The sequence below is a fragment of the Sinobaca qinghaiensis genome (assembly GCF_003610495.1).
Taxonomy (GTDB): Bacteria; Bacillota; Bacilli; order Bacillales; family Marinococcaceae; genus Sinobaca; species Sinobaca qinghaiensis.
Map to the genome: position 1 here is coordinate 111,248 of NZ_RAPK01000010.1, position 57,671 is coordinate 168,918.

The following is a 57,671-nucleotide window of genomic DNA, read 5'->3' on the forward strand; positions in this document are numbered from 1 at the left end:
AAAACCAGAAAACCGCTGTTTTCTGCCGAATATATGGCTCCTTTTATAGAGGACGGGGAAACAGACCAGCACCAGCCTTTCGAAAAAAGGTGGAATAACAGCCTTTTGGAGCTTCAGGCAGCTGTAAAAACAAAACTTCCGGAAGAAAAACACGACTACTTTCAGCAGGCTGTGCGCCAGCTCAGAGAAGAAGTGGGCCGCACGCACGTAAATGCCATTATTGTCGACGCCCTTTTTTCACACTTACGCCAGCAGAATGAAATTGAAAAAGAAGCAGTTCATGCTGAACGCATTTACCGCTCAGAGCACTAGGAGGATAGAGAAATGACAGACACTACGACCGGAAAAGAAATTAACACGCGAATTATCGTTTCTATTTTAATTACAGGGGCTTTTATTGCCGTATTGAATCAAACGCTGCTGGCTACGGCAATTCCAACTATTATGGGGGACTTAAATATTGATGCCTCCCAGGCTCAGTGGCTTACTACTGTATTTCTTCTCGTTAACGGCATTATGATTCCTATTACGGCTTTTTTAATTGAAACGTTTACCACCCGCCGCCTGTTTATGGCCGCTATGGGGTTGTTTGCTGCTGGTACGATTATTGCAGCTGTTTCTCCCACATTTGGTATTCTCATTGTCGGTCGTATCGTACAGGCAATGGGGGCAGGAATTATGATGCCGTTAATGCAGACCGTTTTTCTGCTTATTTTTCCTATTGATAAACGCGGAGCGGCTATGGGGCTGGTCGGTATGGTTATTTCGTTCGCCCCGGCGATCGGTCCTACCTTATCGGGATTAATTGTGGATAACTATTCATGGCGCCTGCTTTTTTATATTATTTTCCCAATCGCCATTATCAATCTGATTGTTGCCTATTTTAAGATGACCGATGTAACTACATTGAAGCATCCAAAGATGGACATCCTTTCTATTATTTTATCCACCTTCGGTTTTGGCGGTCTGCTTTATGGATTCAGTACGGCAGGTTCAAGCGGATGGGGCGCACCCGTAGTGACCATCACCCTGGCTGTCGGAGTTGTTTCGCTGATTGCCTTTATCACACGACAGCTCAAGCTGCCTACTCCTATTCTTGAGTTCAGAGTTTTTAAAGATCCTATTTTCACTTTGACTACCGTCATCACGATGATTGTCTTTACGGCCATGATCGGGGCGGCTACCATTCTTCCTTTATACATTCAGGATGCCAGAGGGTTTTCCGCTCTTCAATCCGGTCTTATTCTGATGCCGGGAGCTATAGTAATGGGCATCTGTTCTCCTATTACCGGCCGTATTTTTGATAAGGTTGGAGCACGCTGGCTCGGTCTTATCGGCATGGCTTCACTCGTAGGTGGAACTATTCCTTTCGTCTATTTTGACGGTATGACCTCTCTTACCGCGATTGCCACGCTGCATGCGTTTCGTATGCTCGGTATGGCCATGGTAATGATGCCGATGACCACAGCCGGTCTTAATCGACTGTCAGAGGATTTAATTCCACACGGAACGGCCATGACAAATACAATGAGACAAGTGGCAGGATCCATCGGTACGGCGGTTCTCATCACTATTATGAGCAGCGTCGCTGCAGGTTCGGCAGCTGCCCCGTCTGCTGCATTGATAGAAGGAGTTAACACGGCATTTCTAGTCACAGCGGGAATTTCCCTTCTCGGACTGATTTTATCCTTCTTTATAAAAGGAAAGAAAAAGCCAAGAGAATCATTCCAGCCTGCTTCCGAAAAAGGAAGCTAGTCTTCCCCACAACAAAAAAGCCTGCAGAAAATGCACGCCCGGCGGTGTACTAAATTAAATGTAAAGCCCGATACTCTTTAGGGAGTACCGGGCTTTTTCCTGCTTTTCGATACATAGCGGCTGGCCGGATCCCAAAACCGCCATGGGTAATTCACCGCTTCCCCGCTGTTATCAATACCGACCCGCGGCCCCGATGCGATATCTTCCGGGGCGCTTCCCTCCAGCAGATAGATAGAGGCATCTTCGTAGCAGCATTTGGCGTAATCTTCCATAGTAATGCCCATTGCTTTCGTCAGTTTGCCGGGTCCGTTCGTCCATTCCAGTTCCTTCCGGCCGTTTCTGCGGATCTCCATTAAATCCCGGCCGGAGACGGGTTCTACAGCTCTAATCAGTACAGCCTCCGGATTGTCTTCTGGAGCGGATACAACATTAAACAGACAGTGGGTATGCATCGTATAGGTGTATACATGCCCCGGCGATGCAAACATGATCTCTGTTCGTTTCGTACGTCTGGCACCATAGCTGTGAGCCGCCCGGTCTTCAGGTCCTATGTAGGCTTCTGTTTCTACTATTCTGCCGGCCGTCCTCCCTTCGGAGGTTTCTTTTACAAGAGTTTGTCCAAGCAGTGCTCTGGATAATTCCAGGGTCGGCAGATGAAAAAATTCTTTTTTAAGGCGCTTCATTGCATTTTCTCCTCTTTATTCGGGATAAAATAGCCGAAAATAGTTACTTCGACTCATGATTGGAACAATATAAAGAACTATAATGTTCTATATAACGTATATCCATTTATTTATTCATTCATTTTCTTTTAGGGAGGGTAATCCGTACATGATTGGTGAAAACATACGAAGGTACCGAAAACAAAAAAGAATGACATTGTCAGATCTTGCTTCGACTACCGGTATCTCCAAATCGTATTTAAGCTACATTGAACGAGGAATTAAGCATAATCCCTCTATTGATGTTCTTGAAAAAATCACAGAAGCACTCGAAATTAATATCTCCAGTATTATTACTGATACACCAGCTCCTTCGTCAGAACATGGAGTCATCGACGAAGAATGGCAGGCCTTAATTCAGGAAGCAATTCAGGCCGGTATCAGCAAAAAGCAGTTCCGTGATTTCCAGAAATTTATACGCTATGAGAAGTGGACTTCATTTGAAAAAGATAAGAATGCCAACTAGTCTTTTCAGGACATACAAAGAGCATGTTAAAACAATACATTTGTTTTAACATGCTCTTTACGTGTAATAGATGGTAAAAAAGATAATAACACCCTTTTTCATCGTTGTATACTACCCTTCAATTCTGAAGCTGTTACTTCTTAACTTTTTGAAAAAAGGCAAGAACCTCATCTTTAGACATCCCTGCTTCTTTAGCTTCTCGTATCAGCACGCGCCATTCATAATCCAATTCTTTTGTTTCCAATCTTTCCAACCTCCCAAGCCTTTATAGGATCTCTCCCCAGGCAGCCCAGCCATCTTAGCATATAGTACCTTAGACCTGTAACTTTGCGTACACATTTTTCAATGAACTTGCCTTTATCTGGAGGTTGATTTTTATATTCTATCACCACCCTGGCGGCAAGTAAAATAATCAGATTCGAAAATCTTATTTTTCCCTTCTGGCATACTGCCTGCCCTGCATCTTAAAACACGAAAACCGTAATAGACATTGTTCCAAAAGCGGTCTACGGTAAAAAAGGACCTTCCTTCATAAAAAACCTCGTACGCCTTGAAAAAGGAATACGAGGTTGTTCATGTGTTTTCTTTTTATAAAACGGAAAGCGGCCGGCAGTGTATTTTTTACCTGGCAGGCATTAGATTATTTGGTTATTTCTATAAATACCACTTTTAAATAATCTCCTTCTTTGTAAGAAGCCGTATATGGGTGATCATCAGGCAGACGAACACGTTCAGTTACATTTTGTTTTACTTCCGCTTTGGTGCAGGCTTTATCAATCTGCTTTTGGAATGCCTTCATTCCAAAGCCGCCGAAATTTGTTGAGGCAATAATCGTTCCACCGTCCTTTATGATAGAAATAGCATCTACGAGCAGGGAAGTGTAATCCTTTGCTGCAGAAAACGTCCGTTTCTTTGTTCGTGCAAAGCTTGGGGGATCGAGGACGATCACATCATATGTGATATTTTTCTTTTTAGCATAATCAAAGTAGGCAAACACATCCATGATCCGTATTTCCTGATCTTCACTTATAACCCCGTTCAGCTCAAAGTTTTCCTGAACGCGTGATTTGCTTCTGTTCGCTACGTCAACATCCACCGTTTTTGCAGCTCCGCCGTGATGGGCGGCTACTGAAAAAGCACCGGTATAGGAAAAAGTGTTCAGAACGGTCTTACCCGCGGAATACTCATCGCGCAGGCGTTTTCTTGCTTCCCGCTGATCCAGGAATATTCCAACCATCGCTCCGTCATTCAAATATACCGCAAACGTCATTCCATTTTCTTTAACGTGCAGCGGAGCAGGAGCCTCTTTTCCTTTTACAAAGTCATCGCCTTCGATATACTGTCCCTGCTGCTGAAAGCGCCGTTTCTCATACAGGCCTTCATAGGCGGTCACAGCCTCCAGCGCGCGGATGATAAGGGAGCGAAACGCATAGATTCCCGCACTGTACCACTGCAGCATATAGTAGCCGTTAAAATAATCAATGGTCAATCCGCCGATGCCGTCTCCTTCGCCGTTAAATATGCGAAATGCAGTCGTTGATTCATCCTCGAAAAATGCCTTTCTTCTCTGCAGGGCAGCACTGAGTTTTCCAACAAAAAACTGCTGGTCAATGGCTTCCTCTTTTTTGTTTGTAAGAATCCAGCCGATGCCTTTATTTTGCAGCCCGTAATAGGCTTTCGCGATAAATTGGCCCTGCGGGGTCATTAAATCAAAAACGGTCCCTTCTTCTGAAAGCTTTTCCCTTTTATTGACCATATCTTCATGGATTAAAGGATACCCCTTTTGAAACGTTTCAACAGCTTGTTTGGAAGCAGAAATTTTCATTGTTTCAGTCATTTATCTCATCCTTCATTTTTTAATATCATGCGGTCGATCCATTTAACAAGAAAAGGAAGCAGTAAAAACAATACAATTACACGAATAATATGAAGAGCAGATACAAGCGTTGGTTCAAGCTGCAGGGCAAAAGCTGTAGAAGACATTTCCGCCGCACCGGCAGGAACTGTGCTGAGCAGGCTTGTTATGTAAGGAAGCGGAGTCATTAACGTAAACAACCCTGCCAATAAGAGGCTGAGCAGCAGAAAACACTGCAGAATGCCCAGACTCGGCAAACCGATACTTTTCACACGTACCAGCGTTTCCCTGTCAAAACGGATGCCTACCATAGCTCCGATAAGCGCCTGTCCGACGCCCGCCGCATATCCCGGCGGGGCAAAACCGGGCACGATCCAATTCCCGATTATAAATCCAAAAATAAGCGCATAAAGAAGGGCTCCACCGGGAATCTTAACATATTTATTTAATATAATAACCAGTACGACAATAAATAACAGCATTGGAAAACCGATAAAAGGATTCCATACCCCCGTGTCCGCGGGAGTTCCTCCAGACGCAGCCTCCGGATAAAATACCGCAGCCGACAATGGGATAAGAAACACAAAAAAAGTAATACGGGCTGTGTGAAAAGCTGCAACAATCCGGTCATCAGCCCCGTAATCCCGGCTTACGCTGATTACTTCCGAAGCTCCTCCCGGTACGCAGCAGAAAAAAGCGGTCTTTACGTCCAGACTGGTCCATCTGTACATCAGCATTCCAAATACGAGCCCCATCATTAACGTAATGGATAGCGTAACGATCAAAGGCATAATATAAGCCGGCAGAACGGCAAAAAGCTCTGTATCCATTAAAAAACCAATATTTACTCCTACCAGAGCAAGGGCAGCCTGAAACGGCCACCCCTCAAAGGTAAAGCGTTTTATAAAAAGTCCCGTAAAAATGCCGGCCAGCAGTGCTCCAAAAAGCCAGCCGGCCGGCACGCCGGCTGCAGAAAATAGACTGCCAACTGCAATGGCTGCTGTGATGAATAAGCCTTTCTGCCACATAATGACGGCTCCTCCACTAAACATTTTAAATCAACTTTTTTTAGTATATCATGATTTTCCAGGCTGCTCTGTTTGTTCCGGAGAAGAAGTTCCCGCTTTACGGAAGGATCCGGAAGAAAAATAAAATACAGCAGCGTTGATTACGGCCATAACAGCCATTCCCATAAAAATGTTGCTGTAAATGCCTGCATGCCCGGGAGAAAAATGAAGCGGATTATAAGCTTCTGCCCCTGTATATTGATTTAATAAGGCGCCTACTACCGCCCCTCCGAACGCACCGGCCATAAAATTAAATAAATTGTATACGCCCATGCCAACACCCGTTTCTTCTGCCGGAAGAACAGAAGAAATCAAGTTAGCCGTAGCTGTCTGCAGAAAAGGAAAAGCAACATAACTTGCTACAAGAGCCAGGCTCACAAGTAAGGGAGAAGCTCCGGCCGCAATAGATAGAGAAGTGAAACCAACCATCGTTAAGCCAAGAGCAAGAAATACCATCGGCCAGCTTCCAAACCGATCCGTCCATAAGCCCGCAATTCTCCCCATAAAAGCAGCAGCTATCGCTCCGGGAAATAACACGAGACCTATCGCTGTTGTGCTGAGGTTATTTACATCATCCAAAAGAAGCGGCATCATAAACATCATGCTGAACATCGTAAGAATACCGAAAAAACTTGTTATCAATGTCGTCCGGTACGCATGGTTTAAAAAGAGGCCGGGCTTTACAAACGGCGTTTCCACATGGAAAATCCACCAGATGAATACCGATAAAAAGATAATGCTGATACCAAGGTACAACCAGCCGAATGTCGTAATAAATAAAATAAAGAAGCCAACCCCCACTGCCATAAAAAAAGCACCCGGCAGATCGACTTTTCCGGATTTTGGTTCTTCTTCTGGAAGCCATTTATGAAAAAACGGAATAGTGATGACAACGAATATCGATACTAAAAACAAGTAGTTCCAGGCGAAAGCACCGGCGATCAAACCACCTGCAATCGGGCCTATCCCCGAGGCAAAAGCCATTGTCGAAGACACAATGCCCAGCACCTTGCCCTGTTCTTCCTTAAAAAACCGGGAAGGAGCTATAAATACGAGAGCCGGCACCGTTGCAGCTCCGGCGGCCTGAACCATTCTTGCGGCTACGACCATAATAAAATGAGTAGAGAAAAAGCCGATAATGGAACCGACTGCAAATAGAATCAATCCTACCGTCAGCAGCCGCTTAAACGGATACAGGTCAGCAAGCTTTCCATATACAAGCGCTCCTACTGCATAAATAATAATATATCCCGTCACTACCCAGCTCACCTCGGAAGGAGACAGGGAAAAAGCGTCAGCAATATCCGGCACGGCTATCATAAACATAGTGGAGTTCATAACGGAAAACATCAAAACCGCACACAATAAAACGATAATTCTTCTTTTAACAGATCTGCTGAGCGTTACAGCACTGTTTATATTTGAATCCGGCACGGGCAGCGCCCTCCTTTTTTCCTTTTTACACAACTAGCAGTGTACCATATATTTCCCGTTTCGAAATAATTTCAGCCCTGGTATTTTTAATAGTTACGGCGAAATATATGATATACTGTAACGATGAAAAAAAGATCGGAGGATTTATGCTTACTTTTGAAGAAAAAATAAAAATTGCAGAAGAATTTGTCGAGCTTGAGAAAAAAGAAGTGTCCATGGGACGCGTTAACTTTCACTTTGAAGAAAGTGACTACGATAAGAAGAATGTCGTTTATCATCTTCATCCGAACGGCAATGGATTTGTCTATGCTGAACTGGTATCCGGCGTTAAGACAGACGACCGGGGCATGGTGAATATTCGTGAATACTCAGCTGAAGACTTCAGGAACCTGATTAAAGAAGCACTGGCCTCTCTTCAGACAGATGAGTCTACGGAAGAAGAGTTTGAAATTGAGGAATGGGAAAATATAGAGGATCAGCTGCTCGTTTTGATGCCGGAAGAAGACGGCTGGAATGTCTATGCCGGACTACAGCTGGACGGAACATTCAATACGTATGGAGAAGCCATCGACTATTTGGAAAAAGAAGGATTCAAAAGGGTATTATAATGAAAAAAACAGCAGCCTTTGACAAGGCTGCTGTTTTTTTTCATTAAGTGAGGGGAAAATAGTCCACGTTACTTCTATATTACGTTTTATTTAGACAAAAAGGCCTGCATCATTTCGCAATGGATTATCTGGGAATGGTCCATGCGGAAAAATTATGACTGGGTTACTTTTCTACGAATAAACAGTACAGCTCCAGCTCCTGCAGTCAGGGCACCAAACAGCATCATCATTGGGTTGGCCGTGGCCGTTTCCGGAAGGGCTCCGCCTTCTTCTGTGACTTCCTCCTCAGCCGGCGCTTCGGAAGTAACGGTCTCTTCTTCAGGCGTCTCGTCGTTTTCTGTTACTTCCGATGTAGTATCATCTGATTCTGACTGTTCTCCATCAGTTGAATCATAACCCGGCAGACTTTCACACGGAATGCCGTCGTTATCATTACCATCCAGGCGCTCCGGATCATTGTCGACTGTATATCCATGCTCGTCCCAGTGTGCCACCGCATCCTCATGTGTAGCAAAATCATCGCAATCGAAATCTTCCCCATGGCCGGCTTCCGTTGCTCCCGCACTTCCAAGACTGATAACAGCTACACTGCTCAGTCCTATTATCCATTTTTTCAACATGTGTTTGGTTCTCCTTTTTAGTTGCTATGTACCATTCCCTGCCTTTAATATGCCATAAAAAGAAAATATATACAATGAATATTTAGAAAATTCAGCGAATAAAAACCTCTCTCAGTGAATGAGAGAGGTTTCTGCTTATTCTTTATTTAATAAATTTTGAAGCGATTCATAGGTCTGAGCGCCCATAACTCCCTGCTGGTTCACAATAAAGCAGGGGACTCCTGTAATACCTATCTGTTCGGCAATCTGCCTGTCTTCCATAATTTCCTGTTCAAATTCTCTATTTTCTACAGAGAGTCGGAATGCCTCTCCGTCAAGTCCTGCCTGTTCAGCAATTGCTGTCAAAGTGGAAATATCGTTAATATTCCTATCTTCCTGAAACTGGGCTTTGAACACCGCATCATGATAGGCATCTGCTTTTCCATGCTTTTCCGCAAATTTAGCTCCTTCATGAGCGTAATGGGAATGGCTGCTCTTATCGTTCCATTTCATATCGAGCCCATACTGCTCGGACATCCGTTTTACGTTAGCTCTCGCCTGCTCCATGTAACCTTCCGGTTTAGGAGGAAGTTCTACGCCTTCCGGCTTTAATTCAAATGACCGCCATTCGATTTCTACTTTCTTTTCCTCAACCAACTGGTTAAGCGGGGCACTCCCGATAAAACAGAATGGTCATAAAAAGTCGCTGAATACTATCATTTTCTGTTTCTCTTCCATATCCGTTACCCTCCTATGATTTTACCTGAATGACAATCTTACCACGGGCTCTGCCTTTTTCGCTTGCCGCGTGCGCTTCCTGTACGCCTTCTTCACTAAGTGGAAACGTGCTGTCAATGAGTACCTTCAGCTTGCCCTGAGCGTAAAGATCCGCCAGCTTCTGCAGGCGTTCCCCGCTTTCTTCGAGCCAGACGGATCCAGCCTTCACTCCGTATTTATCGGCTTTTTCCTGATCCGGCTGTCCGGCTATTGATGGAAGCTTTCCTCCTTTTTTCAGAACGGAATAGCTTTTTTCGAGTACATCACCGCCAATTGTATCTAGTACAATATCTGCATCCGTAACTATTTTCTCGAAATCCTCTGTTTTATAGTCAATTACTTCATCGACTCCCAGATCTTTTAACGTTTCAGCTTTTTCCGCACTTGCTGTAGCAATAACGTGGGCGCCGAAGCTTTTTGCAATCTGCACGGCAAAGTGGCCGACACCGCCTCCGCCTCCATGAATAAGCACTTTATCTCCAGCTTTCATTTCAGCAAATTCCACCAGGCACTGCCATGCCGTCTGTCCGGCAAGCGGCACCGCTGCTGCTTCATCAAAGCTCATATCTTCCGACATAAAGGCTGTCCGATTTTCCGTTGTTTTTACATATTCAGCGTAAGTGCCGCGGTTGTTGTTTGCTGAGCGGGTAAATACTCTGTCGCCTTTTTTAAACCTGTGGACATCGTCCCCTGTTTCCCGTACTACTCCTGCTGCATCCCAGCCTAAAATAATAGGAAAGTCATAAGGAAGCATATCTTTCAAATAGCCTTCTCTTAATTTCCAATCAATTGGATTCACGGAGGTTGAATATATTTCAATGACGATTTCATCGTTTTCCGGCTCCGGCCGGTCTATTTGTTCTTCGGTAAGCTGTTCTTTACCACCGTATTCATTTATTACAATTGCTTTCATTATTGTTCCACATCCTTTTTTTATTCTCTCCTTCTATCCCCTTACTTTTAGTAATACAAACCTATCTGACATTCATCATTTTTTTCTGAACTTCTTCATAAGCAGGCATTCCTGTCTGAGCCCCCATTTTTTCTACGGATATAGAGGCAGCCGCATTGGCAAACGCTACGGCTTCTTCTATCGATTTACCTTTCGCGGTCATCATGGCAAATGCTCCGTTAAATGTATCACCTGCTCCCGTTGTATCCTGTACCCGGCTGTTAAAACCCGGATGTGACTTTATCAAATCCCCTTCCCGCCACTGTGCTCCTTTGGCTCCGAGAGTTGTAATAAGTTTCTGCTGGATTTTTTCTTCCGCTGCGGTAAACAACTGGGCAGCCTCTTTTTCATTAGGCGTTATATAATCCGCCATCTCCCACAGTTCTTCCGGCATATTCAATGCAGGAGCGGGATTAATTATAAGAGGCAGCTCATATTCCCTGCACTTCTGCGCTGTATGTATAATCGTTTCAGGCGGTATTTCAAATGCCATCAGGACTACGTCGCTCTGTTTCAAAATATCCAGATGCTGATCTATATAGTCAGGCGTCACATAAGCGTTGGCTCCCGCCGCAACGATAATACGGTTATCGTCATTTGTTAAAAGAATAGAAGCCGTTCCCGTTGAAACGCCGGGCACAGTTTTTACATACAGGCCGGCTATACGGCTTTCTTCAAGATAAGCGAATAGTTCTCTGCCAATATAATCTTCTCCTGTACGGCCTATAAAATTCACATCCGCCCCGAGCCTCGCGGCAGCTATCGCTTGATTGGCCCCTTTTCCTCCAGGTGCTGTTTCAAACCGTTCCCCTATAATGGTTTCTCCCTGTTCCGGAATTCTGCTGCAGGTTGTGATTAAGTCCATATTGATGCTCCCTATAATGGTAACGACAGGTGTTTTTTGCATAATCGGCTCCTTTTGCGACTGTTTTTCCGTATTCTTTTTTTATACGACTATTTAAAGCATCCGTCAATGCACAAAAAAAGCGGCCGCTGCCGGCCGCTCTGTTTTATCTTAGGAAGAAGCCGGTTCTGACGTTTTCCGGCTTTGTTTTCTAAATCCTTCTTCCCTGAATTCTTTTTTCTTCTGCTTGCTGAGAAGGTTGTATTCTTCAAGAAACGCTTCATAATCTTTCAATACTTCTTCGAGGGGGCCGTAATCTTTCTTTTCCCCGAATTCAAGCCACAGGGCTTTTGTGCAGAATTCTTTCATTTGGCTGATCGAATGGCTCACAAAAAACATCGTCTTTCCCTGTTCTTTGAATTCCCTCATTTTATCAAGGCTTTTCTTGGCGAAGGCACGGTCCCCGACGGAAAGGGCCTCATCAATAATAAGAATATCAGGATCGATACTTACATTGACGGCAAAACCGAGTCTGGCCTTCATTCCGCTAGAATACGATTTGACCGGCTGATCTATAAACGCCTCCAGCTCGGAAAACTCGATAATGTCGCTTTCCATTTCCTTGATCTGTTTTTTGGAAAAACCGAGCATTAAGCATTTCAGCTCAATATTTTCCCGCCCGGATAGTTTCAGGTCAAGGCCTGAGGAGACGGCAATAATGGCTGAGTCCCCATTTTTAATCAGCTCTCCGTCAGAAGGCGGCACTACTCCTGCCAGAATACTGGACAAAGTCGATTTACCTGAACCATTGACTCCGAGAAGACCGATAATGTCTCCCTTTTCCGCTTCAAACGAAACATTGCGGAGTGCGTAAAATTCTTCGCCGTAGCTTTTAGGAAGGAGCATGTCTTTCAGCCGCTCTGATTGTGATTCATAAATTTTATATTTTTTTGTTACGTTTTTAGCAATAACTGCTTTTTCCATAGGTGCCCCTTCTTCCATTAAAGGAAATCAACAAAATGGCGGCGGAAGCGGACGTGAAGAGCCGCTCCAATAATAAAAAATACCGCAACCGTTCCCCAGAAATACAAGGTATATTCCCACTGGTCAATAAAATACCAGCCGTCTCCGAAATAGGCAGCCCGGTATCCTTCCACAAGATAATACAGTGGATTCAGCTGCATAGCCGACTGAATGGCCGGAGGCAGGGAATCGGTTGTCCACAAAAACGGCGTCAAATAAAGCATGACGCGGATAGAGGACTGGATAAACATTTGAATATCGCGTATTAATACCGTAAGCGTAGATGAAATTAATACAAACGATACAACCAGTGCGATGGTGGCAAATAAAAAATAAGGAAACTGCACGTAATACATATTCACGGGATACCCCGTAAACTGCATATAAATTCCTACTATCACCATTAAAGCCAGATGGGGATAGAGCTTGGAAAAGATCACATACGTCGGTATAGCACTTGTTGGAAAATTCATCCTGGCTACCATTTTTATCTTTGTAAATATCGATTTAGACCCCTGGGTAACCGCCGGCTGCACAAAAAACCAGATCGTAATTCCGGCCATCATCCAGTTCAGAAAGGGAACGCCTTCCACGCCTGTATTGCCGCGGATGCCGTACCCAAACACAAACCAGTAGATGGCAATAAAGATCAGTGGATTTATTATTTCCCAGGCGATGCCTAAATAGTTGTTTTTGTTTTTGCTTTTAATTTCATACACGGACAGCCTTCGTATTAGATAAAAGCTTTGGTACAGTTCTTTACAAATGAGTACTGCAGATTTCATAAAGGTTCCCTCTTTTGCCGCTGCATTAGGAAAAAATAAATTCAGGCTGCTTTTTTATTCCGGCAGCTTTTGGAATCGTTCCGGCAGTGCAGGCACTATTTCTTTTATTTCAAAAACACCCGCTCTACTACGCGCTTGGAAGCATTGCCGTCTTCAAGGACATTGTAGTTGTTTTCGAATATCTCAAATTCTTCTTTGTAGCGTTCCATAATTGTATCCGCCTGCCTGATCTCTGAAATGATTTCGTCTGTCGTACGGACGAGCGGACCCGGAGCCTCTTTTTCAAAGTCAAAGTAGAATCCTCTTAATTTATCACGGTAGCTTTCAATATCATAAACAAAGAAAATCATTGGACGTTTCAATACACCATAGTCAAACAGGACAGACGAATAATCGGTCATGAGAATATCGCTGATAATATACAAATCACGGATATCTTCATAGTTGGACGCATCATATGCAAATCCCTCATGCTCGGTTACGTCCACCTGGTCTGATACAAGATAATGCAGACGGAGAAGCACAACGTATTCATCTCCGAGTTCTTTTTGCATCTGGTCGAGATCCATTTTCAGGCTGAATTTGTAACGGCCGATAAAATGGTATTCATTGTCTCTCCACGTCGGGGCATACAGCACTACTTTTTTATCGGCAGGAATGCCAAGCCTGCGCTTAACTCTCTGCACATCTTCTTCTTTATGATGGACCAAGTAATCATTTCTCGGATAGCCTGTTTCCAGCAGATTTTTATCATAGCTGAAAGCACGGCGGAAGATGTCTGTGGAATAACGGTTCGGGGATATTAGATAATCCCACCGGCTTGCTTCATTGACAAAATTCTTTTTGTACGTTTCTGTCGTAGTGCCGGGCATAAGCACCTCTTCCATATCCAGTGCCAGCTTTTTCAAAGGCGTACCATGCCATGTCTGCAGATAAACCGTTTTTTCCGGCTTTGGTATCCATTTGGGAAGCCGGCTGTTAAATACCCAGTATTTCGCTCTCATCATAACCATAAACCATTTAAGAGTAAACCGTGGGAGCATATTAACATTATGCTCTTCAAATTTAGCTTTGTAGCGGTGATCCACGCTCCAGTAATACGTACGCTTTGGATCCTGTTCTTTTAAGTACTCGTACACGGCACGTGGATTACAGCTGTACTGCTTGCCGAAAAAGCTCTCAAATACGACAATATCTTTTTTACCGGGAAGCCTGCCGATTAATGAAAGCAGCGAACGCTGCAGGCTTTTGCTTTTCTTGAATTTTTTATAACGCTTGGATGTATTTTTTTTAATCTTTCTTACTTTTTTAAGGTAAGATTTTTTTATTTTATTTGAAGATTTTTTTATCCTCTTAACGGAAAGTTTTTTCATATCGCTGAATCCTCCACTGGCTCTATCTATTAGAAAGCAATGCCGGCTGTTTCTAAAACAGCAGCGGCGGTATATTCCTCATCAGGGTATGTCTCAGGCGTGCTGCATTTTCCTGTTATTAAAGCCGTTTCTTTCTTCGGCAGCTAAAAGGCCGACCTTATATAATATAGCAGGAATTCTTCTGATTTTGAACTGCTTAAATTGCTGTAGGGTATATGACCACCCGGCAGAGGAGGTTTTTTTCTTTTTATATTTTTTTTGTAAAAACGTAAAGAAAAACCTGACACACAGCCAGGTTTATTGGCACCGTCCTTCTATGCAGGCATAGAAATTCTTGTGACTTTTATGCAAAAAAAGAGAGAGCACTACGTTCCCCTCTCTTTATCGCGATATATTCAGCTTTGATTTTTAGTAGTTATTGACAAGAAGAAGTTCTTTTTTAATTTTAGTCGTTGAGATGTTTGCAGTTCTAGGCAGGTAAACGACATCACAGTAAGGTTTAAGAAAGTCGAATTCGCCTTTCCAGTCATCTCCCATGACAAAGGTGTCAATCGAGCGGTCTACTACATCTTCAAGCTTCTGTTCCCATTCGTTTTCCGGAATAACTTCATCTACATACCGGACAGCTTCCAGGATCATTTTGCGCTGTTCATACTGATAATAGGCTTTTTTGTTTTTCAGGGCGTTAAACTCGTCTGTTGAGATTGCAACAATCAAATGGTCCCCAAGGTCTTTAGCGCGCTTGAGCAGGTTGATATGGCCCCAATGCAGCAAGTCAAATGTGCCGTACGTAATAACTTTTTTCATAACTAATGCCCTCCTTGTTAAGCTTTATGTGTTTTATTTGTATTTATTCTCAGATAAACATGTTAAGTTTTTTTAATTAAAATTAATATAAAATTTACTTTCTACTGGTTGACTTTTATACTATAACACACATACATCGCCGCAATCATCGAGTAATCATGGAAATATTGCCCAATGATTTATAAAAATATGTAACAAATTCAACAAAAATTACACACTTTTACTTAATTCAAAAAAGAGCACCCAAATTGGGCGCTCTTTTTATTTAATTGGAATTATTCAACGCATCGAGAGCTTCCTGATAAATACGTTCTGCGTTATTCTGGTCAATATGGGTAAAAATGGATGATTTCTTTTCAGACACAGACTTTTTTTCCTGAAAAGACTGTTCAATATGACCGCGGATGCTGTTAATCAGATTATGCTCCGATTTAACAGTATCACCGAGAAATGTTTCGGCGCGCGGCCGCAGGCTCCCTGTTTTAAAGAAGCTTTTTGCATCAAAATGATAAAAGATGACAGGCTTTCCCATATAGCTGAAATCAAACGATACGCTGGAATAATCGGTAATCATCAGGCTGCCTTCCTTCAAAAGTTCCTGAACCGATACTTCACCGAGCTTCACTACACGGATGTGAGATGAGTTATCCACAGTAAAGTGTTCTACATAAGGCTGCATCCGGTAGTGGGGATAAAAATCAAGATCTACGTCATAATCGTCCAGCATTTTATGAAGCTCTTCGTTGTGGATAAGTGACCTGTATTTTTTATAATACGTAGACTCCAGAAATGTTTCTTCATTATGAAGCCATTCCCTCCAGGTAGGCATCAATAAAATCTTTCTTTTCGGGGCGGGACTTTCAAGCAGTTCATCAAAACGCGACAGCCCGGTTACTTTCACTTCCCCCGGGCTGTAGCCCATCTTTTCTACTACCATCTGCTTTTCCATTTCCGAACTGACACAGAAGATATCAAATGGATAGTGATAGTACTTCTTATCATACTCCACCTTTTTACGGCCGAGTACGCCATGCTGGAGGAAAACTTTTGCCGCTTTCTGATATGAAACCATCAAAGCCCCTTTAAAAGGCAGCAGGTATTCAATATCGTGGGAACCAAAAAACGCATCGGCTTCAAGCGTTTTAATCACATGTTCGTCGCTGCCTGCAGTTAATACGTTTCCAAGGGGAATAACTTTTTCATAATCTTCAGCGCCTTCCTCTATCACGTAGTAGGCATCAATTTCCGGATGGTGAAGCCGGCAGTATTTAAAAAAGTGATAGCCTGTATCCTGTGCTGTGTCAGGCCTTTCACCGATAATCCATGTATAACTTTCCGTGGAACGCGTATACGTCTCATTTTTTTCTTTCAGCCAGGCTGCATGCTTTTTGGAAAGAAGGGCTGTTTCTATTTTGATATTGCCCCGCGGAGTGTAGACCGCGTAGTATTCAAGCACATTTTTTTCTGTTTTTAAAGAATGGGAAGCAAGAATATGGTCTTTGTAGTAGGTGAAGCTTTCCCGTCCAAGCTTTCTTTCCCGGGTATATCCGCCCAGCTCCACACGGATGTAAAGATCAATGGTATCTCTATCGTTATGAATGGTTTTGAGCTTATCGAGCGGCAGTTCCGCTTTAAAGGCGTCATCCTTTTTTTCATATGGAACAAAAAGAACTTCCTGCTCGGTTTCTCTGCTCCTTGCGATAATCGCAAGCGTCTGCTCATCCGGAGCAGATGCCTCTTTTGCATTAAAGGAAGCGGTTCCTTCTATATAAAAGCTGTTGTCATTTATGCTGAATTCCGCTATATCTCTTACAATGCCTGCCTCTTTGAGCATGTAGGCCAGACGGTTGTTGACCGTAGTGTAAAAAAACCCTTTGTACACATGATCACCCCGGCGCCATTCTTTTCTCGGTTCGGCTTCCAAAACTTTCGGCCTGATTTTAAAACGGTATTCCATCAGGCGCGCATCCACCTCCGCGCTTAAATATACTTCATAGCGCGAAGCCTCTTTATTTCCGCCGAAAAAAAGCGATTTTTCCGGGAGACTGCATGTGAACGTGTACTCTTTTTTCTGCAGGTTTCCTTTTGCCGTATCCATCGGCGTACGAACGACTTCACTGGTTTGTTTATCAAACAGGCAGAGATGAAACGCATCTACTTCGTATTTGCCCCATTGGAAGCTTCCGCTCATGTGTACTTTATTGTTTTGATATACAGACTTCCAGGCAAACACGTTTACCAGGTCTGTAAATACTTTAAAAGAAAAGCCTCCGTTGGAGGTGCGGTATGGACGAATCCGCCGTATGCCTCCGTCGACCACTGCACGGTGATAAGCCCCGCGCAGAAATTCCTTTGTATCTATATCGATCCGATAAAGCCTTCGCTTATCTGTTTTGATATAAAAGTGAGCGTCCCATAAACCGCCGGAAAAAGACGGCTCCGACGATACCCAGTCTGCCTGCCAGAAATAATCATTCAGCCAGTTGACCTTCAATGATTTGTTGAGCACTCTTCCCCTTTTTTTCAAAAGAATACCTGAAGAAGAAGGGGCAGGTACGTCTGATAGTATTTTTCTGTTTCCCATTCCGGTAATGCGGTATGTGTCTCCGGACCGCTCAATATCCACTACTTTTACAGGCATGTCCTTCAAAGTATCTTCGTTCCAGGCTTCTCTTCTCGTAATATTTAAATACCCTTTTGGTGTTTTATACGCTTTTAAAAAAGCCCTGTCGCCGTAATACAGCTTTTCCATATAAAGTTTATCTGCTGCAGGGGCGAGCAGCCTTGCTTCTGCTTCTGTCTCTTCCCTGCCATCAGACAAAATCACATAGATTTCCCAGTTGTTGATATGCGGCGTTACTTTATGTAAATAAAGGGATTCAAGCGGTATTCTGCAGACAAATGAGACTTTCCCCGCCTTATCTTTTTTCGGTTTCACTACATTCCATTCTATCGTATCCACTGCAAACTGATGATCTGCATTTCCTGAATGAACAACTTTTGCAGTGGAATATTTTTTAATTTTTCTATATGTGATTTCAGCCGGCAGGGAGGTACATGTGCCTTTAATCACCCATTCCGTTTCATTTACATTCACATTCGTTACTTTAGCCGATACGGCCTTTTTATTCAGTGTAGTCATTTGAAAAACCTCTTCCGTTCTTCTTCATTGATTTTTACTTATTTACCCCATTCTCCATTTAAGCTGCATCTTAATTTTCGGCCACTCTTCTGCAATAATACTATACATTACAGCATTTCGGATCCGGCCGTCATAGAGCTGACGCTCGTTTCTCAGTACTCCTTCTTTCACTGCCCCAAGTCGTTCCAATGCCCGCTGGGCGGGTACATTTTTTTCATCTGTGAGCACCTGTACCCGAATAGCATGGATTTCTTCAAACGCCTGCTGCAGGAGCAGGTATTTCGTTTCTGCGTTAATTCCGGTTCCCTGCAGGGAAGAAGTGAAATAAGTAGAGCCAAGTTCTAAGGTGCGACGGCTTTCCGAATAATTATACAGCCTGGTTGATCCTCTTATGCGTCCGGTTTTTCTTTCGATAACGGTGTAAGGAAAAGAAGTACCCTGCTCATATTCGCTGCAGGCTGCTTCAATAATGCTTTCCATATCCTTCACCGAGGAAAGATACCTCACCATATACGTCCAGTTCGATGCTTCCGTTGCAATCTGGTATAAATCCTCTGCATCATCCGGCGTCATAAGACGAAGCTGATAATGCCTGCCTGTTCGTTTTTCCATAAAGGGCTCCTCCTTATTTACTCAAAATGACTGACGTTTCCTTCATCTTTTACAACGATCTTTCCATTCTCTATTTCAACGTGGGTCAGGCTGCAGTTTGCCAGAGAAGGAGCTTCCCAAAAATACTCCAATGATTCCTGCTTTAAATAAGCCAGAAGGCATTTCAGCGTGCCGGAATGGCTTACGAGCAGAATCCGCCCTTCGTTGTGGGTGTCTACTATGCTTTCCCAGGCGGTAGCGGCTCTTTTCTGCAGGGCCGCAAACGTATCGCCTCCCGGCGCCTCAAATAAATGAGGTTCTGTAAAGAAAGTCGTCACTTTTGCTTCTTCTTCTTTTTGAATATCCGCTGCCCGCCGTCCATCCCAGCTGCCGTAATTGAGTTCCATCAGTCCCTCGTTTTTTCGTATGGAAGCCGCCGGAAGACCCGACACAATTTCGGCTGTTTTTACCGCCCGCTCTGTAGGGCTTGCATACACAGCATCAAGAGGAATTTCTTTTAAATGCCGCCCCAGCAGTTCTGCTTTTTCCGCTCCATCCTTTGTTAATGGAGAGTCTTTCCACCCCTGAACAATCCCCTGCGCATTCCATTCCGTCTGCGCATGACGCACTAAATAAACCGTCAGCATATTCTTTATCCCCTTTTATTCCGGCTGGCAGGTGGGACAAAAATAAAGCCGTCTCGATGCCGCCGAAATTTTTTGAATATCAGTGCCGTCGATGCGGCACTGTTCTCCGTCTCTGTTAAATACCCAGTGCCTCCGCTGGGCGTAGCTCTGTCCTCTCTTTTTTAAACGGGCGGCTGTTTCTTCATCTACCGTAATACCTCCGGTCTGATAAGAACGCTCAACCAGCGTGATCAAGGCCTGCGCTGCCTGCTCAAGTTCTTCGTCTGTACAGTCGGCCGGCCTTTTTCCCGGATGAATACCTGCTTCAAAGAGAATCTCACTGCGCAGGTAATTGCCGATACCTGCTACGAAAGACTGATCCAGCAGGAGAGAAGACCACTTTCGATTCACAAACCTCCGGCTCGTTATCCGCTCATACAGTTCTTCAGGAGACGTTTCCTGGTTTAAAATATCAGGGCCGATTTTCGCTAAAAATGGATAATCCTCCACTTCTTCATCCCGCAGCACTTCAATTTCAGAAGCGCTGTATAAAAGAGCGGACTTTTTTTCATTATGAATGGCCAGGCGGAGCTGGCGTTTTGTAACGGGATACTCATAAGCAGAACGAACATACCATTTTCCGTACAGTTGATTATGGGAGTATATCGTATAACCATTATCAAAACGGATCAGCATCGCTTTTCCTCTTGTTTCCACTTTGATGACGTTAGCCCGTGCAAATGAGGCTTCATATGATTGAAGATGTGGAAACGCAAAATACATCTCTGCTACCGGGCCTGCTTTAACAGCTTGTTCTACTTGATCTGCGGCTCTTCTTATTTCCGGTCCTTCAGGCATGTTTATCGCTGCCTTTCCTATTTATTATTTTACCCTTTTTCTTTCCTCCTGTATCATATATAAAAAGGTGTATTTTTTAAAAACTAAACACACATATCGTCAATAAAGGAGTACAGTCATGAGTGCTATTTTTAATATATTTAATAAATTAAACAAAAATATTGAAGCAAACCGTCCCACTTCTGCCCAGGAGGGGGATATGGAACGGACGATTGAACTTTGTGAACAGGGAATCATCCTGCTTCCCATGTACATGAATGAAGTGGAAGAACCACCCGGACAACTCTTATGCCGGGACGTGCTGCTCCGCTGTTATCTTACCACTGATCAATTTGAACTTGCACGCGAAGCTGCTGATTCTGTATTTAAAGCAGGCGCCTATACTTCCGAACAGCATGAAAAAGCAGCCCGCGGTATTGATGATATAGAATCCGCCCGCAACGCGCTTGCCGAAGTATTAATAAAAACCCCGGGCATTTCCATAGAAGAAGCAGAGCAGCAGGTATCGGGAACCGCTTCTGCTTCTCTTAAATGGTACCTGACCCACTCCCGCGTGCTTGAGAGAAAAACAGAAAACGGATTGACCCGCATTTGGCTGCCGGAACAGCTTATGGACCAATCGCATACAGACCCTTCTTTAGTAAAAGTAGCTATTGTCGATGTGGAAACGACCGGCATGTCCAAAGATGAGGATGAAGTTGTTGAGTTCGGTTTAATTGTCTGCCTCGTTAATAACAAAACCGGCGAAGTTGAAAAGGTACTTACCGAGCTGAATAACTTAAATGAACCAAGCTTTTCGATTCCGCCCGGCGTGACAAGAGTGCATGGTATTACTGATGAAGATGTTCGTGGAAAAAGTCTCGATCACCCTAAAATCGAGCTGCTGCTCGAACAGTCCGATTTGATTGTTGCTCACAATGCTTCATTTGACCGCGGTTTTGTAGCACGTTACTTTCCATTTGTGAAAAACAAGCCGTGGCACTGTTCAGTAAAAGGCGTTAACTGGAAACAATATGGATTTGCTTCCAAAAAACTCATCTCGCTCTGCCAGGCCCATGGACTTGCCCAGACGCAGTCCCACCGGGCGCTTGATGACGTAAAGCTCACTCTCGGCCTTCTTCAGCAGAAAAACCCTGAAGGCACGCCTTACTTTCTGGAACTGCTGGATAAAGAAATTCAATTTGCCGACAAAAAACGAGTATACTAAAAAAGCGGAAGGCCCCGGCCTTCCGCTTTTTACTGTCCATTTATTCATTAGTATCCGTTATCTTTTTTCGTAATTTCAATTAAATCACCCAGGGTCAGCTTTCCGCGGTCACCAATATGGTGAAGAAGTTCGACGAGCAGATGAGCGGTAGTCTGGGCATCTCCCAGCGCGCTGTGCCGTTCAAATATTTTGGAGCCGAATTGAATCGCATAGTGGGAAAGATCCCTCATGTCCCAGGAGGGATTTAAATACCCGATAACGTCAAGCGTATCGATATATGTCGGTTCGTCAAAAGTAAGCTTGTGCCGGCCGAGCTCCTTTTTCAGCACCATAATATCAAAATCAAGGTAATGGCCCACCCAGCCGCCGCTATCATACTGTTCAATAAACTGATAAAATGATTCAATTGCTTCCAGGGCGAGGGGTGCGCCTTCTACATCGGATGGCTTGATACCGGTCAGGGTCTGAATGGAAGCAGGAATGTCTCTTTCTGGATTTACGTAAGTTTGAAACGTATGGTCTGTGACCTCCAGCCCTTCCACCTGCACCGCTCCAATTTCAATCATCCGGTCTTTGCTTCCTACTGCAAATCCTGTCGTTTCAGTATCAAACACGGTGAAACCGAGCTCCTTTAACGGTGTATTTAAAGGCAGTTCATTATTCAACTGGTAGTGCAGGCTTTTTTTCTTCCAAAATATCATAAGACTCCCCTCCTTTTCATCCCCTGATACGATTAAGCCATCCCAAATGCGGCCACTGCTTTTGTCTGAAGAGAGCGTATCGCTTTTAATGCTTGTATCAGTGCTTCTTTATCTCTTGATTTCATTTGACGGAACGATACCTCACTTGAGTTTTCCTCTTCGAGCTTATATCGGCTCCATGACTGGGTGACTCTGATATGAAGCACCACTTCATAAGCATAAAGCAGCTCATCGGCAAACGGTTCATCCAGCACTCGTTTATCTTTCAGGTGCTCGATCATTTCTTCCGGTGTTTCTCCTAATATACCGTGTTCGGCTGAAAGAATCTGCAGGGAGTGGTGAAACGGAAACAACGCCTGCTTTTTTATATCCATGCCTTCTTTTTTCACACGGAACAATGCCCGAATCGGATGATCAAGTACTGGAACCGGTACATTCTTCTCAAGCTCAGCGGCACGCCGCAGAAATATCTTTGATTTTCCCAGCTGCCGGGATACCCCTGTTACAAACTCGTCTCTAACCTGTTCGCTCCCGTATATCCAGCGGAAGGCGAGAAAGTTCTGGCCGAGCAGAATATTTTCATTGGTCGCTCGAAGTCCCCAGGTCCGGATCCGGTCTTCCCAATGATCGATCGTTCCCCGCCAGCCTGGGGCGCTTGCCATCATGTTGCCGTCACAGCGTTTGTAGCCGGCCGTTTCCAGCCAATAAACAATTTGTTCGCCAAGTTTCTTAAAGTATGCATCGTTTGCTTGGCGGTCTTCTTCTTTTTCCGGCTCTTCATAAACTAGAAAATGATCCTGGTCCGTCATCATAAACTGTTCATGCCGGCCGCCGCTTCCCATCAGAAAGAACGCAAACCTGCAAGGCGGAGCACCCAGTTCCTCTTTCACTTCTTCGAGCGCAAGCTCCGTACAGTGCCGGATCAGGCGGTCATACAGATTAGTAACAACTTTCATGATGTGAAGAATAGGGATCCCGTCATCGATCAGGTGGCCGAGAACTTCATAAATGGCAAACTTCACTTCTGAGAGGCTTTCACTTGAAGATGCCTCAATTTCCCGCAGCACGTCAAACTTGCCCCGGTTCTGCTTTTTAAGCAGATCAGATAACGTAATCATGCCCACGACCTGGCTGTTGCTGTCTTCGTTTACGACGGGAAGATGCTTGATTCCATTCATTAAAAAACTCGACATCGCCTCATAGTAATAGGCCCGCCTGGAAATGGTAAATGGAGAGGAAGACATAATGTCTCCCGCGGTGCCTGTCTGCCTGTCTGCCGCTATTACACGCTGTACTAAATCCTTTTCCGTAATAATTCCCTGCAGGCGCTGTTTTTCGTTTACCACGACAATCGAGCTTGCCTGCTGGTCCACCATCTTCTCTGCCGTATGCTGAATGCTTTCTTTTTCCTCTACCATTAAAGGCGGCGCATTCATTACGTCCTGCACCCGCTGAATAAATGGATCGCTCTCTCCCCACTTCTGGGCAAGGTGAACCTGTTCAGCCAGGGAGGCATAAATATCCCTCAGCCTGACCGCTACATGACGCATGACAAAATCACGGACTTCTTCGCGGTGCCATACTTTCTCCATCACGTGATACGGGATGTACAGGCAGACAGACTCTTCAATCGCCCGCACCTCAACGGTATAATTGTTTTCCTCCGCTGCCGGTTCCCCCAGAAAATCAGCAAGACTTGATAACCCGATCACTTCTCCTTTTTCCAATACTTCCAGAACTTCCTGGGTTTTTTCTTTTGTTTTGGAAAAGCTTACATATACCTCTGTCAATCCTTCCAAAATCAGAAGCAGTCCGTCTCTCGGGCTCTGCGAGTATAATATCCGCTGGTTTTTAGAAAATGACTGCAGGCTGCATGCCTCCATTAATGCACCAAATTCAGCGGCTGGTGCGCCGCTGAATAAGGGATGGAGATGAACCTGCTCCAAATATTCTTTATTTGTCTTCTTCTGTTCCATCATTCATCCATACCTCACCGTTCTTATATGTCATTTGTTCCGGATAGCGGAGATCCACTACATCATCCTGCAGATGCTGAGCAGGTGCCGGGGTTAATAACGTCACGATAATACACGTCAGGAAGTTGACCGGTACGGCGATAATGCCGGCACCTGTATCCTGGATGCCCAGGAACGTAATACCGCCAAGAGCCAGGAATATATACGTAAGCGTCGTAGCAAGACCTACGAGCATTCCGGCTATTGCGCCCTGTTTGTTCATCCGTTTCCACCATACACCGAGGAACAGAACCGGGAAGAATGTTCCGCCGGCCAGTCCGAAGGCCCAGGCTACAATCTGTGTAATAACGCCGGGAGGATCGAGTGCAATAATGCCGGCTACAATCGTAGAAGCAACAATCGCAATCCGTCCTGCATTCAAGCGTTTTTTGTCTGTTGCTGTTGGATTCATCAGACGGTAATAAATATCATGGGCGAAAGAAGAGGAAATCGTAATAAGCAGGCCGCCCGCCGTTGAGAGGGCTGCGGCCATCGCACCAGCCGCTACAAGACCGATAACGAACATGCCCAGATTAGCAATTTCCGGAGTCGCCATAACTACCATGTCGTTTCCAACAGCGATTTCACTCCAATCCAGAATCCCATCTCCGTTGGTATCTGCAATTTCAAGCAGGCCGGTATCGACCCAGTTAGTCGTCCAGGAAGGAAGCTGGTCAATCGGCTGTCCGGCTACCTCTGTCATGAGGATAAAACGGGAAAATGCCGCATATGCCGGTGCTGAAAGATAAAGAAAACCAATGAACATCAGCGCCCATGCACCGCTCCAGCGGGCTGCTTTCATCGTTGTTACCGTATAAAAACGAACGATAACGTGAGGCAGCGCCGCGGTTCCAACCATTAACGTAAACATAAGAGCAATAAACTGACTGCGGTCGCTTTCAGAAAAGGGAGCAAAATATTCGGTGAATCCAAGCTCTCTGTCCAATGCGCCAATCTCATTAACCACGTTTCCATAAGTAAGCCATGGAAGCGGGTTTCCTGTAATCTGCAGGGACATAAAAACGATCGGCACGATGTAGGCAATAATAAGTATGAGATACTGTGCAACCTGGGTCCAGGTAACACCTTTCATGCCTCCAAGGGAAGCATAAACTGCAATAATAACAACCCCGATAATCGTTCCGTAGGCTGCCGGTATACTAAACAGCCGGCCGATAACTACGCCGGAACCGGAAAGCTGTCCGATAACGTAAGTAAAACTGATAATGATCGTTGCAATTGCTGAAATCAGCCGGGCAGTATTACTGTCAAACCGGTCCCCGATAAATTCCGGAACCGTGAATCTGCCGTATTTTCGAAGCTGCGGCGCCAGCAGGAAGGTAAGGAGAAGATAGCCGCCCGTCCAGCCCATAATATAGGCAAGTCCGTCATATCCAAGCGCCATCAGTGTTCCTGCCATACCAATGAATGAAGCGGCACTCATCCAGTCCCCGCCTATTGCCATCCCGTTCCAGAATGCCGGAATACCGCGGCTTGCTACGTAAAATTCAGATGTCTGTTTGGCTCTGTTAAAATATGCAATTGCAATATACAGGGCAAATGTAGCTAGTATCAGACCTAAAGATACGAATGTTTGCATTTCCAAGCTGGTGACCCCCCAGAATGTTTAGTTTGTCTGTAATGATTACTATGCTGCAGCGAATTGTTTTATTAATGATCGACCGTTTTGCCACCGCTGATCCGGACATTTTCATCGTTATCAATTCCGTATTTTTTGTCGACGCGGTCATTTAGAATAGCGTTCAGGAATAAAAGAAGAATAAAGACAATAACTGCTCCCTGGGAAGCCATGTAGTAGTGAAACTGTACGCCTAAAAATGTAAACTGTGAAAAGAATTCAGCAAAAAAGACGATGCCGAAAGACACAAGAAACCCGATAAATAAAAAGATCGCAATCATTGTCGTTCTTGTTTTAAAATAGGCATCTGCTACTTTTTTTTCTACTTTCTTCACTGGTAAACACCCGCCTCTATGAGTTAGTAGTTTTCTCTTCGACTTCTCTTGATGATCCTCCTTTCATTTGTAATCGCTTTCAAAAATAACTTCAGAATTCATTATGCACTGCGTGCGGCTCTTCCTGTTTCTTTCCTGCAGTCCATGCACATAATGACCGGAGGCTTTTTGGAAGCCAATATACTATTTAACACAATAACAGCTGGAATGAAAATAAAGAAAAAAGACGTCATCCACCATCCCAGAATCACTGCCATTATGACAGGAAGCGTTGACATAAAAAATACGTAGCGCCATTTCGACATGACTGCTGTTCGTTCACTGCTGCAATGAATACAGCGTTTGTTCTGTCCTGCTTGCTTAACCACATCCAGCCCTCTCCTTTGTACATGTTATTTCAGGCCGAAAATTAATTGAACCGTTTCCCAGAATGGCAGCGGTACTTTAGCTATTTCCATTACCATATACGTTCCTATCGCTAAAAATGGCATCAGCAGAAGTACCGGCTTTTTCATTTTCCACGCTAAAGCCAGACTTCCAAGCATAACTACCCAGAATAAAATAAGTGCAGCCATAAACTTCCCCCTCATTGAACACGCTCTCAAAATACAGACTGTTTAGTCTGATGAAAACAATCATACTGCTACTTTCTGTTTTTCACGCAGGGTGTTTTATGCGTTTTGTTATACTACACATTATTCCAAAAATATCACCTGCCCGCAACTCTTATTTTAAAAATTCTAAAATATTAAAAAACATCTGCTAAAAAAAAGAGCGCTGCCTCTTTTGGCTCCGCTCTATTTCTATTAAGGGGCTGCGTCTTCTGTTAATGGCAGCACGAGTATTTCCACTCTCCGGTTCTGTGCCCGTCCTTCGGCTGTATCATTGCTTGCTGCCGGTTTATGCTCGCCGTATCCTTTTGCACTGAAAATGGCAGGATCAAGATCCGGATTGTTCAGCAGCAGCTGCATAAAGTGCACCGCTCTTAGTACGCTTAGATCCCAGTTTGTTTCAAAATCGGCATTGGAGATAGGCACATTATCCGTATGCCCGCTGATAACGATATTACGGGGAGGACTTAAAACAAGCAGCTCCGAGATATCATCAGACAATGCTTCTGCTTCCTCTCTCACTTCATCTTCCCCGGAGTCAAAAAGAATATTATCTTCAATAGACAGCATCAGGCCATCATCTGAAATACTAGTATTTAATTCTTCTTCCAGACCTCTGTCCTGAATAAACTGATCAATTTTTTCCTTAATTCCCTGCAGTTCTTCCTGATCAGCAAGAGCCGCAGCTTCCTCTTCTTCATCCGTGGTTGAGCTTTCTGCTGTTTCCGACAGTTCTATACTCTCCTCACCCGCCAGCTCTTCCATTTCCGGCACCATCTCCGGCTGGTCCATAATACCGGTTCCTCCGTCAAACGCCGAATTAAAAGAATTGGAAATCTGTTCGAATTTTTTTGCGTCTACAGAGCTGGAGGCAAACAGTACAATAAAGAGAGCGAGCAGCAGGGTGAGAATGTCAGCATACGGAAGGAGCCAGTCCTCCCCCATATGCTCTTCATCATGATTCTTTTTCCTTCGCTTGGACATGCTACCCCTCTCTTCCTGCCGCCGGCTCTGCGTTTTGAATATCTTCCATTACCTTTTGGCGTTTCTTTGCCGGAATATACATCAGCAGCTTTTTTTCGATTACTTTCGGCGGCTGGCCTTCCAGCACCGAAAGAATACCTTCTATCATCACTTCTCTAATCTCTATTTCTTTTTTTGATTTACGTCTCAGCTTATTGGCAAATGGGTGCCATAACACATATCCGGTAAAAATACCGAGCAGGGTAGCAACAAAAGCCGCGCTGATCGCATATCCCAGCTTTTCTGTATCACTCATGTCGGCAAGGGCTGCAATTAATCCTACTACCGCTCCAAGAACACCAAGCGTTGGGGCGTATGTACCTGCCTGGGAAAATATGCTCGCCCCCACTTTATGGCGTTCTTCCATGGCTTCTACTTCTTCTGTCATTAAATCCCTGATAAAATCCGAGCTCTGCCCGTCAACTACCATACTTAGCCCGTTACGCAGAAATTCGTCTTCAATTTCATCGACTTCCGGTTCGAGCGCAAGCAGTCCTTCTCTTCTCGCCGTCTGAGCCCATTCTGAAAATTTTGGAATCAGCCCTTCAACGCTCAGAGCACCTTTATCGCTGAAGATAATTTTAAACAAATTGGGAATATTTTTGATTTCACTTGTTGGAAATCCAATAACAATCGTCGCGATCGTTCCAACGATTATAATCATGATGGCTGCCGGGTTCATAAGGGCTCCTAATTGGACGCCCTTCATTACCATACCGCCCAAAAGTGCTGAAAGTGCGAGTATTAATCCAATAATGGTTGTTTTATCCATGCCTTATTCATTCCTTTACTCTGACGTCTCTACCGTTAGTATCGGCAGATCCGTACTGGAAATGAAGGAAGATAAGGATTTTTTTCATTCATCCTGCCAAAAAAGCTCATCAAGGGTTTTCGACAGCACATGGCAGACAGCCAGGCACAGCTGCAGACTCGGATTGTATTTACCCGATTCCATCAATCCGATCGTCTGCCGGGAGACTCCTATTTTTTCTGCAAGCTCACCCTGGGATAAATCTTTTTCCGCTCGTGCTGCTTTCATTTTTAAATTTTTCATTCGTTCACCTTCCCCCGCATATTATTCCACATTCTTTGCTCTAGTAAAAATAAATGGAATAAAAGCCAGCAGAAGCATAACTGGAATATATATCATCAGGCTTCCTGCGAAAGTAAGAAAAAAATAATACACGCTCTGTGACGTTCCTTCTCCGTAGACAACGGCGCTTCTAATGCCAAAAAACAGAGACAGGCCGACTCCCCCGGCAACAGTATAAATAAAATGCTTTGCCGTCATCGGAATCCGGCTGCTGCGGTCATGTATCTCTTTTTCTGCGCTGAAAATACCGAACTGCCATCCTCTTATCGTATAATATATTCCTGTTCCAGCGAGAATCAGTAATTCTGCTACAGGCAGATTGAACGGCTCCGGGTTTACAGTTTCTTTATAAACAATTGAAAAAAAGCACAGCAGCACGACCAGTACATAAAGCTCTTTATAGATTTTATTTTTAGTCTGTTCAATCCATTCGTCTTTCACTTTTTGTTTAAACCAGCGCATGATAATGCCTCCTTTTTTCAATTATATAATATTTAATACATAATGCAATATATATATTACATTATGTACATAAAAAAGCACTCTTTCGAGTGCTGAGCCGTGCTTTATTTTTTTATTCGTGGGGCTTTGGCCGAACGAGCATTTCGTTAACTGCTACATGGTCAGGCTGTTCCAGAACGTACGTAATTGCATTCGCTACATCTTCAGGGTATAGAGACGGGCCGACAATATACGTATCCATCATGTTCAGCAGATCCTCATCTGTTAAGTGGTCGGTTAATTCTGTTGCTACCACTCCAGGGGAAATCGTCGTTGCTTTAATATTATCTTCCGGCTGCACTTCTTTACGAAGGCCGTCCATTACGACACGTACTGCTTTTTTCGTGGCAGAATATACTACGTTGGATGTCGCTGTTTCATGACCTTCCTCTGAAGAAATAGAGATAATATGGCCTTCTTTCTGCTTCAGCATTGGAGGCAGCGCGGCAGCGATACCGTATAAGACACCTTTTAGGTTAACATCAATCATGCTGTCCCATTCGCTGACCTTTGTTTTGCTCATATTGGAAGCAAGCGAGATGCCTGCATTATTAATCATTACATCAATGCGGCCGTAAGCCTGAACCGCTTCGTTTACAAGAGCTTCCACGTCTTCGCGCTTCGTTACATCCGTCGTTTTGTAGATGGCTGTGCCGCCTTCATGTTCGATCGTCTGCTTGAGCAGTTCCAGGCGTTCTTCCCTGCGGGCTCCCAGAACCACATAGGCTCCCTTCGCCGCAAGTTCTCTTGCCGCAGCTTCCCCGATTCCGCTGCTTGCTCCTGTAATAACAATAACTTTTCCTTCCATTGCCATATAGCGACACCCTCCCAATTTGGTAACTGTGTTCTTATTCTACCTTTAAAAGACTCTATTTTACAAATACAAGATTTAATACCCGCACCCCGGCATAGGCCAAAAGAAAAGCAAGAGCATTTACGCTCTTGCTTCGGATGAGGAAACAGTGGTTTCTTCTTTTTTATTCTCGCGCTTAATATAGCGCTCCAAATGCTTTTTGTAGCTGAACATGACCCATATATGCATTCTTGCCTGGGTGTACTGATAAACAAACCACGGCAGGGAAGGCATATAATCATGAATGGCTACGATGCATTCATTTGTTCCGGGAATGTGCCTGAATTCCAGACGGCCGCGATTACCGTCTTTTGTCTTCGCAAAAGCTCCGCCTGTAATATAATAAAGTGCTCTGTCTTTTGTGCTCCGCTCTTCGGAGAGCGATAAAATAAGAAGCGGTGTCTTTCCAAACTTTGGATAAAGCTCACAGCTGCTCGGGTCATCACATTTTGCCCGCAGAAACGGATTAAACAGTCCGGGAAGCCATTCTACATAATGCTGGGCCACCCACTGGGCTGTTTTCCCATCCGGCATTGGCACGCGCTGCACGGAACGGACATTGGCCTCGACTTCTGGCTTTTGCGGCTTGGGAGGATTGGATCCCTGCTGTTTGTTCTTTTCTTCCTGTTCTTTCATTTTCTGCTCTTCTTCGCGGATCGAGTTCAACGCAGCTTCTTTAAACGTAATCGTGCCGTTGCTGATCCCTTCCACGACCCGCTCCTTGCTTACTACCATAGGATGAACGAGACTTTCAATCAGCGGATACACCATTTCCTTCGGCGTCTGTGTTGTTAAGCTGACCCAGAGCCGGGATAGTTTCACGGTGAAAAAAGGCACATTATAAAACTTGCGCTCTTTATTGAGGACTTCCGCTGTCTGCTTCATCATAATTTTATAAGTGAGGACTTCCGGACCTCCCACATCAATGGCTTTTCCAAAGACAGACTCATTTCCCACGCTTTTATCAAGCGCATTTAATACATCCGGAAGCGCAATTGGCTGCGTTTTTGTATTCGTCCATTTAGGGAGAATCATGTAAGGCAGACGTTTAACCAGACGCTGCAGAATGGGGAAAGAAGACCCCTGCGGCCCAACAATAAGACCCGCGCGTATCGTCGTTACGGGAACACCGTAAGCGCTCAGCACCTTTTCTACTTCAAGCCGGCTCTTTAAATGTCTGGACAGCTGCTTTGCTTCCGGCATCAGGCCGCTCAAATAAACAATCTGCTTGACCCCGTTCTTCTTAGCAGCCTGGGCGAAGTTATCCGCCAGTATAATATCCATATCTTCAAACGTGCCTTGTGTAAGTTTAGCGGAAGGCATCATGGAGTGAACGAGATAAAAAGCATAATCGGCTCCTTTTAGTGCTTTTTCTGCATCGGCCATGGAAAACACGTCACAGGAACGCCATTCCACATGTTCTGTATTGTCGTATTTATCACCGTTACGCGATAGTGCGATAACATCGGCATGCTCGGTGAGCTTATTCATTAAATTTCTGCCAATGTAGCCGCTTGCTCCGGTTAAAGCAATTTTTGGACGCTTTGTCTGTTGAGTCTCAGCCATTACCATTCACTCCAGTATACTAAATTTTATTATGTTATTTATTCAGTACCCTTTTTTGGAGCAGAACTAACTCATGGCTGACGCTACTTCTTGGCGATGTGCACTTTCAGGTTCTTGCCTTTAATTGTTGTCTGACGGAGAGCCTCCAGAACCAGCATGCCTTTTCCGTTTAAAATATCTACATAGGAAGACTGCTCCTGAATGGAAATAATACCAATATCCTCAGCAGACACGCCTTCAATATTAGAAATAGTGCCGACAAAATCAACGGCACGGATTTTCTTTTTCTTTCCTCCATTGATATAGAGCTTCAGAATATCCTGATTCATCTGCTCCCCTTTACCGGCTTTTCGTTCAGGCTTCTGCTGCAGGCTCTTCTTGAAAGCAGGCAGGGCCCGGGTAACTTTCTGCTCAGAGGGTACCGCTCGTTTTTCAATAGAAAATCCGATATAGTCTTCAATAAACTTTATATAGCGTTCATCCCTCGGTCCTGCAATGGTTATGGCCGTACCGCTTCGTCCCGCCCGGCCGGTCCGCCCGGTCCGGTGTACGTAGCTTTCCTGTTCTTTTGGCACATCAAAGCTTATTACATGAGTAACGTTCTCTACATCAATTCCTCTTGCAGCTACATCGGTGGCTACCAGATAGCGGAAAAGACCCTTTTTAAAATCGTCCATCACGTCAAAGCGGTCTTCCTGAATCATACCGCCGTGCAGCTTATCGCACGGATAGCCTTTTTGCTTAATATAGGAAAATACACGCTCCACTTCAGCCTGAGTATTGCAGAAAATAACGCATGTTTCCGGATTTTCCACCACGGCCGCTTTGTGGAGCGTTTCCAGCTTTTTCTCCGGAATGCTGTCGAGCCGGTAATGAGTGATCGACTTAGCGGATTCGGGCTCCGGGGCTACTTCCAGATAATCCGGGTCGATCATATACTTACGTCCCAGTTTTTCAATATTTGCCGGCAGCGTAGCAGAAAAGAGCATCGTCTTTCTCTGTTTGGGCACCCGTTCGATAATCGATTCCACCTGCTCCAGAAAGCCCATATGGAGCATTTCATCCGCTTCATCAATAACGAGATATTTTACTTTTTCAAGAGACAGCGTGCCTTTTTCGATGTGGTCGAGCACGCGGCCGGGTGTACCGACTACCATATGTGATTTCTGTTTCAATTCATTTTTTTGTTTGGCAAAAGGCTGTTTGCCGTAAAGGGCTACCGCATTAATCCGCTTAAAGCGGCCGATATGAATAATATCATCTTTTACCTGCGCGGCCAGTTCACGAGTCGGGGTAAGCACAAGCACCTGCGGTTTGTTTTCCTCCCAGTCCACCAGCTCACAGAGGGGGATGCCGAATGCTGCTGTTTTCCCGCTTCCGGTCCTTGCTTTCACAATGACATCCTGCCCCTTCAAAGCTTTCGGAATCACTTTCTGCTGGACATTGGTCGGCTCCTTGTAGCCAAGCATATCAAGGGCCCGGAGGATGTCCTCCTGTAGTTCATACTGCGTAAATGAATTCATTTCCAACACAATCCTTTTTGTTTATAAATTTCGTTTGATCCTATCCTGCACTTAATCATACATGGTTCTATATACAATAGGGAAAAATTCAGCAAAAAAAGACAGGAGCGGCTCCTGCCTTTTTGTTTTATACAACCAGTTTAAATAGAGCGCTTATTCTTCCTCCTGCTCTTCTTCTTTATCAAGCCGGAACACGTTCTGGCCGTCTTCAATTACCGTGCTTCCATTTTCAAACTTTATGGTATCCGCCTGAGGTACCATCCGGTCTTTCGTTTCATACTGAATAGTGTAGGCCGGTTCTTCTCTGTCATAAAGAATGGTTACATCATAATTTATTTTATGCCCCTGGTCGCTTTTCGTTTCGTGACTTCCCTGAATGGAAGAAAAAATAATTTCTGCCATAGTATCCACTCCTTCTGCTTTTTATTTATGTTCCCTTTAAGCGCTTTTCTGAACCTTTCTATATTTTCTATTAAAAAAAGCATTATAAATGCATATTTTATTGCCGAGCAGGGTATAAGGTGAGGATGCACCTGTTCCAAATCAACTGGAAACAAACCGGGTCAGAATTAGTTAATAGTTAAAAGGGAGTGTATGATATGGAACCAAAAGTCGATCAGAAAAAAAGCAAACTGGCGTTGATCGATTACAAAATTTTTCTTCCCGCTCTGCTCGTTATTATTGCGATCAGCGTTCTTTTCGCAGCGAACGGGGACGCGGCTTTAAATGTATTAAATCCTGTATTTGATTCAATTGTTAATGTATTCAGCTGGGGGTATCTCTGGTATGCCGTTATTCTGGTAGCTGCCGGTCTTTATTTATCTTTTTCCAAATACGGCAAGGTCGTTCTTGGAGATCCGGGGGAAAAGCCCAGATTCTCACTATTTGAATATGCCTCTATCCTGATTGCTATGGGAGTCGGTTCTACATTAATGAGAACCGGCATGATCGAATGGGCCTCCGTCGCCAATGATCCGCCGGCCGGCGTAGAAGCGCAGTCTTCCGCCTCTCTTTTATGGGGGAACTCGTATGCTATGTTCATGTGGAGCTTTCAGGTATTTGCCATCTTCGTAATGATTGCTCCGGCGATGGCCTATGTGCTTCACGTGAGAAAACGGCCGCTGATGAGAATTTCTGAAGCATTCCGGAGTATTTTCGGTGATGCTTTTACGGACGGACCAAGAGGAAAGTTTTTGGATATTATCTTCTTAATCAGTATCCTTGCCGGCGCGGCCGTTACGCTCGGACTCGGTGCTCCAATTGTCACGTATAATTTCGCTGAACTGTTTAATATGGAAGTAACATTCGGCCTTACACTGGCTGTAACCATCATTTGGGTGTTTATGTTCTCTGTCAGCGCGTATGTCGGTATTGACAAAGGGATCAAACGATTAAGTACCTTTAATATGTACTTAGCAGGAGCTTTCGGTATTTTTATTTTGATCGCCGGACCCGGCGTATTCATTCTTAATTTTTTCACTGAAACGTTTGGCTTTCTCTTAAACAACTATGTAGGAATGAGCTTTATGACTGAATCGCTTGCCGATGGAAGTGCCAGCCACATTCAGACGAATACGGTATTCTGGTTTGCCTACAGCGCAACCTGGGCTATGCTCCACAGCGTATTTGCCGCAAAAATATCAAAAGGCCGTACGGTGAAAGAAATGATATTAACCTATCTGCTCGCACCTACCCTCTTATCATGGGTGGCTACCGGTATCCTCGGCGGACTCGGCGTGCACCGTTATATTAACGGAGACGTGAATGTACTGGAGATCGTAAACAACGGCGAGCCGATGGCAGCAATTCCGGCCATTTTATCATCTCTGCCGCTGCCCGCCCTCTCTCTTATCGTCTTTATGATTGTCGCAATGGTTTTCTTAACCACTACGCTCGACTCGACGACGTATACGATCGCAGCCTATACAAGCACAGAAGATATGAGCAAAAATGAACCATCTAAATTTCTACGGATTGTCGTGGCTGTCATTATTACGACGCTTGCGCTTGTTTTAATGAGAGCCGGCGGCCTGGCGCCACTTGAAGTGGTAGCCGGTTTAATGGGACTGCCGATTATTATCATTCAGTTTATGCTGATCTATGCAGCCATTAAAATGATGAATCAGGATGAAGCCTGGATTAACAATGTGCGGAAAAAATAGAAGCAGAAGCCTCCTTTTATGAAGGGGGCTTCTTTTTTTAAACAAATTATTTTTCGCTCATCCGCTTAACCTTTTCTATTTCCTGCCGATACTATAGGAGAAATGAAACATTTTATGGCACACTTTTATTTTTCTAAAAGCCCATCTGCTTTACTTACATAGCTTTAACTCCGATACATAACGAAAGGCAGGAATTCCATGATAAACAACATAGCTATGAACGGATTCTCCCTACCGCAGCCGGGAAATTCCGTTTCTTCCATGAAAATAGGCAGCCGCGGCAGTTTCGTCGAACAGCTTCAGCAGACGCTGACGGATCAGGGATTCAATCCGGCTTCCAACATTGACGGCATCTTCGGTTCCAAAACGCTTCAGGCAGTTCGTGAATATCAGCTCTCCAACAGTATTTCCAACCCAAACGGGAATTTCTATGGAGTGGCCGGTCCGCAGACGCTCGGTTCTTTAGGCCTTGCCGGATCTTCTGTCGTTGCTGGCGCTTCAACCACTGTACCGGCGCAGGCAGCCCAGGCCTCTACCCCATCTTCCGATGATGCGGACAGCCTGATTTCGTCAGCCAAGCGCCACATGGGAGTGCCTTATCTATGGGGAGGCACGACCAGAAAAGGCTTTGACTGCAGCGGCCTGATGCAAAGCGTCTTTGCCGAACACGGCAAGGATCTTCCCCGAACTGCCGCACAGATGTGGAAAGCGGGAACGAGCGTGGATAAACCGGAAAAAGGCGACCTTGTCTTTTTTGAAACAAGAACCGGGCCGTCGCACGTCGGTATTTATGCGGGCGATAATAAATTTGTTCATGCCGGTTCATCCACTGGAGTTACCGTAACGGACATGGACAACAGCTACTGGAAATCAAGGTACCTTGGAGCGAAAGAGATGTAATAAAGCGTTCGTAAAGAACCGGCGGGAGATAATCCTGATCGGTTCTTTTTTTATGTTTTTTTCAAAGCCCGGGCCGATATGCATATTCACAAACGCCCTCTCTCTATGTCAAAATGGTATACTGACAGAGTTTCCAAACGTAAATTACATCACCCGGGAGTGGACAGCTATGGATAAAAAAGATATTGCCGCAATTCGCCGGCAGCTCAAAGTAGACAATGATCTATTAAAGATTTCCGATATATTTAACGTGTACGTCATGAAAGAAACGACAGAAATTTACCATCAGCAGAGCCAGCCGTTTCACATGCTAGACAGCGACCAGCAGGAGCTGTTTATCGCCCATTTTAAAAAGCTGCTCGGCGGCCAGATGGATGAAAAGCTGTTCGACGTGAAATTCGACCGGGAAGCAGAAGATTCCAGCCAGCTGATTCTACATAAAGCACTTCTCAGCAGCAATGTAGAGGATTGGAAACAGGAAATGCTTGCGATCACAAATAAGATACTGACCGATCATCCGTATGAAAAAGATATTGTCATTTCGTTTATCCGTGCCGAATACATGAAACCAACCCGGCGGGAAAGCGGAGAAAATGAAGAAAATATCCGTGATACCGTTTATTCCAATCCTTTTATTATCTGCAGTATCAATAAAACCGAAGAGCCGAAAAAAGAAATTCATTTTGACTACATTGAAAAGGAATTCAAATACAAAATCGAAACCGATCCCGTCATCGATTTAAAGCATCCGATGGCTGGTTTCCTGTTTCCGTCTATTACCGACGGCGTCTCCGACGTAAATCATGTCCTCTATGCAGCCGGTAAAGCGCATGAGCCGGACTACCGCTTTATTGAGGAAGTACTGAACGGCCAGGATATTATGACCGCCCAGGAAGACAAAGCCGTGTTTGAAGAAGTGATCAAAGATGTCGTCGGCGACCAGCTTAATCCGTCCACTCTCGCTGCGGTGTATGAAGAAATCAACCGTGTGGTCGAGGAAAACGAAGAAGATACGGCGCCTATGCTCGACTATAAGGACGTCGGCCGCGTGCTCGCCCAGAGCGGCGAACAGGTCGAAGACGAGCAGATAAAATCCTCATTCGAGCGCTTCACGAACGAGGAATCCTATGAATTAAAAGCAACCAGCGTGATTCCAAAATACAAATCCAAGTCAATTAAGATTAATACGAAAGTCGCCAACATATCCATCAGCCCGCAGGACCTGCAGTTTGTAAAACAGGTAAATTACAAGGGCAAACGCTGCATTATGATTGAGATCGAAGAAGACGCCGAAATCGAAGGCTTTAAAATGCTGCCGGAAGCATTTGGGGAAGATGAATTGTAAATAAAAAAAGAAGAGGCCCCGGAGGCTTCTTCTTTTTGTTTGGACAGATTCTTTATTAGGACGGCGTCTTTCCGCAGGCCATGCCTCAGCTAAAAGAAAAGAACATTCTTTTATCTTCACCGATGGCTGTTCTGCTGGAGTACGCCGTCTTATTTATAAACGCGACTGTTTAGTGATTACATCACTTAAAACTTCTTTTAAGGAATTTCTCAATTTGACCATATTATTCGTCATGAAACGGATCATTTCATCCCAGTCTTCTTTACCCACTTCTAAAACTATTGTTGTTATTTCACACTGCTGAAATATCTATAAGAACCCATAAAAATTTTTAATGGTATCCGGCTGTGGAGTCGAACCACAGGCTCCCCCTTCATTGAATCACGATATGATCATGAACCAATGGAGGGGGGTGCTTTACCACTAAGCGAACCGGATAAAATATATTATAGTTGCTATACTAGAAGTTAGCAAGTTTTATTATTATTTCCGCTGTTTCTTTTTGTATCCCATACTTAGATTTTAATTCTGTTATTAATGCATTATGTTTTCTATTTGAGTTATTTTCATAACAAGAAAAATTTTTCTCATTTATCAAATTAACAACTTCATCTATATTTGGTTTACTTAACTCACAAAGTTTAAATGCCATTTCCTTTGCCGCTCTGGAGTATAAAATGAAATCATCGAAATTTATGCTTTTAAATTTATTCGGGGCATTAAGTTTACTATATTCGTTTTTTCTTATCTTCATAGAAGAAACTTTATTATGCTCGAGATCTAACTTATTTAATCTTTTTTCGTCTTTATTATGTAATGCTGAATTTCTAATATTTCTATAGTAATCGCAAATTTTATAATTTAGATCATTATCTATAATGTATGAAGAGTCTACACTCTTAAAAGCTATTTTTAATTTAGGATTTTTTTCTAAATTCAGCCATGGAACTTTCTTTATTATTTCATATTCTTTCTGAAAATCTACTAAAAATTCCTCAAAACATTGAGAAACTTGAGCAATATAATTTTTAGCAATAATTGAATTAAAATCCTCTGGTATTTTTGGAAAATCCACTCTGATTTTATGCTTTTTTGATTTACACGCTAAGAATTTACTGAAATCACCAGAACTATTAGCTTGATCAGCAAACTCTCTTATAGCTACTTCATTCATTTCAATTACAGAATCAAAATAACCTAATTTTTTAACAAAAACACTGTAACTTTTATAAGTGAATTTCATATATTTTTACTCCTTTTTTAAATACATTTTTCTGATTATTAAAAAAATAGATAAGACAATTCACATAGAGTTAGTTAACTTTTTCTATTTAGTCAAGCTACACATTCCACATGTGTAGAGTGCTGAGTGTAGATATAAATTAATAAATAGATGTAGCATTGTTCAACCTATAATATTAGATTACACAGTCTAACCGAAATTGAAACAAGGGGTGTTTTGTATACAAATTAACTCCCACTTGTCAAAATGGATAGGTTGATAGAATTATAACAATTTCAAAATCAAAAAGTTGATTCAATAGGATTTAGTTTTTGTTATGTAGGATCTAATCAAAGAAAATCGTTGACAGTATGATTAAGTTTGCCGCCAACCTGCCACCACAACTCCCCTCTTCAAGTGAAAATTTGCGGTGCGTATTTTCCTATAGTTTTTCTCTTTTCGCCCACTATCATAAAACACAACTATAAACAAACACAAGTTACTTTTGCAAGAACTCAAAGCCCTTGTTATATCGGATAAAAAATTATATTACCAAATTATTTTACATATCTACCTCTCAAAGTAAATTATTGGAATAAACTCTTATTAAAAGGGTATTAACACTAGTTTATATATTAAAATATGAAATATATATTTTGTTATTTACTATATCAGAATTTTTTTAGTAGAAAGCTTTTTAAGTTATAAATATTAATAGCACTCATTTCGAGTGTCTTTTTTTTGCTTAGATGGAAACTCTCCCTTTATTTGTATAAAGTATTATTATATTTCATGTTATAAATTTTTTCTTTTTCATTATAGATTGAGACCAAGTCACTGACCAGACCAGCATTTATAAATAATCATACTTTGTAGCTTCATTTATGTATTCTTGTTCATCTCATGGAGTTATTGTTCTTTTCCCCAAAATATTATTCAAAATCATCACTTTGCTTTTGTAAAACTATCCTACAACATACCCTAACAAAAAAAGCTAAAATTAAAGCACTCGTTAGATCAATAAGGAAGAGCTACTAACATTTTCAATTAATAGAAGTATATTAATGAAAGTCCTACTTTTTATTTTTTCAAATGACAAGGTGAATTTGTTACTAATACATTTCTCGATAAAGTAAGGAAGTACAAATCAGTAAACTTGATTGATTGTAAAGAATATTATACCAGCCTTTTTATAGAAATAAATTGTGGAATAACAACCGTTACCTGGTATTTTCATTTAGTGGGAGAGCTTTGGACTAGTCAGATAAAAAACCTGCCCCTCTAAGCTCCCCATCTATATCAATCATTATTGAAATCAAGATAAATCCAATACAATTTTTAAAAATCATACTCATCTCTTTTATCATAATTCTCTAAGAATAAATCAATGAACTCTTTATACTCCTTATATAGAATTTGATTGTTTGTTTTAATCTCAATCAACCTTAATTTTATAGCGTCAATATCAGGTACAAAATCTTTTAAACTTTTATAATTAAAGGAAACATTTTTGCGGGAGACATAGTCGCCAACAGATGAAATAAAAGATGTACTTCTAAATGACTTCAAAAATGTTAACATTGATTTTTCATCGGATATTAACTCCTCGATAAAGCTCTTAAAATCTTCATTGCTTCCCCACTCTTTCCAACGATATAAGATGTAAAGTAGGTTATTACTTTCTAAGAGGGAATGATTTTGTGCCCTCTTTTTTATTTTATCAATGCAAAGTTGTTGTAATCTTAACAAATGTTCATCCTTAACTAATGAAATACTACTTTCAGTATCATCTTTAAGAGGAGATATAATCGAGATTTTTTTGACTACTCCATAAAGTGACGTTGAATGTAAAATAGCTTCATGAAGAAGATTAAAATTATCTTCTTGATTATTTTCTCTTTTTAGTAATTGATAAATAATTCTCATAACATCCACATCTGCTCCAAAATCTGTCATTCCTTCAGGTTCAGATGGTAATGAATCCGTTATATTAAGAAGCGGAATAATTATATTTTGAAAATACATATTAGGAAATTTATTATTATCACTAGTATAATCCTGAAATATCTGTAATAGTTTTCTTATTTTTTTATTTTGAACAAACTCATTTAATTTAGATTCAAAATCATATTTATTATTTATTTTCTGTAAAGTAGTTTCTAACTCAAACTGGCTTATTTCTTTACTAGAACCCTTTGGAAGGTACACGAAATAGCTATCAAAATGAGTTGGTGAACAAACTCTCAGGTCTCTTGACCAATTTGATATCCATTCAGATCCATATGAAGAGTAACCCTTGTCAATTACATTCCCTATTTGTGGGAATAGTTGCTTTAATAGTTCCGTAACACACTGTTCATACTCACCTGTTAAGTTTGAAATAGCGTTCTTTATTTTTTTTTGTCTTTGATCATTATTTTGAGGATCAGTTGGATTTCTTGTAGCTGTAAATAGTTCCTTATTTTGTCTCATGAAGTTGTGAAAATCTGGTCTAAATACTTTTAATGTTTCTATTGCAATAAAATCAATAGGATTTACTTCCATAACACTATCTTTGTACATTTGTGAGATATTAAACTCTAAACTACTCGCAAATCGTTTAACATGTCTAAGATTTTTGAAAAAATACTTTATTCCTGACTGAAACACATTTCCCCAATAAATAGAGTCTGTAGAGAAATATTTCAATACAGATTCCGGAAGTCTAGAAAGTATTCGATCCAACTGCTCAAATAGATATTTATGAATATTCTCTGCTTGTGCCTCAGGCACATCAAACGAAACCTGAACAATTTTCTCCATATACTTTGCACCTGATACTCCTAAGGATACATCAAGATTTTTTTGAACAACTTCTTTCTCGAAAGACAATAAATATATTGTATTCGGAAAATCTGCATTTATTTTAATCAAACGAAAAATCTCTTTTGTTTCCTCATAAGTTAACCTATCAATATCATCAATAATAATTACCAACTTCTTATTTCTTTCTAATAATTCATTTGTTATTTCTGCTTTATAATCAATTGCAGTTTTCTCTCTTATTTTAGATCTTGTACCAAAGAAATTAGATAACCTGGTTAATGCACCTCTAGTCAATTGCCCTAAGATTAATACAGCACCACTAATAAATAAAATATTCTTTAATACCTCATTTGTCACACCTATCCATTCTGCTATTGAGCTTAAAGAAATACCAGCTAGACCAATTCCAATAATTAATTTATCATAAGTTGCTTTGAAAACAGTTTTATCCGGTACCATATTTAGTAGATTAGAATAAAGTTTTAATTTATCGGCAATTTCTTTGTCTTTAATTGCTTGATTTTGAATTGCTAGCTCTTTAGATAATTCATCAAAAAAATTAGAGGTTAGATTACTTAAGTCTGAATAAATCCAAGGATTGTAACTAATAATAGTTGGCTTCTCCACTTCAATATCATTTTCAATATGATCCAATGCCATATTAATGATTGAGGACTTCCCGATCCCCCATTCTCCATTAAGCGCGATTACTAAACTTTCACTTTCCTTCCATTCGCTAATTGCTTTTCCCAAGTGCTTTGCAAAATCTTTTCTCTCTAGTAAATCATCTTTTCCAGTTTTAACTGGATTATCGCCAAGGAACATTTAATCAAACCTTCCATTTTATTAATTCATCGATTATTTAAGATATTAAACTTCAACAAGTTTCGACTACTTGCTTTATTTTATATTTCCTAAAGTTAGGTATCATTAAAAAACCATGCTCAATAGAGATTTCTTAATTTCTCTCCGAGATAATAGCACAGTAATGAAACATTTGTCAGATGCTTGGTATCTATGTTTAAAAGTATGCACAGGGGTACCAAAGAAACAGTGAACGGGTAAAAACAGCTTTAAAAACCCGTGCACAAAAATGATTATTTAAAGGTTCTAGTGCTCCATAAGGATATGAATTGCAAGTTGGCAGACTATGGTCTGGACTGATGATACCTCTAACCTATTGCGCAAGATATTTAAGGAATACATCTCAGGTCATGAGTTAGATCGTAATGCTAGAGCCTTGTACAACGAGGGAATACCAACGCCGGCACAAGTGGTAAATCGGAAAATGCTAATGTTACGTGGCAAAGTTATTCAATAAAAGTAATACTAACAAATCCCCACCATTCAGTAGATCTAATTCAGAATCGAACCACAACACAGAGCGTAACAAATAAATCTAGAGATCAAAATGAACCATAAAATTATATAATCGTTCCTAACACTCATACAGCTATTATCTTAAGGTAAGATTTTGAAACAGTCCAACAACTAATTACTAGTTGAAAAAAAGACTAGGCCACAAGCTTAAAAAAGCACCTATTGATAAACACTGCATATTGTGTTGACTGCTGTACTAGGGATGCATTATAAAGTAAATAACAAGGGCTACATTTGTGGAAATTATAATAAGCGTGGAGCTAAAGCTTATGGTAAACATTTAATAAAAGCGCCCTATTAGGATTCGCTATTTTAGAGGATCTTAAGATGTTAGTATCCTCTTTAAGCAATGACACTCTCATGGATTCCTTAGAAACTAAGTTAAAGAAGCAAAAGCACCATGCCGAAAAACAAATTAGATCTCATTTAAATACATTAGAGCAATTAAAAATGAAAAAGAAAAACACAATAAATTTATTAATCGAAAAAGTGATATTAAAAGAGGAATATGATGAATTTATAAATGTCATTAACAAACAGATTAACGATTTACTTTTAAAGTCAAATCAAACCGAAGCCTCGCTTCAAACAGTAGAGGACGAAGCTGTTATTATAAAACTAAAAAAAATAACTAACTGTACTAATTGATTTCAACGAATTAACCATAGAGATTCTTCACCGGCTAATTAATTGTATCGGAATTAAAGCAGATGGCCCAAGAATCTTCTATCGATTCTCGGGCCATCTGCTTCTTATTTAACACTTTCAATTAACGCCACACACTCTACATGCGTGGTCTGCGGGAACATATCGACAGGCTGTACTTCCTTAACTTCATACGCTCCGCTTTCCGTTAGATACTTCAGGTCCCGGGCCAGAGTGGCCGGGTTACAGGATACGTAGACAATCCGTTCGGGGCTCGTTTCGAGCATCATGTCAAGCAGCTTGTCGTCACAGCCTTTTCTAGGCGGATCAACAACCATGACGTCCGGACGCAGGCCGTTTGCTTTTGCCCACCATGGAACGACTTCTTCGGCTTCTCCTACCGCAAACGTCACGTTTTCAAATTGGTTAATACGGGCATTGCGCTTCGCATCCGTAATCGCTTCCGGTACAATGTCCACGCCATGCACGTGCTTCGCTTTCTGGGCAAGAAACAGCGAAATGGTTCCAATGCCGCAGTACGCGTCCACTACTGTTTCATGACCTTTCAGATCGGCATATTCAAGCGCCTTATCATACAGAACCTTCGTCTGAACCGGGTTTACCTGATAAAACGAGCGGGCTGAAATCGCAAACGAGATATCTCCTATATGATCGTAAATATATTCTTCTCCCCACAGTACATTCGTTTTGTCTCCAAAAATCACGTTCGTGCGCTTTGGGTTGATGTTGTGGATAATGGATACGGTTTCCGGTATCTCTGTCCGGATTTTTTCAATCAGCTTTTTTTTGTGAGAGAGGGTTTCGTCTTTAGTAATGAGCACGATCATCAGCTGGCCGGTCGTTTGGGCATAACGGGCCACTACATGGCGGAGCATACCGCGGTGCTTGTCTTCATTATAAGATGTAATTCCGAGCTCATCGGCGATATTCTTAACGGTCTGCACGGCCTGGTCGTTGCTTTCCTGCTGAATGATACAGGCATCCATATCCATAATCCGGTGGGAGCGCTGCTGGTAAAAGCCGGCTTTTAAGTGGCCGTCCGGCTTCGTTCCAATCGGCACCTGCGCTTTGTTACGGTAATGCCAGGGTTCCTCCATTCCAAGCGTCGGATGAACAGTTACGTCAGACAGACCGCCAAGCCGGCTTAATGCTTCTACCACCTGTTTGTGCTTATACTGCTTTTGGCCGCCGTAGCTCATGTGCTGCAGCTGGCATCCGCCGCAGAGTTTATAGATCGGACAGGGAGGTTCCACCCGGTCCGGGCTCTCTTCAATAACATTAAGCAGACGGCCGAAGCCGTAGCCTTTTTTCGTTTTGATCACTTTGATTTCAGCGGTTTCGCCGGGCAGGCTGTTTGGCACAAATAATGTATATCCATCCACCTTTGCGACGCCTGCGCCTTCATGGGTCAGGTCTTCTATAGTTGCCGTAATTGTCTCGTTTTTCTGTACGGGCAGCTCGTTTGTCATGTGATGCCTCCACTCATTAGTCCTATATTCTTTACAGATTGTATCATATCTTTTTCCGTTTGGATTTGTTTGTGTTCTTTATACCCGGTCTTCTCTTTTGAAACAAGCTGCGGTAGGATAAATAGAGAGATCTTTATAAAGAAAGGACGGTACATATGAAAACAGAAAAAGAAAAAATGCTGGCCGGAGAACTATTCCTTCCCCATGATCCAGAACTCGCCGAAGAACGCATGAATGCGAAGCTGGCACTGCGGATGTATAACAACATCGGCGTGGAATACCCGGAAAAACGCCTCGAAACGATCAAGCAGATTTTTGGTTCCACCGGGGAAGCAGTCCGTGTAGAATCGCAGTTCCGCTGCGATTACGGTTATAACATTCATGTCGGTGAATCCTTTTACGCCAACTTTGACTGTGTCATGCTCGATGAGGCGCCGATTCGATTTGGCAGCGGCGTGATGCTTGGTCCCGGCGTTCACATCTATACCGTGAACCATCCGCTTGACGGAGAGGAACGGGCTACGCTTCACGAGTACGGCGTTCCAGTAACTGTAGGCGACAACGTCTGGATCGGCGGCCGAGCCATCGTTAATCCCGGTGTTACCATTGGAGATGGTGCTGTCATCGCTTCCGGTGCAGTAGTCGTAAAAGATGTTCCCGCTCATACCGTTGCCGGCGGCAATCCGGCGCGCGTGATTAAACAAATAAAAAAGCAGGAAGGCTGAGGCCTTTCCTGCTTTTTGCTATTTATTCTGTTCGCTTTCTTTCCACTTCGTGTAGCTCGTATCCTGCTCGAGCGGCAGGTCATGGTCGACCGCAAATTTCTCTACATCGCGGTACAGCCCGGTATCCTTGTACCGGCGCAGCCGGATCGTTGATAGGTTTTTCCGCTTAATCAATGGAAGAACTTTTCCGCCCGGCGCATTCTTAAGAAAAATGCCGGTGACGTTTTTCGGGTACACCACCCGGGTAAACACCCGTTTTTTCGCCAAATACGTATAGCACGTAATCGTGTTATTTTTTACTTTCACGTGCTGGTGAAGAAACATCGCCAGTACTGCAAAAATGCTGATTAGTACAGCCGGAATAATAAATGCCGGGTCTGTTAGCAATACGATGGCCCAGATCGCGATTAAAAGAATAATGGGCTTTACCAGATTATAACCAGAATGATACGTCATGCCTTTTATTCACCTACTCTATTCCTACAATTTTACTTCTGCGCTCATATAATAGCACATCTCTCCACGCGCCGTTAAGCTTTCCTACCTTTTCACGGCGGCCGACTTCCCGGAATCCGGCATTTTCATGGATACGGATGCTTTCAATGTTCTCAGGCATAATGCCGGCCTGAAGCGTCCAGTAGCCTTCGCGCTCACTTATATAAATCAGTTCTTTCATCAAGCGGGTTCCTATACGTTTTCCCCGCCCCTCATCATGTATATAGATGCTCGTTTCTCCGACGCCTTCATACACCGGTCTGTTTGATGTAGGAGCAAGTGCCACCCAGCCAAGCACTTTTCTCGTCTCCTCTTCGACTGCTACAAGCCGGCAGACAAGATCATGTGTTGCTGACCAGATTTCCCAGGAAGGCGTTTTAGTTTCAAATGTTGCCTTTCCTGTCTGAATCCCCATTTCATAAATTTCCCTTACTTCCGGCCAATGCTCCTTATGGAGCCGTTCAATTTCAATGTTCATCATGCTCAGCCCCTTACGTGTCCCATTCTTTACTCCCCTATTATAGAAGAAATACGCTTCTGCGACAAATATCGCCGTTTTTCCCGTCCGAACCATTACCGTCACAATAAATATTCATTTATAACTTATTGATAACAGGCATGGAGAATATTGTTTTAAAAAGGAAATATATGTGATAAAATTCTAAATGTAATCGCTTCCATTATCCCTTTTCCACCGTTTTACAAGCTTGTGTTTTACTATCACATTTATGTAAAAGGAGAGGAATTCGTATGCGCTATGAAAGTCCGAATACAAAAGGAAGTCTCGTTCAATTTAAGGATCGCTATGACAACTTTATAAATGGGGAATTTAAGGCTCCCGTAAACGGGGAGTATTTTGATAATGTATCCCCTGTGACCGGTAAAGTTTTCTGCCAGGTAGCCCGCTCTTCCAAGGAAGATGTGGAGCTTGCAGTTGACGCAGCGGAAGCAGCAAAAGAATCCTGGGGCAAAACCTCGGTTGCCGAGCGTTCCAGAATATTAAATAAAATCGCGGACCGGATTGAAGAGAATCTGGAAATGCTGGCGGTCGCGGAAACATGGGATAACGGAAAAGCCGTTCGTGAAACGCTTAATGCCGACATTCCGCTCGCCGTAGATCATTTCCGCTATTTCGCCGGCGTTATCCGCGCCCAGGAAGGCCGTTTAAGCCAGATTAATGACGACACCGTTGCCTATCACTTCCACGAGCCGCTTGGCGTCGTCGGACAGATTATTCCATGGAACTTCCCTATTCTGATGGGAACATGGAAAGTCGCTCCTGCTCTTGCCGCCGGAAACACTATCGTGCTGAAGCCGGCCGAGCAGACACCCGCTTCCATCATGCTCGTTATTGAATTAATCCAGGATCTTCTTCCGCCGGGCGTCCTGAACGTTATTCAGGGATTTGGCGTGGAAGCCGGAAAGCCGCTTGCACAAAACAGCCGGATTTCCAAAGTAGCCTTTACCGGCGAAACAACGACCGGCCGTCTGATTATGCAGTATGCGTCTGAGAATATTATTCCGGTTACACTCGAACTGGGAGGAAAATCCCCGAATATTTTCTTTAAGGATATTATGCTCGAAGACGATAAGTTCCTGAATAAAGCCGTAGAAGGCATGGTATTGTTCGCCCTGAATCAGGGGGAAGTATGTACATGCCCATCCCGCGCCTTGATTCATGAAGATATTTACGATGAATTTATGAAACGGGCCCTTGAGCGCGTCAACGCGATTAAAGTCGGCCACCCGCTTGATACCGATACAATGATGGGTGCTCAGGCTTCCCAGGAGCAGATGGAAAAAATTCTATCGTACCTTGATATTGGTAAGCAGGAAGAGGCAGAGCTTCTTACAGGCGGCGGCAGACAAAAGATGGATGACGAAGAACTTGCCGAAGGCTTCTATATTGAACCTACTGTTTTTAAAGGGCACAACAAACAGAGAATTTTCCAGGAAGAAATATTCGGCCCGGTTCTTTCTGTTACTACCTTTAAAACCGACGAAGAGGCAATGGAAACGGCCAATGACACGCTTTACGGCCTTGGTGCAGGTATCTGGACAAGAAACATTACGACCGCCTACCGCTTCGGCCGCGGCATTCAGGCAGGCCGTGTTTGGACCAACTGCTACCATGACTACCCTGCACATGCTGCATTCGGCGGCTACAAGAAGTCAGGTATCGGCCGTGAGAACCACTTGATGATGCTCGATCACTACCAGCAGACAAAAAACATGCTCGTAAGCTACAGCGACGACGCATTAGGTTTCTTTTAAACATCTGCAGCAGTGAATACAGGCCGCCTCCTGTAAACGGGGGCGGTCTGTTTTTCTTTCTCGATGAAAACGTGTACAATAAGACTATATCCTTTACACTAACGTCCCGCGAATAGACCCTATTTTTCAAGAGAGGATGGTTTATATGGCTGTGGATAAAGTAACCGCAACAGACGCAACGCTAGAGCTGATGGACTCTTTAAAGAAACGGCACGGCGAATTGATGTTTCATCAATCCGGAGGCTGCTGTGACGGCAGTGCACCGATGTGTTTTGCCGCGGATGAATTCAAGGTAGGCGAAAGTGATATACTACTTGGAGAAATCGGCGGGGCCCCTTTTTATATTTCCAAAGATCAGTATGAGTACTGGAAGCATACCCAGCTGATTATCGACGTAGTGGACGGCCGGGGCGGCATGTTTTCCCTGGAAGGCCCGGAAGGAAAACGATTTTTAACCCGCTCCCGCGTATTTACAGAAAACGAACGTGAAGAATTGAAAAAAGAAGCATCCATCGTGTAAGAAGACAGAAAGAGCTTCCCTGCTCTTTCTTCTACATAAAAGAATACAGCTGAAGGAGGCCCCTCTATGCACTGGTTTGTTATTGTTACGATGATTACCGCCCTTGGTACCGGCATTTTTGCTTTTGTTAATATTAACCGCGGCTACTAAAAAAACCGACCCCATATGGGTCGGTTTTTTTTACATCGTATCTACTTTATCAAATTCCTCTGTTATTTCTTTATTCGGCGGTTTTTGCATAAGGCTTACAATAATGACGGCAATTCCGGCGAAAATGAATCCCGGCACAAGCTCATATAAAGCAAAAATCCCTTCGGAAGGAAGCGCCCACAGGATAACGGTGACGCCTCCTGTCAGCATCCCCGCAAGTGCGCCTCCCATCGTAGTCCGCCTCCAGAATAATGCCAGAAGCAGCACAGGACCGAATACAGCACCAAACCCGGCCCAGGCATACTGTACCAGTTCAAGCACCGTACTGTCCGGATTATAGGCGAGAACCGTGGCGATCAGGGCGATCGCTACCACTCCTATTCTTCCGACCCAAACCAGCTCGAGATCGCTTGCTTTCGGACGCAGATACCCTTTGTAAAAGTCTTCAGCCAGCGCGCTGGACGAAACGAGCAGCTGGGAATCAATGGTACTCATAATAGCTGCCAGGATTGCAGCTAATAAAAAGCCGGAAATCCATTCGTTAAACAGCAGCTGGGAAAACAGGATAAATACCGTCTCATGGGAGCCGTCAGCAAGCGCTCCCCCCTCGCCGGCTGCCGAAAAGTAGGCAATGCCGACAAATCCTGTGAAAATAGCTCCGAACAAGGAAAGAACCATCCACGTCATGCCAATAAGCCGCGCTTTCGGTATTTCTTCTTCCGAACGTATGGCCATAAACCTTGTAATAATATGCGGCTGGCCAAAATATCCAAGTCCCCAGGCAAGCAGTGAAATAATACCGATGGCTGACGTCCCGGCAAAGGCATCTAAATGCGAAGGATCAACTGTGCCGACAGCCGATATCGTCTCCCTCCAGCCGCCAAGCTCCGAAATCGCAACAAACGGTACAATAACAAGGGCCAGAAACATAATAATTCCCTGAAAGAAGTCCGTCCAGCTGACCGCAAGAAATCCTCCCAGGAAAGTGTATGTGATAATGACTGCCACTCCTATCCAAAGAGCGGTTGTATAATCCCACCCAAAGGAATTCTGAAACAGCGTCGCTCCTCCGACCAGGCCGGAAGATGCATAAAATGCAAAGAAAATAAGTATAAATACGGCGGAGACCATCCGCAGCAGCTTGCTTTTATCCCGGAAACGATTCTCCAGAAAATCCGGAATCGTAATGGAATCACCCGCTGCCTCCGTATAGAGCCTCAGGCGACGGGCCATAAACTGCCAGTTTAAGTATGCACCAGTGGCAAGGCCAATCGGCAGCCAGATTTCACTCATTCCGCCTAAGTACATCGCTCCCGGCAGCCCGAGCAAAAGCCAGCTGCTCATGTCCGAGGCACCGGCACTCAGCGCCGCCACAGCCCCGCCGAGCTTTCTTCCGCCCAGTACATAATCGGAGAGATTGTTTGTCATTTTGTAGAAAATCACTCCGATTACAAACATGCCTACAAGATAGATTAAAAAGGTGACAAGCGTCGGTATCGTCACGACCGATTCCTCCTTTGCTTTCTGTTTTCCGTTACAAACGTAATACAGGAGAGAATAATAAGGATAGGCATCGGAACCAGAAGCCAAAACCAGGTTGCTGCTGTTAACGTTTCTGTCATAATATTTCCTCCTTTTATCATACTGCTTTAAAATGCAGAAAAAGTGCCGGTTATAAAATAGTATAAGGACAGGCTTTCCTTTATTCTATCACGTGTTAACACTGCAGTTTTTTGGCACTGCCTAATATTTTGCCCTATTTTGTCTAAGGCTGCAACTTTCTTCCGGATTAAATGGAAACATACATTTTCTTCCTAAATATATGGTAATATAATGATAAAACATAGGAAAGTAAGGGAATATACATATGAAATGGATGACAAGTGCTGCACTTATCTGCTTTCTCAGCCTGCCTCTTTCTGCTCAGGCCGCTCCTTCTGATCAGGGAGGATTCTTTTCTTCGTTCATGAATCAAATTCTGCCATCCAGTGAGCCGGAAACAGAAGCAGAGGAAACAGAAGACCCATGGGCAGAAGCTCAGCTTGATGTAGAAAAAGAAGAGAATCAGACGGAAGAGGAACGATTACACGCCTTTGATGAGACATGGGCATCTTTTCCTTCCAGTGACGGGGCACCGGCCTTAACGACACCGCTCAATCTTTTTACCGCAGCGTCTTCTTTCACTAACCGTTACGCAGAGCCGGAAGCACCGGAAGCACCGGAAGCACCGGAAGCACCGGAAGCCGGGCTTCCTTCTCATGAGGAAGAAGAACAAACGAACAGCACCTGGGATTCGTTTGATGACCAATGGGATGATTTTGGTCGTTCGTTTGATGACGCCCGTCAGGAAGAAGATACTGCTGAAGAAGAACCGGCTGTTTTTCAAGAAACTGAAGACATGAATTAGGAGGTACCTCTATGCTCCGCCGAACGCCCTCACTTTTCAAACCTTTTCCAATACTTGAAACCGAACGTCTTATCCTGAGGCGCCTGCAGCAGACAGACCTCCGGGATGTATTTGAATATGCTTCCAATGAAAACATCAGCCGCCAGGTCTTATGGGACGCCCATCAGTCTCTCCGGGAATCCCAGCGCTTTCTGGACTATACCTTCGAGCGCTACCGCAGGGGGGAAATGGCTCCTTTTGCTATCGAACATAAAACGGACCGGAAAATGATCGGCACGATTGATTTTGCGTGGTGGGAACGCGGGAATGGCACGGTTGAAATTGGATTCGCCCTGTCCGAGAAATACTGGGGCCTCGGTCTTATCCCCGAAGCAGCCCGTGCCATGCACCAGTTTGCTTTTGAAAAAATGGGTGTAACCCGAATCGAAGCCAGGTGTTTTGCGGAAAACAGCCAGTCGATCCGTGTGCTCGAAAAAATGGGAATGACTTATGAAGGGACGCTTCGTCAGCGCCTTCTTGTGAAGGGGGAACGGAGAAACGTTCATATGTACAGCATCCTTCACCAGGAATGGAAACAGCAGGAACAGATCTATTAAAAAGGGAACTCTTTCATAGAGTCCCCTTTTCGTTTATTTTATTTTCGGGCTGAACATTTCAATGTGATGATGCAGGTTAATAAATTCACATGGCAGTTCCCCACCGTGTTCTCCGTCCAGGTTAAGCTGCATGTCTCCCTCCACGTCAATTTTCACGCGGCTGGCTTTAACATACATAACGCGTTCATGATTTAAATGCTCTGCATTTAATGCCTGTGTTCCAATTCTCATTAACTCGGCCAGGTTCGTTTTTTTAATCAGGATGACGTCAAATTTACCGTCATTGTATTTGGCTTCCGGCAGCAGCTTTTCAAAGCCGCCCACCGAATTCGTATTTGCTACAAGAAACAGCATGATTTCTCCTTCAAATACGTTGTCATCATATTCGACTCTTACTTTCTGAGGATGCAGGTCGCGGAGTTTTTCAAACCCTTTTAAATAATAGGCAAACTGGCCCATCATTGTTTTCAGACGGCTCGGCGTGTCATACGTCAGCTCCGTCAGCTTGCCTCCGGCGGCTATGTTGATAAAATACTTGTCTCCTACTTTGCCGATATCCACCGGCTGGCTGTAGTTGCCGCAGAGTACATCGCAGACGCCTTCAATACCGACATCGCTGATACCAAGCGCGCGGGCCATGTCGTTTGTTGTGCCGGAAGGAATCAGGCCGAGCTTTGGACGTGTCTCTAAATCAGCAATACCATTGATTACTTCAAAAATAGTTCCATCTCCTCCGGCCGCAACGATCACATCAAAGCCGGCCAGCGCAGCCCGCCTGGCTTCTGTTTTAGCGCATCCTTCCGCTTTTGTCATATGGGAAGACGTTTCATACCCATTTTGTTCCATGCGGTCCAATATATAAGGCAGGTCTTTTTTCATTTGTTCCCTGCCGGATGTAGGATTGTATATTACTCTTGCTCTTTTCATTGCAGTCTCCTCAATATCTGATTTACTATCCCTTACCCTAAATAACAGTATTTTGAAACAGAAGCCTATTCAATTCAAATGCCTTAATGATAGCCGCTGAAATCTCAAATAATGGGTCTCTACAAAGGAATGAAAGGCTTTTTGGTCTCTTATATCAAAAAGAAAAAGGGATGTTTCCATTGCTTTTAAAGCTTTTCTTCTATTTCCAGAGTAATACATAGCCAGCCCTTTTTGGTAATAAAGTTCGCCAAGCAGGTAAATAGAATCTTTTTCATATATGAACTTAATACCTTCTTGTGCAATTTCTATAGCTTTGTTATATAACTTCATACGAAAATACAATAGACTTAAATTATAGTATAATTTATTAACAGGAGGACTTGCTCTATAATCAGGAATTCTTTTACACATCTCCTTCGCAGTATTAAAGTAGGTTAACGCGTTTTCAAAGTCACCAATATCGGAATACATATTACCCATACTTAAATATATTCCTATGTCATCATTTGTTATTGTTTTTTTGGAATGAGTAGACATATCAAGTGCTAATTGTAATAATTCTATTGCTTCTTCTTTTTCACTAGTCAAATTAAAGTGACAGACACTTCTTTTCCATAATAAATATTTACGATGATTTTTCTTTCTAAATAATGGATTTTTCAATTCTTCACGAATAATACCCATTGCTTCTTTGTATTCCCATTTGCTTATCAAACGACCAATTCGATCTCTTGTTTCTTTTATATAATTAAACCTTGGTGCTTCTTGTTCTTCAAAAAAATAGCTGATATCCACTCCTAAACGAAGTCCAAGCTTTTGCAGAATTTCAGCGGTAGGCTGCATTTCGCCTCTTTCTACTTTAGATATCGTTTTTTGCGAACAAATCCCCAAAGCAAGCTCTCTTTGACTTACTTGATAGTATTCTCTTAAGTCTCTTAACTTTTCTCCTATCCCCCATTCCAGCATGTACATACCTTCTTTCATTTGAGTACTATAGTTCTCTGCCATTCCATTATACAGCGGATTTTCAATATAGGGAGAGGTCACATCTTTTTAGGGCTTTTCTAACGATATGTGGCAATTGTCTATATATGTAATAATAAACTCATGTTAATGATTAATAATTTAGGAGGAAATATTGATGAAGTTGTTTATTAAAATAGGACTTCTTACAAGTGCTGCTCTTTTAGTTGCAGCTACTGGTGATGTAAGCACGTTAGGTGTTACCTTGCCGCACGCTTATTAATCATTATCTCTCTTAATTTGTTTTCATACCACCAAGTTTTTTTACCCCCCTTTTTAATCCCCTGTGCTGCAGGGGATTCTTTTTTTCATTATGTCAGGCATGGAGCGTGATTGGATGGTTTTGGATAAAGAAGGATTTATGGCATTGTTTTTCATGAAAGAACAAGCAGCTCACGACAGGGAAACCGTTCGATCCCTGCTTGATTTTGTTTTCTATGAAACACCCAAATACGGGCCGGATATGCCTTATATTGAATTGATGGCCTGTGTCTGGCTTAAAGATGAACAGGTCGTGCGCGGGCTTGCGGAAGAAGAACCCGGCCTGGTCGGCTTTGTGGATATATTTGACCGAAGCGATGAAGCCGATTTCGCGTTTATGACAGACCGGGTGAAACAGGCTATTTTTTCCTGAAAACGACAAAAAAAGAAGCAGCCCGCCGCAGCGGTTGCTTCTTTTTCGTATTAACGGGCTTCCATGCCCTCTTTAATTAATTTGTTGACGAGCTGTGGATTCGCTTTTCCTTTGGTTTCCTTCATCGTTTGTCCGACAAGGAAGCCAAGTGCTTTATCCTTCCCGTTTTTAAAGTCTTCGATAGACTGCTGGTTATTATCTAAAATCGTGTCAACGATTGACTTAAGCTCGCCTTCATCTGAAATCTGCACGAGGCCTTTGTCTTTCACGATCTGTTCCGGATCGCCGCCGTTTTCCATCAGCTCGGCAAATACGGTCTTGGCTATTTTGCTTGAGATGGTGCCTTCTTCAATCAGCTTAATTAATGATCCCAGTGCTTTCGGGGTCATTTGAATATCCTTAAGCTCCATGTTGTTGGCGTTCAGGTAGGCATTTACTTCTCCCATCAGCCAGTTGGACGTCTGTTTGGCGTTTACGCCCTGGTCTACGGCTTCCTGGAAAAAGTCCGACATTTCCTTGGACTGCGTAATCACACCGGCATCATAAGCCGGCAGATCGTATTCTTCAATATAGCGGATTTTTCTTGCATCCGGAAGCTCAGGAATCTGTGCTTTGATTTTATCAATCCAGTCCTGGTCAATCAGTAACGTTACAAGATCGGGCTCCGGGAAATACCGGTAATCGTCTGATCCTTCTTTAATACGCATCAGAATGGTCTCTTTTTTACTGTCATCCCATCTTCTTGTCTCCTGAAGAATTTCTCCTCCGGACAGAAGCTCCTGCTCCTGGCGGATTTCCTCAAAGGCAAGACCTTTCTGCACGTTCGTAAAGGAATTCAGGTTTTTAAGCTCGGCTTTTGTTCCGAATTCCTCCTGGCCGGCAGGACGAAGCGAAACGTTGGCATCACAGCGAAGAGATCCTTCTTCCATTTTGCAGTCTGAGACTTCCGTATACTGCAGGACAGCCTTCAGTTTTTCCAAATAGGCATACGCCTCTTCCGGGGTGCGGATATCCGGCTCCGATACGATCTCAATAAGCGGCGTTCCGACCCGGTTAAAGTCTACGAGGGAATGCTCGCCGAACTCATCGTGCGTCAGCTTTCCTGCGTCCTCTTCGAGATGGATACGAGTGATGCCGATTCTTTTTTTATAGCCTTCCACTTCAATCTCAATCCAGCCGTGCTCGCCGATTGGCTTGTCGAACTGGGAGATCTGGTAGGCTTTAGGGTTATCCGGGTAAAAATAGTTTTTGCGGTCAAACTTTGTTTCTTCTGCAATTTCGCAGTTGAGTGCAATTGCCGCTTTCATGGCATATTCCACCGCCCGTTCGTTCAGCACCGGCAGAACGCCGGGATGACCGAGGCAGACCGGGCAGGTCTGGGTGTTCGGCGGTGCACCGAATTCGGTTGAACAATTACAAAAGATTTTTGTGTTCGTTTTTAGCTCTGAATGGACCTCAAGTCCAATAACCGTTTCAAATTTCACAATAGTTCCCCCCTTACAATTCCGCTTTCGCTTTATGGTGTTCCGTTGCCTGTTCATAGGAATGAGCCACTTGGTAAATTGTTTTTTCATCAAACGGGCTGGCAATAATCTGCAGTCCTACCGGCATATTCTCAGAAAATCCGCATGGTACGGAAATAGCCGGTACCCCTGCAAGGTTTACTGGGATGGTTAAAATATCGTTGGCATACATCGTAAGCGGATCGTCTATCTGCTCGCCTACTTTAAACGCGACAGTCGGTGCTGTCGGGCCGATAATTACGTCATATTTAGAAAGAACGTCATCAAAGTCGTTTTTAATTAAATGACGTACCTGCTGCGCTTTTTTGTAGTAGGCATCATAGTAGCCGGAGCTTAGGGCAAAAGTTCCAAGCATGATACGGCGCTTTACCTCATCCCCAAATCCTTTACTCCTTGTTTCCTTGTACATTTCGATCAGGTTTTGGCTTGAGTCGTGACGGACTCCAAAACGAACGCCGTCAAAACGGGAAAGGTTAGCCGATGCTTCCGAAGAAGAAAGCAGATAATAAGCGGCTACCGCGTACTTGGAATGAGGAAGAGACACTTCTTCCCACGTAGCGCCCTGACTTTCCAATACTTTTAAGGCATCCATTACTTTATCTTTAATTTCCGGCTTAACGCCTTCTCCGATATATTCTTTCGGCACAGCAATTTTCAGTCCCTTTACTCCTTTTTGGAGATCGGCACTGAAATCCGGAAGCTCGACATCAGCAGAAGTAGAGTCTTTTTCACAATGTCCGGCAATTTCCTGAAGAACTCTGGCATTGTCTTCAACGGTACGGGTTAACGGGCCCACCTGATCCAGCGAGGACGCAAATGCAACCAGGCCGAAGCGGGATACACGTCCGTACGTAGGCTTCATGCCTACAACGCCGCAGTAGGCTGCCGGCTCACGGATCGAACCGCCCGTGTCGGAGCCAAGGGAAAACATAACTTCTCCTGCAGCAACTGACGCAGCAGAGCCGCCGCTTGAGCCGCCCGGTACGCGGTCAATATCCCATGGATTACGTGTTACTTTGTAGCTCGAGTTTTCATTCGAGGATCCCATCGCAAATTCGTCCATGTTCAGCTTGCCGATATTAATAGAAGATGCCTGC

Annotated in this window: 57 protein-coding genes, 1 tRNA gene and 1 riboswitch (2 of these 59 running past the window's edge); of the genes, 15 read left to right on the forward strand and 43 right to left on the reverse strand. The window is 43.5% G+C overall.

Going from position 1 to position 57,671, the window contains the following annotated elements; translation table 11 throughout:
• Together ATL39_RS12590 and ATL39_RS12595 are read left to right on the forward strand one after the other, a co-directional pair.
• On the forward strand, positions 1-312 hold the 3' portion of the coding sequence (locus ATL39_RS12590) for a TetR/AcrR family transcriptional regulator (protein ID WP_120193711.1). 573 nt of this gene lie to the left of the window's left edge; 312 of the gene's 885 nt are visible here — the last part of the coding sequence; its start codon lies off the left edge, out of view; the stop codon is at positions 310-312.
• A 12-nt stretch (positions 313-324) separates the two neighbouring features.
• Positions 325-1,755: an MDR family MFS transporter gene (locus ATL39_RS12595; RefSeq protein ID WP_120193712.1), complete on the forward strand. Its 1,431-nt coding sequence runs from the start codon at positions 325-327 to the stop codon at positions 1,753-1,755.
• Between the two features lie 77 nt (positions 1,756-1,832).
• Here ATL39_RS12595 and ATL39_RS12600 read toward each other — a convergent pair whose 3' ends face one another.
• Positions 1,833-2,438: a DNA-3-methyladenine glycosylase gene (locus tag ATL39_RS12600; protein ID WP_120193713.1), complete on the reverse strand. Its 606-nt coding sequence runs from the start codon at positions 2,436-2,438 to the stop codon at positions 1,833-1,835.
• Positions 2,439-2,586: 148 nt separating this feature from the next.
• Here ATL39_RS12600 and ATL39_RS12605 point away from each other — a divergent pair, with 148 nt between their 5' ends.
• Positions 2,587-2,943: a helix-turn-helix domain-containing protein gene (locus ATL39_RS12605; RefSeq protein ID WP_120193714.1), complete on the forward strand. Its 357-nt coding sequence runs from the start codon at positions 2,587-2,589 to the stop codon at positions 2,941-2,943.
• Positions 2,944-3,076: 133 nt separating this feature from the next.
• Here the strand turns inward: ATL39_RS12605 and sinI are convergent, their stop codons facing one another.
• From sinI to ATL39_RS12625, 4 genes are all read right to left on the reverse strand, one after another.
• A complete protein-coding gene (sinI, locus tag ATL39_RS12610) occupies positions 3,077-3,187 on the reverse strand; it encodes a DNA-binding anti-repressor SinI (RefSeq protein ID WP_120193715.1) in 111 nt (36 codons plus the stop codon).
• A 36-nt stretch (positions 3,188-3,223) separates the two neighbouring features.
• A riboswitch (cyclic di-GMP riboswitch) is annotated at positions 3,224-3,309 on the reverse strand.
• A 274-nt stretch (positions 3,310-3,583) separates the two neighbouring features.
• Positions 3,584-4,780, reverse strand: coding sequence for a class I SAM-dependent rRNA methyltransferase (locus ATL39_RS12615; protein WP_120193716.1), 1,197 nt, complete (start codon positions 4,778-4,780; stop codon positions 3,584-3,586).
• Between the two features lie 5 nt (positions 4,781-4,785).
• The gene (locus ATL39_RS12620) at positions 4,786-5,826 is read right to left on the reverse strand and encodes an AbrB family transcriptional regulator (protein WP_170146926.1); all 1,041 of its coding nucleotides are present in this window, start codon (positions 5,824-5,826) and stop codon (positions 4,786-4,788) included.
• Positions 5,827-5,874: 48 nt separating this feature from the next.
• Positions 5,875-7,299, reverse strand: coding sequence for an MFS transporter (locus tag ATL39_RS12625; protein ID WP_120193718.1), 1,425 nt, complete (start codon positions 7,297-7,299; stop codon positions 5,875-5,877).
• Between the two features lie 146 nt (positions 7,300-7,445).
• Between ATL39_RS12625 and ATL39_RS12630 the strand changes: the two genes are divergently transcribed.
• A complete protein-coding gene (locus ATL39_RS12630) occupies positions 7,446-7,907 on the forward strand; it encodes a hypothetical protein (RefSeq protein ID WP_120193973.1) in 462 nt (153 codons plus the stop codon).
• Between the two features lie 152 nt (positions 7,908-8,059).
• Here ATL39_RS12630 and ATL39_RS12635 read toward each other — a convergent pair whose 3' ends face one another.
• From ATL39_RS12635 to nei, 12 genes are all read right to left on the reverse strand, one after another.
• A complete protein-coding gene (locus tag ATL39_RS12635; RefSeq protein WP_120193974.1) occupies positions 8,060-8,527 on the reverse strand; it encodes an LPXTG cell wall anchor domain-containing protein in 468 nt (155 codons plus the stop codon).
• A 135-nt stretch (positions 8,528-8,662) separates the two neighbouring features.
• The gene (locus tag ATL39_RS12640) at positions 8,663-9,187 is read right to left on the reverse strand and encodes a DsbA family oxidoreductase (RefSeq protein WP_120193719.1); all 525 of its coding nucleotides are present in this window, start codon (positions 9,185-9,187) and stop codon (positions 8,663-8,665) included.
• Between the two features lie 70 nt (positions 9,188-9,257).
• The gene (locus ATL39_RS12645; protein WP_120193720.1) at positions 9,258-10,196 is read right to left on the reverse strand and encodes an NADP-dependent oxidoreductase; all 939 of its coding nucleotides are present in this window, start codon (positions 10,194-10,196) and stop codon (positions 9,258-9,260) included.
• 61 nt (positions 10,197-10,257) lie between these two features.
• Positions 10,258-11,142: a ribokinase gene (rbsK, locus tag ATL39_RS12650; protein ID WP_120193721.1), complete on the reverse strand. Its 885-nt coding sequence runs from the start codon at positions 11,140-11,142 to the stop codon at positions 10,258-10,260.
• A gap of 108 nt (positions 11,143-11,250) precedes the next feature.
• On the reverse strand, positions 11,251-12,063 hold the full coding sequence (gene tagH, locus ATL39_RS12655) for a teichoic acids export ABC transporter ATP-binding subunit TagH (protein WP_120193722.1): 813 nt from the start codon (positions 12,061-12,063) through the stop codon (positions 11,251-11,253).
• Between the two features lie 17 nt (positions 12,064-12,080).
• Complete coding sequence (locus ATL39_RS12660; protein WP_120193723.1) at positions 12,081-12,887, reverse strand: ABC transporter permease; 807 nt, start codon at positions 12,885-12,887, stop codon at positions 12,081-12,083.
• A gap of 104 nt (positions 12,888-12,991) precedes the next feature.
• Positions 12,992-14,260, reverse strand: coding sequence for a CDP-glycerol glycerophosphotransferase family protein (locus ATL39_RS12665; protein ID WP_120193724.1), 1,269 nt, complete (start codon positions 14,258-14,260; stop codon positions 12,992-12,994).
• Positions 14,261-14,668: 408 nt separating this feature from the next.
• Complete coding sequence (gene tagD, locus ATL39_RS12670) at positions 14,669-15,067, reverse strand: glycerol-3-phosphate cytidylyltransferase (RefSeq protein WP_120193725.1); 399 nt, start codon at positions 15,065-15,067, stop codon at positions 14,669-14,671.
• Between the two features lie 265 nt (positions 15,068-15,332).
• Positions 15,333-18,209, reverse strand: coding sequence for a CDP-glycerol glycerophosphotransferase family protein (locus ATL39_RS12675; RefSeq protein WP_120193726.1), 2,877 nt, complete (start codon positions 18,207-18,209; stop codon positions 15,333-15,335).
• A gap of 42 nt (positions 18,210-18,251) precedes the next feature.
• Positions 18,252-18,821: a GNAT family N-acetyltransferase gene (locus ATL39_RS12680; RefSeq protein ID WP_120193727.1), complete on the reverse strand. Its 570-nt coding sequence runs from the start codon at positions 18,819-18,821 to the stop codon at positions 18,252-18,254.
• 17 nt (positions 18,822-18,838) lie between these two features.
• Positions 18,839-19,447, reverse strand: a complete 609-nt coding sequence (locus tag ATL39_RS12685) for a histidine phosphatase family protein (protein WP_120193728.1) — start codon at positions 19,445-19,447, stop codon at positions 18,839-18,841.
• Positions 19,448-19,462: 15 nt separating this feature from the next.
• Positions 19,463-20,284, reverse strand: coding sequence for an endonuclease VIII (nei, locus tag ATL39_RS12690; RefSeq protein WP_120193729.1), 822 nt, complete (start codon positions 20,282-20,284; stop codon positions 19,463-19,465).
• Positions 20,285-20,402: 118 nt separating this feature from the next.
• Here nei and ATL39_RS12695 point away from each other — a divergent pair, with 118 nt between their 5' ends.
• Complete coding sequence (locus ATL39_RS12695) at positions 20,403-21,491, forward strand: exonuclease domain-containing protein (RefSeq protein ID WP_120193730.1); 1,089 nt, start codon at positions 20,403-20,405, stop codon at positions 21,489-21,491.
• 47 nt (positions 21,492-21,538) lie between these two features.
• Here the strand turns inward: ATL39_RS12695 and ATL39_RS12700 are convergent, their stop codons facing one another.
• The 14 genes from ATL39_RS12700 to ATL39_RS12765 all read right to left on the reverse strand — a co-directional run bounded on the left by ATL39_RS12700 (position 21,539) and on the right by ATL39_RS12765 (position 33,753).
• Positions 21,539-22,192 (reverse strand): 3'-5' exonuclease, encoded by a 654-nt coding sequence (locus ATL39_RS12700; RefSeq protein ID WP_120193731.1) that lies wholly within the window; start codon positions 22,190-22,192, stop codon positions 21,539-21,541.
• Between the two features lie 32 nt (positions 22,193-22,224).
• On the reverse strand, positions 22,225-24,171 hold the full coding sequence (locus tag ATL39_RS12705; RefSeq protein ID WP_245960987.1) for a DUF294 nucleotidyltransferase-like domain-containing protein: 1,947 nt from the start codon (positions 24,169-24,171) through the stop codon (positions 22,225-22,227).
• On the reverse strand, positions 24,146-25,807 hold the full coding sequence (locus ATL39_RS12710) for a sodium:solute symporter family protein (protein WP_425453016.1): 1,662 nt from the start codon (positions 25,805-25,807) through the stop codon (positions 24,146-24,148). The genes ATL39_RS12705 and ATL39_RS12710 overlap by 26 nt, the downstream gene beginning before the upstream one ends.
• A gap of 71 nt (positions 25,808-25,878) precedes the next feature.
• The gene (locus ATL39_RS12715; protein WP_120193733.1) at positions 25,879-26,181 is read right to left on the reverse strand and encodes a DUF4212 domain-containing protein; all 303 of its coding nucleotides are present in this window, start codon (positions 26,179-26,181) and stop codon (positions 25,879-25,881) included.
• 101 nt (positions 26,182-26,282) lie between these two features.
• Positions 26,283-26,549: a hypothetical protein gene (locus ATL39_RS12720; RefSeq protein ID WP_120193734.1), complete on the reverse strand. Its 267-nt coding sequence runs from the start codon at positions 26,547-26,549 to the stop codon at positions 26,283-26,285.
• A gap of 24 nt (positions 26,550-26,573) precedes the next feature.
• Positions 26,574-26,756 carry a hypothetical protein gene (locus ATL39_RS12725; protein WP_120193735.1) on the reverse strand — a complete coding sequence of 61 codons (183 nt, stop codon included), beginning with the start codon at positions 26,754-26,756 and terminating at the stop codon, positions 26,574-26,576.
• A 231-nt stretch (positions 26,757-26,987) separates the two neighbouring features.
• Positions 26,988-27,776: a flagellar motor protein MotB gene (motB, locus tag ATL39_RS12730; RefSeq protein ID WP_120193736.1), complete on the reverse strand. Its 789-nt coding sequence runs from the start codon at positions 27,774-27,776 to the stop codon at positions 26,988-26,990.
• A gap of 1 nt (position 27,777) precedes the next feature.
• Positions 27,778-28,587: a flagellar motor stator protein MotA gene (gene motA, locus ATL39_RS12735; RefSeq protein ID WP_120193737.1), complete on the reverse strand. Its 810-nt coding sequence runs from the start codon at positions 28,585-28,587 to the stop codon at positions 27,778-27,780.
• 84 nt (positions 28,588-28,671) lie between these two features.
• Positions 28,672-28,869: a helix-turn-helix transcriptional regulator gene (locus tag ATL39_RS12740; RefSeq protein WP_120193738.1), complete on the reverse strand. Its 198-nt coding sequence runs from the start codon at positions 28,867-28,869 to the stop codon at positions 28,672-28,674.
• Between the two features lie 21 nt (positions 28,870-28,890).
• Entirely contained in the window at positions 28,891-29,370 is a 480-nt protein-coding gene (locus tag ATL39_RS12745) for a DUF6773 family protein (protein ID WP_120193739.1), read from the reverse strand.
• 112 nt (positions 29,371-29,482) lie between these two features.
• On the reverse strand, positions 29,483-30,223 hold the full coding sequence (locus ATL39_RS12750) for an SDR family oxidoreductase (protein ID WP_425453003.1): 741 nt from the start codon (positions 30,221-30,223) through the stop codon (positions 29,483-29,485).
• 120 nt (positions 30,224-30,343) lie between these two features.
• Entirely contained in the window at positions 30,344-31,828 is a 1,485-nt protein-coding gene (locus ATL39_RS12755) for an NAD(P)H-binding protein (RefSeq protein WP_120193740.1), read from the reverse strand.
• A gap of 83 nt (positions 31,829-31,911) precedes the next feature.
• A complete protein-coding gene (locus ATL39_RS12760; RefSeq protein ID WP_120193741.1) occupies positions 31,912-33,357 on the reverse strand; it encodes a DEAD/DEAH box helicase in 1,446 nt (481 codons plus the stop codon).
• Between the two features lie 147 nt (positions 33,358-33,504).
• Positions 33,505-33,753: a hypothetical protein gene (locus ATL39_RS12765; protein WP_120193742.1), complete on the reverse strand. Its 249-nt coding sequence runs from the start codon at positions 33,751-33,753 to the stop codon at positions 33,505-33,507.
• A gap of 197 nt (positions 33,754-33,950) precedes the next feature.
• Here ATL39_RS12765 and ATL39_RS12770 point away from each other — a divergent pair, with 197 nt between their 5' ends.
• The 3 genes from ATL39_RS12770 to ATL39_RS12780 all read left to right on the forward strand — a co-directional run bounded on the left by ATL39_RS12770 (position 33,951) and on the right by ATL39_RS12780 (position 37,758).
• Positions 33,951-35,513: a BCCT family transporter gene (locus tag ATL39_RS12770; protein WP_120193743.1), complete on the forward strand. Its 1,563-nt coding sequence runs from the start codon at positions 33,951-33,953 to the stop codon at positions 35,511-35,513.
• Positions 35,514-35,711: 198 nt separating this feature from the next.
• Positions 35,712-36,413, forward strand: a complete 702-nt coding sequence (locus tag ATL39_RS12775) for a C40 family peptidase (protein WP_120193744.1) — start codon at positions 35,712-35,714, stop codon at positions 36,411-36,413.
• A 169-nt stretch (positions 36,414-36,582) separates the two neighbouring features.
• Positions 36,583-37,758, forward strand: coding sequence for a DUF4317 domain-containing protein (locus ATL39_RS12780; RefSeq protein ID WP_120193745.1), 1,176 nt, complete (start codon positions 36,583-36,585; stop codon positions 37,756-37,758).
• A gap of 335 nt (positions 37,759-38,093) precedes the next feature.
• Here the strand turns inward: ATL39_RS12780 and ATL39_RS17450 are convergent.
• The 3 genes from ATL39_RS17450 to ATL39_RS12790 all read right to left on the reverse strand — a co-directional run bounded on the left by ATL39_RS17450 (position 38,094) and on the right by ATL39_RS12790 (position 42,610).
• A tRNA-OTHER gene (locus ATL39_RS17450) sits at positions 38,094-38,196 on the reverse strand.
• A 22-nt stretch (positions 38,197-38,218) separates the two neighbouring features.
• Positions 38,219-39,001 carry a hypothetical protein gene (locus ATL39_RS12785; RefSeq protein ID WP_120193746.1) on the reverse strand — a complete coding sequence of 261 codons (783 nt, stop codon included), beginning with the start codon at positions 38,999-39,001 and terminating at the stop codon, positions 38,219-38,221.
• A 1,317-nt stretch (positions 39,002-40,318) separates the two neighbouring features.
• Complete coding sequence (locus tag ATL39_RS12790) at positions 40,319-42,610, reverse strand: KAP family P-loop NTPase fold protein (protein WP_120193747.1); 2,292 nt, start codon at positions 42,608-42,610, stop codon at positions 40,319-40,321.
• Positions 42,611-43,492: 882 nt separating this feature from the next.
• Between ATL39_RS12790 and ATL39_RS12795 the strand changes: the two genes are divergently transcribed.
• Entirely contained in the window at positions 43,493-43,813 is a 321-nt protein-coding gene (locus ATL39_RS12795) for a hypothetical protein (RefSeq protein WP_120193748.1), read from the forward strand.
• Between the two features lie 104 nt (positions 43,814-43,917).
• On the opposite strand, the gene rlmD is transcribed toward ATL39_RS12795, so the two are convergent.
• Entirely contained in the window at positions 43,918-45,300 is a 1,383-nt protein-coding gene (gene rlmD, locus ATL39_RS12800; RefSeq protein WP_120193749.1) for a 23S rRNA (uracil(1939)-C(5))-methyltransferase RlmD, read from the reverse strand.
• Between the two features lie 155 nt (positions 45,301-45,455).
• Here rlmD and ATL39_RS12805 point away from each other — a divergent pair, with 155 nt between their 5' ends.
• Complete coding sequence (locus ATL39_RS12805; protein WP_120193750.1) at positions 45,456-46,025, forward strand: sugar O-acetyltransferase; 570 nt, start codon at positions 45,456-45,458, stop codon at positions 46,023-46,025.
• Positions 46,026-46,043: 18 nt separating this feature from the next.
• On the opposite strand, the gene ATL39_RS12810 is transcribed toward ATL39_RS12805, so the two are convergent.
• On the reverse strand, positions 46,044-46,481 hold the full coding sequence (locus ATL39_RS12810; protein ID WP_120193751.1) for a hypothetical protein: 438 nt from the start codon (positions 46,479-46,481) through the stop codon (positions 46,044-46,046).
• 13 nt (positions 46,482-46,494) lie between these two features.
• Positions 46,495-47,001, reverse strand: coding sequence for a GNAT family N-acetyltransferase (locus ATL39_RS12815; protein WP_342768783.1), 507 nt, complete (start codon positions 46,999-47,001; stop codon positions 46,495-46,497).
• Between the two features lie 269 nt (positions 47,002-47,270).
• Between ATL39_RS12815 and exaC the strand changes: the two genes are divergently transcribed.
• Together exaC and ATL39_RS12825 are read left to right on the forward strand one after the other, a co-directional pair.
• The gene (gene exaC / locus ATL39_RS12820; protein WP_120193753.1) at positions 47,271-48,794 is read left to right on the forward strand and encodes an acetaldehyde dehydrogenase ExaC; all 1,524 of its coding nucleotides are present in this window, start codon (positions 47,271-47,273) and stop codon (positions 48,792-48,794) included.
• A gap of 145 nt (positions 48,795-48,939) precedes the next feature.
• Positions 48,940-49,314, forward strand: a complete 375-nt coding sequence (locus ATL39_RS12825; protein ID WP_120193754.1) for a DUF779 domain-containing protein — start codon at positions 48,940-48,942, stop codon at positions 49,312-49,314.
• Between the two features lie 180 nt (positions 49,315-49,494).
• Here ATL39_RS12825 and putP read toward each other — a convergent pair whose 3' ends face one another.
• Both putP and ATL39_RS17635 read right to left on the reverse strand, forming a co-directional pair.
• The gene (putP, locus tag ATL39_RS12830; protein ID WP_120193755.1) at positions 49,495-50,967 is read right to left on the reverse strand and encodes a sodium/proline symporter PutP; all 1,473 of its coding nucleotides are present in this window, start codon (positions 50,965-50,967) and stop codon (positions 49,495-49,497) included.
• Positions 50,964-51,086, reverse strand: coding sequence for a hypothetical protein (locus tag ATL39_RS17635; protein ID WP_256498007.1), 123 nt, complete (start codon positions 51,084-51,086; stop codon positions 50,964-50,966). The genes putP and ATL39_RS17635 overlap by 4 nt, the downstream gene beginning before the upstream one ends.
• Before the next feature lie 245 nt (positions 51,087-51,331).
• On the opposite strand from ATL39_RS17635, the gene ATL39_RS12835 reads away from it, so the two are divergent.
• On the forward strand, positions 51,332-51,871 hold the full coding sequence (locus tag ATL39_RS12835) for a hypothetical protein (RefSeq protein ID WP_120193756.1): 540 nt from the start codon (positions 51,332-51,334) through the stop codon (positions 51,869-51,871).
• A gap of 11 nt (positions 51,872-51,882) precedes the next feature.
• A complete protein-coding gene (locus ATL39_RS12840; RefSeq protein ID WP_120193757.1) occupies positions 51,883-52,467 on the forward strand; it encodes a GNAT family N-acetyltransferase in 585 nt (194 codons plus the stop codon).
• Between the two features lie 33 nt (positions 52,468-52,500).
• Here ATL39_RS12840 and ATL39_RS12845 read toward each other — a convergent pair whose 3' ends face one another.
• Together ATL39_RS12845 and ATL39_RS12850 are read right to left on the reverse strand one after the other, a co-directional pair.
• Positions 52,501-53,394, reverse strand: a complete 894-nt coding sequence (locus ATL39_RS12845) for a diacylglycerol kinase (protein WP_120193758.1) — start codon at positions 53,392-53,394, stop codon at positions 52,501-52,503.
• A 69-nt stretch (positions 53,395-53,463) separates the two neighbouring features.
• A complete protein-coding gene (locus tag ATL39_RS12850) occupies positions 53,464-54,360 on the reverse strand; it encodes a helix-turn-helix domain-containing protein (protein WP_170146928.1) in 897 nt (298 codons plus the stop codon).
• Positions 54,361-54,730: 370 nt separating this feature from the next.
• Here ATL39_RS12850 and ATL39_RS12855 point away from each other — a divergent pair, with 370 nt between their 5' ends.
• Positions 54,731-55,051 carry a hypothetical protein gene (locus ATL39_RS12855; protein WP_147419359.1) on the forward strand — a complete coding sequence of 107 codons (321 nt, stop codon included), beginning with the start codon at positions 54,731-54,733 and terminating at the stop codon, positions 55,049-55,051.
• Between the two features lie 50 nt (positions 55,052-55,101).
• On the opposite strand, the gene gatB is transcribed toward ATL39_RS12855, so the two are convergent.
• Together gatB and gatA are read right to left on the reverse strand one after the other, a co-directional pair.
• Entirely contained in the window at positions 55,102-56,535 is a 1,434-nt protein-coding gene (gene gatB, locus ATL39_RS12860; protein WP_120193761.1) for an Asp-tRNA(Asn)/Glu-tRNA(Gln) amidotransferase subunit GatB, read from the reverse strand.
• Positions 56,536-56,548: 13 nt separating this feature from the next.
• A protein-coding gene (gatA, locus tag ATL39_RS12865) for an Asp-tRNA(Asn)/Glu-tRNA(Gln) amidotransferase subunit GatA (protein WP_120193762.1) crosses the window boundary here: on the reverse strand, positions 56,549-57,671 show its 3' portion. 335 nt of this gene lie beyond the right edge of the window; only the last 1,123 of its 1,458 coding nucleotides appear in the window; its start codon lies beyond the right edge, outside the window; it ends in the stop codon at positions 56,549-56,551.

Coding starts and splice junctions, on each gene's coding strand:
- ATL39_RS12595 (WP_120193712.1), top strand. CDS start 325: ATGACAGACACTACGACCGGAAAAGAAATTAACACGCGAATTATCGTT.
- ATL39_RS12600 (WP_120193713.1), bottom strand. CDS start 2,438: ATGAAGCGCCTTAAAAAAGAATTTTTTCATCTGCCGACCCTGGAATTA.
- ATL39_RS12605 (WP_120193714.1), top strand. CDS start 2,587: ATGATTGGTGAAAACATACGAAGGTACCGAAAACAAAAAAGAATGACA.
- ATL39_RS12615 (WP_120193716.1), bottom strand. CDS start 4,780: ATGACTGAAACAATGAAAATTTCTGCTTCCAAACAAGCTGTTGAAACG.
- ATL39_RS12620 (WP_170146926.1), bottom strand. CDS start 5,826: ATGTGGCAGAAAGGCTTATTCATCACAGCAGCCATTGCAGTTGGCAGT.
- ATL39_RS12630 (WP_120193973.1), top strand. CDS start 7,446: ATGCTTACTTTTGAAGAAAAAATAAAAATTGCAGAAGAATTTGTCGAG.
- ATL39_RS12635 (WP_120193974.1), bottom strand. CDS start 8,527: ATGTTGAAAAAATGGATAATAGGACTGAGCAGTGTAGCTGTTATCAGT.
- ATL39_RS12645 (WP_120193720.1), bottom strand. CDS start 10,196: ATGAAAGCAATTGTAATAAATGAATACGGTGGTAAAGAACAGCTTACC.
- rbsK (WP_120193721.1), bottom strand. CDS start 11,142: ATGCAAAAAACACCTGTCGTTACCATTATAGGGAGCATCAATATGGAC.
- tagH (WP_120193722.1), bottom strand. CDS start 12,063: ATGGAAAAAGCAGTTATTGCTAAAAACGTAACAAAAAAATATAAAATT.
- ATL39_RS12660 (WP_120193723.1), bottom strand. CDS start 12,887: ATGAAATCTGCAGTACTCATTTGTAAAGAACTGTACCAAAGCTTTTAT.
- ATL39_RS12665 (WP_120193724.1), bottom strand. CDS start 14,260: ATGAAAAAACTTTCCGTTAAGAGGATAAAAAAATCTTCAAATAAAATA.
- tagD (WP_120193725.1), bottom strand. CDS start 15,067: ATGAAAAAAGTTATTACGTACGGCACATTTGACTTGCTGCATTGGGGC.
- ATL39_RS12675 (WP_120193726.1), bottom strand. CDS start 18,209: ATGACTACACTGAATAAAAAGGCCGTATCGGCTAAAGTAACGAATGTG.
- ATL39_RS12680 (WP_120193727.1), bottom strand. CDS start 18,821: ATGGAAAAACGAACAGGCAGGCATTATCAGCTTCGTCTTATGACGCCG.
- ATL39_RS12685 (WP_120193728.1), bottom strand. CDS start 19,447: ATGCTGACGGTTTATTTAGTGCGTCATGCGCAGACGGAATGGAATGCG.
- nei (WP_120193729.1), bottom strand. CDS start 20,284: ATGCCTGAAGGACCGGAAATAAGAAGAGCCGCAGATCAAGTAGAACAA.
- ATL39_RS12695 (WP_120193730.1), top strand. CDS start 20,403: ATGAGTGCTATTTTTAATATATTTAATAAATTAAACAAAAATATTGAA.
- ATL39_RS12700 (WP_120193731.1), bottom strand. CDS start 22,192: ATGATATTTTGGAAGAAAAAAAGCCTGCACTACCAGTTGAATAATGAA.
- ATL39_RS12705 (WP_245960987.1), bottom strand. CDS start 24,171: ATGATGGAACAGAAGAAGACAAATAAAGAATATTTGGAGCAGGTTCAT.
- ATL39_RS12710 (WP_425453016.1), bottom strand. CDS start 25,807: ATGCAAACATTCGTATCTTTAGGTCTGATACTAGCTACATTTGCCCTG.
- ATL39_RS12725 (WP_120193735.1), bottom strand. CDS start 26,756: ATGGCTGCACTTATTTTATTCTGGGTAGTTATGCTTGGAAGTCTGGCT.
- motB (WP_120193736.1), bottom strand. CDS start 27,776: ATGTCCAAGCGAAGGAAAAAGAATCATGATGAAGAGCATATGGGGGAG.
- motA (WP_120193737.1), bottom strand. CDS start 28,587: ATGGATAAAACAACCATTATTGGATTAATACTCGCACTTTCAGCACTT.
- ATL39_RS12740 (WP_120193738.1), bottom strand. CDS start 28,869: ATGAAAAATTTAAAAATGAAAGCAGCACGAGCGGAAAAAGATTTATCC.
- ATL39_RS12745 (WP_120193739.1), bottom strand. CDS start 29,370: ATGCGCTGGTTTAAACAAAAAGTGAAAGACGAATGGATTGAACAGACT.
- ATL39_RS12750 (WP_425453003.1), bottom strand. CDS start 30,223: ATGGCAATGGAAGGAAAAGTTATTGTTATTACAGGAGCAAGCAGCGGA.
- ATL39_RS12755 (WP_120193740.1), bottom strand. CDS start 31,828: ATGGCTGAGACTCAACAGACAAAGCGTCCAAAAATTGCTTTAACCGGA.
- ATL39_RS12765 (WP_120193742.1), bottom strand. CDS start 33,753: ATGGCAGAAATTATTTTTTCTTCCATTCAGGGAAGTCACGAAACGAAA.
- ATL39_RS12770 (WP_120193743.1), top strand. CDS start 33,951: ATGGAACCAAAAGTCGATCAGAAAAAAAGCAAACTGGCGTTGATCGAT.
- ATL39_RS12775 (WP_120193744.1), top strand. CDS start 35,712: ATGATAAACAACATAGCTATGAACGGATTCTCCCTACCGCAGCCGGGA.
- ATL39_RS12780 (WP_120193745.1), top strand. CDS start 36,583: ATGGATAAAAAAGATATTGCCGCAATTCGCCGGCAGCTCAAAGTAGAC.
- ATL39_RS12785 (WP_120193746.1), bottom strand. CDS start 39,001: ATGAAATTCACTTATAAAAGTTACAGTGTTTTTGTTAAAAAATTAGGT.
- ATL39_RS12790 (WP_120193747.1), bottom strand. CDS start 42,610: ATGTTCCTTGGCGATAATCCAGTTAAAACTGGAAAAGATGATTTACTA.
- ATL39_RS12795 (WP_120193748.1), top strand. CDS start 43,493: ATGTTAGTATCCTCTTTAAGCAATGACACTCTCATGGATTCCTTAGAA.
- rlmD (WP_120193749.1), bottom strand. CDS start 45,300: ATGACAAACGAGCTGCCCGTACAGAAAAACGAGACAATTACGGCAACT.
- ATL39_RS12805 (WP_120193750.1), top strand. CDS start 45,456: ATGAAAACAGAAAAAGAAAAAATGCTGGCCGGAGAACTATTCCTTCCC.
- ATL39_RS12810 (WP_120193751.1), bottom strand. CDS start 46,481: ATGACGTATCATTCTGGTTATAATCTGGTAAAGCCCATTATTCTTTTA.
- ATL39_RS12815 (WP_342768783.1), bottom strand. CDS start 47,001: ATGATGAACATTGAAATTGAACGGCTCCATAAGGAGCATTGGCCGGAA.
- exaC (WP_120193753.1), top strand. CDS start 47,271: ATGCGCTATGAAAGTCCGAATACAAAAGGAAGTCTCGTTCAATTTAAG.
- ATL39_RS12825 (WP_120193754.1), top strand. CDS start 48,940: ATGGCTGTGGATAAAGTAACCGCAACAGACGCAACGCTAGAGCTGATG.
- ATL39_RS17635 (WP_256498007.1), bottom strand. CDS start 51,086: ATGACAGAAACGTTAACAGCAGCAACCTGGTTTTGGCTTCTGGTTCCG.
- ATL39_RS12835 (WP_120193756.1), top strand. CDS start 51,332: ATGAAATGGATGACAAGTGCTGCACTTATCTGCTTTCTCAGCCTGCCT.
- ATL39_RS12840 (WP_120193757.1), top strand. CDS start 51,883: ATGCTCCGCCGAACGCCCTCACTTTTCAAACCTTTTCCAATACTTGAA.
- ATL39_RS12845 (WP_120193758.1), bottom strand. CDS start 53,394: ATGAAAAGAGCAAGAGTAATATACAATCCTACATCCGGCAGGGAACAA.
- ATL39_RS12850 (WP_170146928.1), bottom strand. CDS start 54,360: ATGCTGGAATGGGGGATAGGAGAAAAGTTAAGAGACTTAAGAGAATAC.
- ATL39_RS12855 (WP_147419359.1), top strand. CDS start 54,731: ATGTCAGGCATGGAGCGTGATTGGATGGTTTTGGATAAAGAAGGATTT.